Source organism: Parapedobacter sp., from assembly GCF_053550995.1.
On sequence record NZ_JBMQOC010000112.1, the window covers coordinates 1 to 46,326 of the forward strand.

Consider the following 46,326-nt stretch of genomic DNA (forward strand, 5'->3'; position numbering starts at 1 on the left):
CAAATCGTACCAATGGTGGCTCTCTGTAAGGGGCAATACGATGCTCTTGGTATCTCCGGCTTTCAAAGAATGTGTTTGATCAGGCTTTTTATACGCGTTGTCTTTAATATGAACGGTGGACATGGTACTGCCATTGTTCTTCAGCAGAAGTAATATGTTTCCCGTGGGATGGCCGTTGCGGGTGTCATAGTGGAGTTCAACGGCGAGGCTCGGAAAGCGGGGGCCATTGAAATGGCGATGGAACCCGTTGGGACCGTTGACCTTGATATCATAACCTTCTGCGTCGATGTTGAAATCGTCGGTAAGCCGATCGCCGGCAACGACGGCATACGAACGGATCTGGCCACGGTGATAAACGGTGTATGGCACGCCGGCACTTTCTTTCCCGAAGAAAGTGTTTCCAGCCGCGAGGCTCAACGTCAACCCACCTGCATTGGATTTCAAGTCGGCATACGGCTCATAGGGTAATGGCGATGCGGGTTTGATTCCCGGTTCCTGTCGTGGCATATGGGGTAAATTCCAAGGGCGCGTCTTGCCGTTTACCAGCTCATCACTTTCCATGTTTCGGAAACCGTTGGGGGCATCCCGGAATTGTGCCTGATGGATACCCGTCAGATAACTATCCCGCTGGATATACGGTAGGTTGCCGTCGTTGTCCTGCAGCTTGTCGGCGGGCAGGAATGCGGCGGTCAGGTTTCCACATATGGCCCGTCGCCATGCACTGATGTTATCTTCCTTAATGCTGGTATTGAACTTTTGATTGACAAAGGTTTCTAAAAACTGTAGGGTAGAGGTATGGTCGAACACTTGCGAGCATACACGTCCGCCTGTTGTCCAAGGCGAGGCGATGACCAACGGCACGCGGTAACCCAAACCCATGGCCGCACCGCGGGCGTCGTTCTTTTTTTTTCCCTCGGCCAGTTCCTGCTCTAGGGTAGTATATTCGATACGGGGATCGATGCCATCGGAACATTTGCCCGGGTCTTTTTTATATGGGTTTGGGGGTACGAATGGCGGGATGTGGTCAAAGTAACCGTCGTTCTCATCGTAGGTCATGATTAAGATCGTCTTCTTCCACACTTCAGGGTTTTTGGTCAGCGTATCCATGATTTCCGATACATACCACGATCCGTACCAAGGCGAGGTAGGGTGGTCCGAATACCTTTCGGCCGGTACCATCCAAGAAACGGTAGGTAAGGTCCCCGCTGCCACGTCTTTCCGAAATGCATGCAAAATGTCGCCCTTGGGTACCGTAAGCTCCTGTTCTTGTCCTGCCTCATCGGTATATTTCAAGACATCAAGGCTATGGAAATCGGGATCGTCCTGGTTGGTCGTAAAGGCTTTTTGGAAGAGGTTTTTTTCGGTTTCGTCGAGTTTGTCGAAATTTTCCGCTGCCCAGTGTCTTACTTCGCGCTGTGCTTTTGCCAAGGCGTCCGTCTTCTTTTCCAATGCCTTTTGGGCTTTTTGGTGCGCCTCGCTTCCCACTTCAAGCTTGGCGATTTTATCCTGAAGTTCATCGATCTCTGCCGGTAGCTCGTGCAGTTGGTTCCGGTAACCGATGAGATAGCGCGACGTAAACTGCACGTTATACCGTTCGAACCGTTCGAGTGGGTTACAGCCGAAATTGGCTAACCAAGAGCGCTCTTCGCCCACGAAGCCCCCGCCGCAGCTGACGTCGTTCTGGTATATCCGCCAGCTGATGCCTGCCTCTTCTAAGCGCTCGGGGAACGTTTTCCACCGGCCTTGTCCAAGGCCGAGGTCGTTCCGTATCCACCACTTACTGGTAGGGGTCTGTTCTTCCCTTATCGTACCCGTCCAAAAAAAGAAACGATTTGGCCAGGTACTTGTCATACCCGAGCAGAAATTCTGATCACAGACGGTGAATGCGTCGGCAAGCGCATAATTGAAGGGAATATCCTGGCGGTTATAGTACCCCATTGTAAGGGGAATCTTACCCAAATCGCCGCCTCTTCTTTTTGATTCGATCCAATTATCGTGTCCACCATCATTATAGGCATCTACCTGACTGGATCTGGAATGTGGTACTGCACCCATCCATGTGGCTTTCGTTTCCCGCAGATTCAGTCGGAAAGGAGCGTAGGTATGGCCCTTGAGATCGGATTGGAACCAAACGGGGTTGCCGTTCGGCTGGGATATGAAGCGGGGGTCGTTGAATCCGCGAACGCCTTTGAGTGTCCCAAACGCGTGGTCGAACGATCGGTTTTCCTGCATCAGGATGACAATATGTTCTGCATCCAGGAATGTACTCCCCGGTGTTGGCGGTATCGCCAATGCGCGCTGGATGGCTGGCGGAATACCGGTCGCCATACCCGTGGCTCCGGCCAGTAGGGTCAATTTTTTTAAAAAATCTCTTCGGTTTTCCATCGATTCATCTCTTTTTGATTCCTGTAGTCCCTGGATATGGGATCTGCGGCAACAGGGCCGGAGTATTATACGTCCAATAATAGGTACAGGCCAGCGGCAAGCGCTGCCCCCACCAGCGGGCCGATAACGGGCACCCAAGCGTATGACACGTTGAATGCCGCTTTATCTCGTATGGGCAATAAGGCATGCATCATGCGGGGTCCCAGGTCACGCGCCGGATTGATAGCATAACCAGTGGTACCGCCTAACGCCAAGCCGATGACCCACACCACGAAGGCAACCGGAATAGCACCAATGGATCCGAGCCCAATCGGCGTAACCTGGTCGGTATCGCCCAACTGAGCATCCGTGAAGTAGAAAACAGCAAACAGGAGTACGAAGGTACCCACTATTTCGCTGATGAGATTCACGGGTAAATTTCGGATCGCCGGCGCGGTACAAAAAACCGCTTGTTTGGCACCGGCATCGTCCGTCGCTTTGAAATGATCCTGATAGATTAGCCACACCACGAAAGCACCGCCCATGGCACCGATGAATTGAGCCAATACGTACCACAATGCATCGACCGTATCGATGGTTCCCACCATCCACATCGCTAACGTGACGGCTGGATTGAGGTGCCCGCCACTGTAGGGTCCGGCGATGACTACGCCCACAAATACGGCGAGCGCCCATGCGGTGGTAATCACAATCCAGCCACTGTTATTTCCGTTGGTGCCTTTCAATACCACGTTGGCAACCACGCCGCCTCCCAGCAGGATGAGGAAGCCCGTGCCGAGGATTTCTGCAATGAATGGTGTCATATCTTATCTACTTGATTTTATTTAAACGTTTTTGCCGTTTCCACAGCCTTGTGCCAGCTGCGGGTTGCTGATTCGGCATCGTACGAAGAGTCGGCAACGAATGTGCGGTCCACTTGCCACTGGCTTTGGATTTCGTCGGTGCTTTTCCAGAGCCCCACGGCCAGTCCGGCCAAATATGCGGCCCCAATGGCCGTTGTTTCCGTGATCTTTGGGCGCACGACTTTCGCTTTGAGGATGTCTGCCTGGAATTGGAGCAGCAGGTTGTTCGCGGTAGCGCCGCCGTCGACACGCAGCTCCTTGATCTCGGTTTGTGCATCGGCTTCCATCGCCCGGAGGATATCTGCCGTCTGAAAGGCAATGCCTTCCAATGCGGCACGTGCAATATGCGAGGCGTTGCTGCCCCGGGTGAGCCCAACGATGGTCCCCCTTGCGTAGGGATCCCAATGCGGGGCTCCTAAACCGGCAAATGCCGGGACGAGGTAAACGCCGTCGGTGTTTTGTACCTTAGCCGCCAGCTCTTCCACATCAGCCGAATTCCGGATGATACCCAAGCCATCACGGAGCCATTGTACAATGGCTCCGCCGATGAAAATACTGCCCTCAAGCGCATATTGCACCGTGTCTCCAAGCTGCCAAGCGATGGTAGTGACCAGGTTATTTTTCGAAAGCAACGGCTTTTCGCCGATGTTCATCAACATGAAACATCCCGTACCATACGTGTTCTTCACCATGCCGGGCTGGGTGCATAACTGGCCGAAAAGGGCCGCCTGTTGGTCGCCTGCGATACCGGCAATCGGGATGGTTGCCGCTAGGATATTTGCGGCGGTCTCGCCGTAGACTTCCGATGAACTCTTCACTTCAGGCAACAGACTGCGGGGGATTTCAAATAAGTCCAACAGTTCATCGTCCCACGAAAGGGTGTTGATGTTGTAAAGCATGGTGCGTGATGCGTTGGTCACATCGGTGACATGCTTTTCACCGCCGGTTAGGTTCCAGATCAGCCACGAGTCTACCGTTCCGAAAGCCAGTTCACCGTTTTCAGCTTTCTCGCGGGCACCTTCCACCTGGCTTAGCATCCAGTTGATTTTGCTGGCAGAGAAATAGGCGTCGATAAGAAGGCCTGTCTTTTCTCTGATGGTGTCGGCATGGCCCTGTTTCTTTAACGAATCGCAGTAGCTGGCCGTACGCCGTTCTTGCCAAACAATGGCCGGGTGTATCGGTCGACCGGTGGCCCGTTCCCAAATGATGGTTGTTTCCCGTTGGTTGGTGATGCCTATCGCGGCGATGGAGGATGCCTTTAATCCAGCTTTGGCCACGACCTCAGTGGCTACGGAGAGCTGGCTTGACCAGATTTCCTGTGCATCGTGTTCGACCCATCCTGATTGTGGATAATACTGTTTGAATTCCTTTTGGGCCAATGCCGCGATTTTTCCCTCTTGGTCGAAGATGATAGCGCGCGAGCTCGTGGTCCCTTGGTCTAATGCTAAGATATATTGGCTCATAATTTCAATTTACTGATTTCGGATTACCTCACCTTGTCTTGTTTTTCTTGCTTCGCAATAGTATATGCATTTGGATTTACACGGTTCATAAGCACTGCAAGAGCTGCCAAAGCTAAAAAATGTTTGACTCAAAACAAAGTACAGCCGTGCCTGGCGCCATATAACCAAGCCGGGACACTGTCGGCCGATACACCATGCTTATCATTTCAAGACCGTGATGAGGATGTCGTCTAAAAATATGCGGTTTTTATTGGGATCGGCATCACGCAGATCATAATCACCACCCAAAAACCAGACTTGCGTCTCGGCAGTGGCCCCGGTGATGGTGAATGTGCGCGTTGTTTCGGGGGCTAACCAAATCTCGGTACAGTTTGGATCGAGGTCATAATTGGGCCAGTTATCGATAGCAAACGTTTCTGTATTGATCGTGCCGGGGCCAACCAAGCCTACCTTGAGTACGGTACCATCCCTGGTGCCACCGGCGGTTTGGTAAGGAACCGCTTTAAACGATACCTGCAGATTCTGTGTACCCTCCACTGCAGCCAGTTTCGGACTGAGTATATCCGCTCCGTAATTCGTTTTGCCGAGTTTCACAAAACCGTCACGGGCATAGGTAGAGGGAATGTTGTCGGCCGATGGCTTGTGCCAAGACCATCCTTTTTCCATCTCAGTGTCGGTCCATTTATCTATTCGGGTTTCGCCGCTGGTCGTGTAAAAAATGGAACTTCCGTAATTCAACCAGTTGAAATCCTCATAGAGGATGATTTGCATACCTGCCTGGCTGACTTCAAACAAGTCGGGAACCTGCTCGCCATTGAGGTAGAAAATGAGATTTGCTGTACGGGCATTAGGTGTCGCATTTAAATCGACCGTCACGGTTACGCCCTGGTCGAAGCTTCCTGTCATCGGTTCGATGGTTAGCCAGTCCGCATCTTCTGGGATCTCTATTTTCCACTCGCCGGTAGAGCGGACAGTATATCGCCCATACAGGCCCTCTTCGGGCACTTCTAAACGTTCCATCCCGTCGAGATTTAAATAAGGATCGGCGGTTCCGTCTTCTTGTTCACGCGCTGCCTGATCGATCCGCAACACGGTATTCTTTCTACCGCCATCGACCACAAAGGTGAGCACCGATTCCCGAGCTTCCAGCGTTGTGTTCCGGTCGACCGTAACCGTAAATGTTCCGTTGCCGGTTCCTGCCATGGGTTCGATCTTGATCCACGGCTCGTCGCGTAGGGGCTCAACTTCCCATGCCCCGGGAGTCTGTACGGTAAAGGTCTGGGATTCGCCCTGTGCGGAAACGACCATTTCCGTCGGGTTGTCTTTCAGTGAAAACGGGGTGCCACCGCCGTCTTCCTTTTCGCAGGAAGAAAAGAATACTAAGATGCCCAAGCATAACACGTTTAAGGACGTAATCAACACCTTTCCTAGTTTAGTGTAATCAGTTGCTTTCATTGTTGTGATTTTAAGATAATCAGTTTATGGTGTTACCTCATGAGGTACTCCAGTTCTTTAGGGCGGACCATCTGCTCGGTGTATACCCTTCCGAGACCGTCCGTAACGGTAATCTCCAATGTACTGGTGGGCGATGACGCCTGCACCTTGAATAAGTGCGACGATTTCGCCGTTACAAAATCTGCCGTGGGTACCGCATTGGCATCCAACCGTTTTGCAGTATACGATATGATGTGCAGCGGGTCCCGCGCGTGTACCCGCGTAACGGGTAGCTGGTTGCCGTTTTCAGCTACGGTAACGGTCCAATCGGTATCGTAGTTCCATACATTGATCAGCACCTCGTTGCGTTGGTTTTGATCAGCATATTCCACGGCATAGGTATTCCACGATGTACCGGTGTATGCCGGTGCATAGACATCTTTCGTGATGTGGACCTTGTTCAGGTCATAAGCCCTGAATTGATAGTCTTCGTCATATCCGATGCTTTTATACGTCCATTTCAGGTCCCGGTGGTCCGCTTCCCATATTTCATACCCGCCGGGTGTGCCGTCCTTGCAGATGTGGTTGTTGGCCAATTTGCCTGTCCACCACCAAGTGGCACATACCACGCCAATATTATGTTCCAAAAGCGAGGGTGAATAACGGATGTTGTAATTCATGTGGGTGTGCCCGGTAAACACGTGCACCGTATCAAAGGCACTCAACACATCGATCAGTTCCTGCCCATTGGTCAACCGGATCCTTGGGTTTGCCGATTCGCCGCTTTCGATGTTCGGATTTGATGCGAGCTGAATATGCATCGCAACGAAAATCGGCGTACTTTTATCGGTAATCATATCGAGATCCTTGACCAACCAAGCCATCTGTTCGGCAACGATGGTACCATTATAGTTGCGGTTATTGGTGTTCAGGTATTCGATGTTGTCAAGAACCACATAATGTACCTTCCCGATGTTGAATGAATAATAGGTAGGGCCAAGAATGGTGCGGAACCTGTCGGAAGTTTCCCAATCGCCCGTCTTGGCCGGGTTGTTGTCGTGGTTTCCTATCGTATTGAATACCGGCGCATTGATCTTATTCATTTCCTGGAGATAATCGGGCAGGGAATAATTATTCGATTGCCAATAGGTATCCCAGGTCATGTCGCCCAGGGTCAATGCATACACCTTCTTGCCCGCCTGCTCGTAGTGGCTGATGGACTGGTTCACGTCGGCCAGGAATCCCGATTGGAATTGACTGACATCTTGGTTTCTGTTGGCCAGGTGCATGTCGCCCAACACCATGACCACGTGGTGATTGTTGTCGACGGGGGTGAGCTCGAAATCCATGATTTCCACAATCTGTTCGGCCCGGGCCAGCCGATTGAAAAACAGCGGCAGGCGCTCATCGGTTGCGACCTCGTAGTTTGCCGGGATAGACACGAAAACATAGCCGTTCTTCTTTGCCGATGGCAGGTAATAGACTCCCTCGGCATCTGTTTTCGAAACCGCGTAGCCGTCCGAGACCACCACGCCGGCTAAGCCCGCACCGGCGGCGTAGACGGTACCTTTTACCGTCATCCCGGGTTGGTCGGGGATCGTGGCGTTAAAGACAACCTTCAAGTTGGTAGCACCCAAATACAACGACTCCGTACCTCTGGTTACGTAGATTTCGTACCGGACCGAATGGAGCGTGTCGGGCAGTACCACAACGGCGGCATAGTCGGTGACACTAGTGGTTTCCACGGTAACTTTCTCGTGGTTGGTGCCGGCTACCGGCTGAAAGACAATCCTGTCACCCGTGGCGAACCCGACCCCCGCGATGGTAAGCGCCATCCCCTTGGATACGTCCGTCTGGAACGGGAAGGACACATCGGTCACCTTGAAGGTGTCCTCGCTGTCGTCCGGTTCCGGCGTTTCATCGGGTTTGGTCGGCTCGGTTGGCTCCTCCGGTAGGGACGGCTTTTTGCAGCTCCCCAGGTTGAGGGTCAACCCCAGGCCAGTGACAATAGTGCCCTGTATAAAAGCACGCCGGGTAAAATGGTCTTTCTTTTCCATTTATGCTACTTGACCTGCAACTCCACGCGTTCTTTCATCGTCATGGTGACGCCATCTATCGTATATTCGTACGACAATAGAAACACGTTGGTTTCTCTCCCGAAAGCCTCTTCGACCTTAAATATATTCGGATACTTGGGGTCATTGTTTAATTGCACAACCGAGATGTCCTTATATGGCTTGATGGTCACGTTGTTGAATTCGTCTACTTCCAATATAATGGATTTTTTTTCGATTGTTGATACTTTCGACTCGTATAATTCATTGCCGGCGATCATCCGTACACTGTTATGTGTCAATGGAAAAAGCTCTTTATTGGCAGCCACAGGTATGTTGCCGTCTTTGATCCCCGTCATCGTATACATGGAATTGGTGATCTGGGAAGCGTACTCATTTTCGAACGATACCTGATAGAGCACGGTGTTTTTTGTAGGATTAATCTCCACGTCCGCGATATTGGTAGCCTTTAACCCGATAAAATAGGTCGAGTCCGGAGATAGGCCTTCTGGCCGCAGCTTGATCATGGTTCGTCCCGTACGCTCACCAGCTTTGATTACGATCTTGTCGTCAAGAAGCTCGTACTTGTCGGCGGGCACCAGTTTGGCATACAATTCTTCCGCCGCATCAAAATTCGACCAGTTATATTCTTCCAAGGGCGCGGGATCTTCCTCCAAGCCAATCACCAGATCCTTTTCAGGGGCATGGGTACCGCCGACAGAAGCGGCTACATACCCGATGATTTCGTCTCCGGTCAATTGCACGACCTCTCGAAAAACATTGTGATCGTCGCTACTAATTAAGGAGACCTCGTTTTTATACATTTCCTTTTCGAACACTTCATTGTCCTTGCAGGATACGAGCACTGTACTCAGTGCAAGCATTGCTATATAACCTCTTTTCATTTTTTTTCTTTTATCGTTCATTCCTAATTATAGCCCGGATTTTGATCGACCGAAGGCAATCTTCTCAATTCGGCACGCGGTAACGGCACCCAATTGGCTCTTTTATTGACTTCTCTGGTCAGGAACGAGGAGGTGCCCGGAATGACACGCCGGTAATAGGCCTCTTTGGTCGCGCCGTCTGGGTTCATGCCCATGATCGGCTCACGTTCGGTTTCCTCGTAGATGCCCCAACGACGGACATCGTAGAAACGTCTGTTTTCCCACAGAAACTCAATCATGCGTTCCCGTTCGATTTGCTCCTGTAGTTCCGCTTGATTGGCAAGCTGGCTTGCCGATAAGCCGGGCAGTCCAGCGCGATAGCGGACGGCATTGAACGCACCTTTTATCTCATCAATATTGCGGCTCAGGGTATATGATTTGTCACCCAACTGGACGGTGTGGCTGCCGGTCAGGTTGCTGAGTGCCTCGGCATACGACAACAGGATCTCGGCATACCGGATGATGGCGTAAAATTTGGGGAGTTGCCGTGCCCCCGTTCCGTTTTTAGCGTCATAGGGGTGAACCCATTTTTTGATGATGTACCCCGTAATCGGATAGTTGGGAGAGTTCGCGCTAACGCCGCCACGGCCATCCAGATCCTGGAAGTAGTATTTAGCGGTGTGATTATAAAGCGTTGTGGAAGACAATGCCTGCCACACCGCTTCGTTGAATCCGACGGATGCGTAAAAGCGCATCTCCCGGTTGGCATACATCTTATACACACCCGCATTGAGCGGGTATCCCGAGAAGCTCTTCGATTGTTCGGTAAAGAGGTCTTCAAAAGTGCCGCCGGCGGGCAAATCGCTGACTTGCTCGAAATACGTGTCGCCACGGGCTTCTTGTATGGTCCGACCATCATTCATCAGGTAGGCATCGACGACTTTCTGCGTTACACAGAAGCGCCCCCAACCGCCGAGCGTTGGCGGAAGAGCGCCCTGGTTGAGGTCGGTGTTGATATACGGAGCACTTCTCCCCCAAATAATCTCCGGATTGATGGCGGCCACGGATTCACCGGTAAAGATATCCGAATAGGACCTGAAGGCATCAATGCCGGCCGCTCCGTTAGGATAAGTGTTATAAAAATCGGGGTCGGAGGTAATACCGGTTGGCAGCGCAGGTGTTCGATCATCTGCGGGTACCGTATAGAGTTTGTATAATCCCATATCCATTACGCGTTTGGCGGCTGCTGCGGCGACGGCCCACCGTGCTTCGTCATATTCCTGGGAAACATAATGCACTCCGTCGGTCTTCCGTTTCCAATTGCCAAAGTAAGAACGGGCTGCGTCACCACCGTTATACAACGGGCTGGCGTGTATCAGCCGCAAACGGGCAACCAGCGCCAATGCGGCTCCTTTCGTCGGACGTCCAAAGTTCAGAAGCCCCACATCTGTCGGCATCAGTTGGGCAGCTTTTTCCAACTCGCCACAGGTGTAGTCCATCGCTTCGTCGTAGGTAGACCGAGGCCGGTCATAGTATTCCATGGATTCGTTCGTGTTGAGCACTTCATCGCCTAGCAATATTGGAGGACCGTAATCCACCAAAATATTGTAGTAGGCATAGGCCCGTATGAAGCGGGTATACCCTTCGATCCGTTGCCGATCGAGTGTGGTCATATCGAACGGCTGCTCAAGGTTTTCCAAGATCAAATTGCATTTCCGGATGATTTTGTAATACCTATTCCATTGGTTGAGTCCGCCCAATTTATCCGGTGTAATGTTTCCCGTAGCAAAATCCATCCCGTAATAGATATTGGTGGTTCCGGCGCCTGTCAGTCCGTTGAATGCTTCGTCCGTCGCCATGGGCCCGGGCGTATAATTGCTTCGGATGGTTCGAGATTCATCATTGAACATGGCGGCTGCCCCCCACATATAGGCTTCCATATTCCGGGTGTTGCTGAATGCCGAATCGATGTTGAATTCATCATCGAAGTAACTGTCGATATTCAGGTAGTCCTTACAGGAAGTCATCATCGCAACCAGCTGAATGATCAGGGCTGCGCTCGCTATTCTCTTTATGATTATTGACGTTTTCATGTCGTTTATTTATGCCTGTCGCCTAGAAATTGATATATACCTGTGCCGAATACGTGGTCGGTATAGGGTATTTACGACCGTTCCATGCGGCTTGTTCCGGGTCAAAGATTTTCACGTTGTCCCATATATAGAGGTTGTTTCCCACAAACTGGAGATCCATTGAGCTGACACCTACCCGTTGCAGGAAGGCCGGACTGACGCGGTAACTCAATGTGATTTCCTGCAACCGTATGTAGCGTGCGTCGTCTTGCCAAAAAGTCGATAATTGCGTGTTGTTGCTGTTCTCGCCATATTGCAGGCGTGGGAAACGGGCATCCGGGTTTTCTGCCAACGCCGGGTCGATGCCGTTTTCGATGGCATATTCCAAGGGGATCCACCGATTTTCCGGATTGTTTGCCAACGTAATCACGTTACCTGCCGTACCGTTGTAAAAAGGCATATAACCCATCCCGTTAATTTCTGTGACACCCTTATATTCCTTAGGCATTCCTACATAGTAGAAAGGCGTTCTTCCGGTTCCTTTGAACAGCACGCCCAGGGATAGATCTTTATAGCGGAACTCGCCGCCAAAGCCAAACATCAACAAGGGATAATCGCTATGGGTTAAAGGTACTTTGTCTAACGGGTTGATCACGCCGTCGCCATTGACATCCTTGTATTTGATGTCGCCGGGCATGACCGTACCAAAGGTCTGTTTCGGACTATACCTGACATCGTCTTCGTCCTTGAATAGACCCAGGGCCTGATAGCCACGGATGGAACCGTATGGGAAGCCGTTGTATTCCAGGTACGGATATTCCATATAGGCTTGTTCCCAATTTTGCACCACGTTTTTAGAGTAGGTGAAATTACCGCGCACGGTGAAACCGAAGTCTTCATTAACCTGCGTGTTGTAGCTGATGTTTCCATCGGCACCGGTACTTCTCATCCGGCCCACATTGGCGTAGGGATTGGAAATGACCCCTACGTACTCCGGTACCTGCACCCGTTGTTGGAAAATACCGTTGCGCTGATCCCGGAAGAAGTCGATCACGAAATCGATCTTGTCGTTAAACAACCGGCCTTCAATACCGAGGTTGGATTTGATCGCCCTTTCCCAGGCCAGGTTATCCGCACCGATACGGGTTTCGCTGATGGTTTCTATACCATACACTCCCCATACGGTGCCGAAACCTTGATTGGCCTTCGTTAGGTATGGAAAACGGACATCGTTGATGATACGGTCGTTACCCACGGTCCCGTAGGATGCGCGGATCTTGAAATAATTGAGCCAAGGAGCCTTTTCCTGCATAAATTTGTAGCTCGTGGGCACCCAACCCACGGCAACCGATGGAAAAAAGCCGTACTGTCGGCCCGGTTGGAAGTTTTCGGAGCCGGTGTACCCAAAGTTGACATCCAGCAAATAGGTATCCCGGAACCCGTAGGTCAGTCGACTGGATACCCCTTGATAACGTAACGGAATAGCTGTTAAGTTGTTGGTGGCATCTTCGGTTTTTTTGGCATCACTGATGTAGTAATAGATCAATGCCGATGTGCGGTGGTCATCACCGAATTTCTGGTCGTAGTTGATCGTGGACTCTAAATGGAACTTGCGGTATTGCTGCGTTTCTTTACTGTAGTCCGCAGTTCTCTCCTGTACCGTTTCCTGGGTGATGAGCGATCCATCGTAGTCCCGACCCATCGCCTGATAGAGCGCCGGTTGTACCCATCTGCGCTCCTTAAATTCACTATGGATGTCGTAGGCACCCTGCACACGGAACTTGAGCCCCTTTAATATAGCGGAAAGATCTTGGTTCAGCGAGAGGGTCGTTTTGCCTTTGTACCACTGTTCCGAGGCTTTCCCGGTACGGTTAATCAGCACAGAGGGAGATGATAATCCGCCACTTCCCATGGCGGGCAGCATACCGTTGGAATATTGTGTGGGAACGGCTAACGGAGTGAGCGCTGACTGCGCACCCCATATGAAGTCGGTATTGGCCACACCGGGCTGATCCAGTTTGGATAAATATCCATCCGATCCCAGGTATACTTTGGTCGTTGGGGTCAAGTTAATGTCCAAGTTGATCCGGTACGTGTAGGTATCGAAGCCTACATTGGAGCTGTACGGACTGCTTTTGTCTACCTTGTAAGCGGCAGTTTCACTTTTTCCGCCCAAGCTCAGGAAGTAACGGGCTACATCAGACCCCCCACGTCCACTCATATAATAGCTTTGGCGCCAAAAGCTTTTGTTGAGGATTTCGTCCTGCCAGTTCACATCCGGATACATATCCGGATCCAATCCATCTTGGATGATGCCCAGTTCGGTTTCGGTATAAACAGGCGATTCGTTGCGGGCGAAAGCGGCCTCATTGGCCAATAGCGCATAGTCGTAAGCGCGCAGGTATTGTGGCAAGCGATTGAGCCGCGAAAGGGTGGTGTTGGCGCGGGCCGTGATCTGTATGCGGTCCACCGTACCTCTCTTGGTAGTAACCAATACCACGCCGTTGGCACCGCGTACCCCATAAACGGCGGTGGCCGACGCATCCTTCAGTATGGAGAAGCTCTCGACATCCGCCGGGTCTATGGTATTCAGATCACCTTCTAAACCATCGATGAGCACCAGGGCACTGGCATTGGCGCCGAATGTACCGATACCGCGTATCCAGAAGTCAGCGATGTTTTGTCCCGGTTCGCCACTGGCCTGCATCGAGATGACCCCGGCTGCCCGTCCGCCAAGCAGGTTGGTCATGGAAGGAGCCGGACTTTGGAGGTCTTTCACATCAACGGAGGTGATGGCGCCGACCGAGCTGATCTTTCGCTGCGTAGCACCTAGGCCGACCACGACGACTTCGTCCAGGGCCTCACTCTTGCTGGTGAGCGCGATAGACAGATCATTGGTCGATTCGATGGCCACATGCTCGAATGGTTCATAACCGACATACGAAAATACCAGCCGATCGCCATACTCCACGTTTATGCTAAACGCGCCATTGGCATCGGTTGACGTACCGGCGGTGGCCTTGTCTTTTACATAAATAGATACGGCGGATAACGGCTCGCCCGTTTCGTCGACCACCGTACCGGCAACCGTTAACTCCTTTGTTTGCTGTGCAGATGTTGCCGTGAGCCAAAAACACAAGGGTAACAGGCACAAAATATGAATGATTCTCATTGTATTAGACAGCTTTATTATTCAATAACTAATTTGCGGATCCGTGAATTGCCATAATCAGCAATATAGATATCTCCTTGTTCGTTGACTGCAACCCCCCAAGGGTTCCGGAACAGAGACTCTAGCGGACCTCCATCTCTGTAACCCGCGACTCCGGGTTGCCCTGCAACCGTCGTGACGATGCCGTCGGCCGATACCATACGGATACAATGGTTATTATAGTCCGCAACAAACATGTTTCCGTCGTTGTCAAACTTGATGCCTTTTGGGTAGTTAAATACAGCATCTTCGATCGGTCCATCGCGATGACCGCTACCGCCGACGGCATTGACCCGTTTGAAGCCTTCATTGATGTGTTCCGGGCGTAAATCCAGCATCATGAGCCCTTGTTTGAATTCATTCGGACTGGCATTTGAATGGAGGGTCATCCAAAGCTCCCAAGGCTTCTTGGGGTTAATACCCTGCCCATACTGCGATCCATACGGCCATTTTGAATCAGCGGCTTTCGACCCTTCGTGTACGAGGGTCGCTTCATAAGTTTCGGGATTTATCTTGACCACACTGCCATCGCGAGAGCGGGTATAGAGAAACCCATCATAGGGACTGAACGAGATAAAGTTCATATACTGGTCACCATTTGGAATTCCATGTTCAGTCGCGAACGACGCATTGCGCTGGCGGGGGTACCATCCCTCTTTCGGGTCGAAAGAGAAAAACACCTCAACAACCGATTCGTGGGAAACGGTCATCATGCCCGTCTTGCGGTCGACCGTTATGCCGTTGGCATACGGATAGGGGCTGCTCCCAGCCGTATACATGGAAGTCACGAGATTTTCTGCCTCACTGATCCGGCCCACACCATATTTCGAATCACCCGTGCCGTCCCGCCAGGTCATGAACAGGTTACCCTCCGCGTCCACTTCCAGGTACTTTGCACACACATGCGCTTCGTCAAGGGTTCCCGGCACGAATTCCCTGTCGCCAGAACCGGTGACCGTGGTAACCTGCGCTTGAGCAGTGTAAGTGAAGGTCTCCTCATAGGAGGCCGATTTTTCGCCGATAACCACCTTTATTACAGGGTCCTCACCCGGTAGACGCGGCACGATGGCATAAATCCGATTCCCGCTGGAAGAGACCACCGCCGCTTCCTTGTTATTAAAGAAAACCTGGATTTTACTGGCATCGCTTCCAAAGTTCTCGCCATCCAGCAGGATTTTGTCGCGCGCGCCGCCCTCCAGTGGCGAAAAGGACGTTAATGTAATCGGTACGTTCGGGTCGTGTTCCTTACGAATGGCTTCTCCTTCATCTTTACATGCGAAGAAAAGAGTTAAGACGGTTAATATACACGTCAGTAAATAGTAGCGCTTCATTGCATATTCATTTTTTGAAATTTTCAAATGGTTTTCGTTGCCGCAAGTATCGAGTTCTGTTGTTTATTTTTGGTTAACGATAAATCACGATAATGTGAATTCGGTGCAGTTGGTTTCGTTTATCTTCCATAAATACAGGTTTAATTTAAAAAGCAACCTTCTCCTGTCTGTTTAGTTTTTATATTGGTTTTAAATTAGTGTAATCGCAAAGTAACGAAATTAAAATGAGAAGTAAAAGAAATAAATTGAAATATTTTTAAACATTATTCGTTGAAATTAAACTTAATGAAACATAGAAGAACACCTCAGGCGCGAAATCGCGCTGATCCTGACTGAAACATTGCTTAAAAAAGTCTATATAAGCACTTAGATCCCTATTTTGTTGTCTGTTTTTTCATAATTGTTTATTTGGTGTCGTTATCTTTCACTTTTTGATGGGATGGTTTTATGAGGTACATGGCAGCGACATCGTGGTACCGCGCAAGCTGTTCAGCAATCCAATCTTGGCTTTTACCCAATTCGATTGCCATGGTTTCCGCCACCTTTGGGGCCATTTCGATGGATGCTTGCGCATTGAGGAAGAGTATCCTTAACCGTCGGGCTAAAACATCTTCGACCGTGCGCGCCATTTCGTGTCTAGTTGCCCAAACGACCTCTGCGATAATATGTTCGAAGTCGTTATGGAGCTTTTCTTGCCCCTGTTCGATGCTATCCGCCAGTAATTTTATCCGTGGCGCATCGCTACCGTATGCCGCCCAATGGCCAGTGTGCTGTTGCTCGGTATAACCATGTACTCTTGTTGTTTTCGTGCGGCAAGCCACCGATGGAAGCCCGGCGACCTCAAGGGCTTTATTCACCGTTTCTTCAGCCATTTTTCGGTAGGTGGTCCATTTCCCACCGGTAATGGTGATCAATCCGGAAGAGCTTACCATAAGTTTGTGGTCGCGTGATATCTCTTTGGTGGGATCGCGATCGTCTTCGGGTGCGGCCAGTGGGCGGAGTCCGGCAAAAACACTTAAAATATCGTCTTTTTTTGGGGCTTTGGTCAAATATTTTGCCGCAGTGTCTAATATAAAGGCAACTTCTGAGGTTGTGGGCTTGGGTTCAAGCGAGGGATGGTTAACCGGTACGTCTGTCGTTCCGATAAGGAGGTGTCCATGCCACGGTACACCGAAGAGTACGCGTCCGTCGCTGGTCTTGGGGATCATCAATGCTTCATCGCTTCCGAGAAAGGAGTGATCCAGCACAATATGGGTGCCTTGACTTGGTTTAACAATGGGTTTATGGTTGCCGGTGTCCATCATCAGCACATCGTCTACAAATACACCAGTCGCATTAATCACTACTTTTGCACTCAAATCGTACGAGACACCTGTCTCCATATCGGTAAAGCTTACCCCGTTAACTTTCCCTTCATTAGACTTTATTAAGCCGGTAACGCGGCAGTAGTTAATCAGTGCAGCGCCGTGGGTGGTGGCGGTTTGGGCCAAGTTTATCGCTAATCGGGCGTCGTCGAATTGCCCGTCGAAATAACGGACGCCCCCTTTGAGTTTATCTGATTTCAGGTTCGGGAAATGCTGTTGGATTTCGGCTTTCGTTACCGCGGTCGATTTGCCAATGCTACGGCGCCCTGCCAGCCAATCATAGAACTTAAGGCCGACAAGGTATTTGAGCTTGCTGAAGTACGAGTAACAAGGGATGATGAAGGGTTGTGTATGGGTGATGTGCGGTGCATTTGCGAAAGTAATCCCACGTTCCCTTAATGCATCATGCACCAATTTGAAGTCGCCCATGGCCAGGTACCGAACACCGCCATGTACCAACTTGGTGCTGCGGCTGGAGGTGCCTTTTGCAAAATCGTGTTGTTCCAGCAGGGCGACCTTTAAACCCCTCGTGGCCGCATCAACCGCTATTCCTAAGCCGGTCGCCCCGCCGCCAATCACCACGACATCGAATGGCTGGCCGTCGGCCAATTGTTTTAACGATGAAATTCGGTTTAAAAGCTGGAACTGCATAATCGCTGGTTTTCAATACGTAACTAATCGAAAGTTTTTAATACAAGAGCAAAAGTAAATGAAATTTTTCTAATAGCAAAAAATATCCTCTTCATCTTTGCGAAGAAATGATTATGTTCGTGCTTGAAAAAAATAGTAAGCCATATGAATAGCGTAGAACGACACCAAGCCATTCTCGGACAATTGCAAAAAAAAGGAACGGTAAATGTAATGGATCTTTGCAAAGAGCTCGATGTGTCATCCGTTACCATACGTAAGGATCTGAAATTATTGGAAGATCGGCAACTGCTTTTCCGCACACACGGTGGTGCGACCTTGATTAATCCCTATACGGTTGATAAAACCGTTTTCGAAAAAGAACGGATTCAGGCCACGGAAAAAACAGCCATTGCTCGGGAAGCGGCGGCAATGATCACGGATAACGATTCCATTATCATTGCCTCGGGGACTACTGTGCAGGCAATGGCCAGGGAAATAAAACCCATTGGTAATTTAACGGTAGTGACGTCTGCGCTGAACGTATCCGTGCAATTGATTAAGCACCCCAACATCGAGATACTGCAACTCGGGGGCATTCTCCGGAAGAGTTCCACGTCGGTGGCCGGACTTTATGCGGAACAGATCCTTTCGGATTTTTTCTGTAGTAAACTTTTCCTGGGAGTCGACGGGATCGATCTTGAGTTTGGGCTTACAACCACGAATGCACAGGAGGCCCACCTGAACCGCAAAATGATGGAAGTATCACAGAAAGTGATTGTACTTGCCGATTCTACCAAGTTCGGGAAACGTGGCTTCGGACGGATATGTGGCATTGAAGAGGTTGATCGGATCATTACCGATAGCGGTATCCCCCAGCATACCGTGAAGGCGTTGGAACGAGTAGGGGTGAAGGTTACCGTGGTTTAGCATACCATCTACCCACGCGGTAGCGCAAGGTGAACAGTTGTTGGTTGTCTAACGCGCCGGGAGTAAAATGGAAACTCAATGTGAACCGTCCCTCGAGCCCTTTATATTGTAGCGGCTTCCAACCCAAGTCGATCCGATTGTAGCGACTGGCGGTATAGAACCTGTCGCCATATACGATGGGTAGGCTTTCCCCGGCATAGAAGCTATTGGCTACGAAAACCTTTCGGTATTCCGCGTACAGTTCGGCAATGAACCCTTTTGGTATGCGCCAGTCGTAAACACCCCGGAGCCGGTCATAGGCGACCAGTCCCCCGCCACTTACATCTAAGGAATCTAAAAACGATATCGATGAGAGCGCAGCCCCGAATTTAACCATAGCGGCGCCATTGTCGCGAATCGGGTTTCGTTCGGTTTCATGGTCACCTTTACTTCGTGCATTATGCCAGAGGGTGATCTGGTGCGAAAAATACGCGAGGCCCATACGGATGTGGCCTGACATACCCGCTAGAAACTGTTCACGGTCGATTGCTGTTTGCCTGCTGGTCCAGTCGATCCAAAGCTGTTGGTAGGAGTTATTTCGGCTATATCGCCATAGCAGGCCTTCGACATTGGGGCGGTAATAACGTAGCGTATCATTAAGGATAGCCCTGTGGTATCCGGATAGTAGGCCTTCGCGCGGAAACATACCGATGTAGAAGTTGTGCCCCCGTCGTCTATAGTTGTAATAGATGGTTGGTAAGATACGGTCGGTCTTATTTCCCCGGGAACCGAATTCATGCATGTAATTGGCACCTACATGCAGGAAATGGCTGCTGTCTATTGAAAAATAAACTTCCGGTGCTATGCTGACACCAAGTATGGATTGGGAATACCTACCTGAGTGTGCATATTCACGGTTATCGGCAAAGCCGTGGAAGTAAACGTCCCAACCGATATCCTGTGCGCGTGTTACCAGGATAGACAACAACGCGGCGGATAGGAAGAATACACGACGAGCGATAACCATGATCAACTCCGGTGCAGTGAATCTCAGACCTCCAGCAGTAACCGTGCGGGATCTTCTAGCAGCTGTTTTACACGAACCAAAAAGCTTACCGACTCTCGGCCATCGATGATGCGGTGGTCGTAAGACATGGCTATATACATCATTGGACGGATAACCACCTGTCCATTTTCAGCTACCGGACGCTCAATGATATTGTGCATGCCCAGAATCGCCGATTGGGGGGAATTAATGATGGGAGTAGACATCATCGATCCGAATACGCCACCATTTGTAATCGTAAAGGTGCCCCCTGTCATCTCTTCAATGGTCAGTTTATTTTCACGGGCCTTCGTAGCCAGCTCAACGACCCGTTTCTCGATTTCATGGAGCGATAGCGATTCCGCGTTGCGGACGATGGGAACAACAAGGCCCTTTGGTGCAGATACGGCAATGGATATGTCCACAAAATTGCTATATACGATTTCATCGTTCTCGATACGGGCATTTACGGCCGGCCATTCCTTCAATGCAGTGCATACCGCTTTCGTAAAGAAAGACATAAACCCTAACCCCACACCATGTTTCTCCTTGAAGGTCTCCTTATATTTGGCACGGAGGTCCATGATGGGCTTCATGTTCACTTCGTTGAAGGTCGTGAGCATGGCGGTTTCACTCTTCACGGTTACGAGACGTTTGGCTATTGTTTTCCGCAGCGACGACATCTTTTCACGGCGTTCATCGCGTGTGCCGCTAACGCCGGTAGTGACCACGGCCGGCTTCGTTTGTGGCACTGAAGCATTTTCAGCGTCTTCCTTGGTAATTCGCCCATCCTTTCCCGTTCCGTTTACCGATGTGGGGTCGATACCTTTTTCACGGAGGATTTTGGCTGCGGCCGGTGAAGCCGTACCACTGGCATAGGTGGTGGTGCCGCCGATTTCCGGAGCGGGAGCGGCAGGCTGGCCAGTGGCCTGGGGTGTATCCGCAACCTTTTCGGGTTCGGTATCCTTGGTGCCATTGGCGGCTGCAGGCGCCTCACCCGCTTCAATGGTTGCCACTACGGCACCGATTTCGAGTGTGTCACCTTCCCGGGCCACTGTCCTCAAGACCCCCGCTTTTTCGGCGGGTAATTCGAACGTTGCCTTATCCGATTCCAATTCGGCAATGGTCTCATCCATTTCCACATAGTCACCATCTTGCTTAATCCATTGCGATAGAGTGACTTCCGAAATGGATTCACCTACGGTCGGTACTTTTATTTCTAAGCTCATATACGACTGTTTATTTTTCGGTTAATCTGCCTTAGCGGCCGTCTTTACACTTTTTTTCACATTGTCTTTCACTTCTGTGCCCGCCTTATCTTCAAACGAGCGCCCTACTACAGCAAGTTGTTGGGCAATGTGTTGCTTGGCGTATCCCGTAGCCGTACTACTGCTTTCCTTGCGGGATACGACGTCCAGCGTGATGTTCCGGTTCCGGAATTTCCGGCAGATATAGGGCCAAGCCCCCATGTTTTCCGGTTCTTCCTGCACCCATAGGAACTCACCGGCATTTTTGTATTTGTTACGTATGGCGCGGAGTTTATCCATAGGGGTGGGGTATAGCTGTTCCACGCGTACAATGGCCACGTCTTTACGCGTATCTGCCTGTTGTTTCTCCAACAGATCGTAATAGATCTTCCCGGAACAGAAGAGTACACGTTTCACATCGGCCGATTTTACGAAGCTATCGTCAATTACCTCTTGGAACTGCGACTTGCCGACAAAATCACTGATATCGCTGACCACTTTTGGATGGCGGAGCAAACTTTTCGGCGTGAATACGATCAACGGTTTGCGATAGTCGCGCTTGAGCTGACGGCGCAATACGTGGAAAAAGTTCGCCGGTGTGGTGCAATTGACGATCTGCATGTTGTTTTCGGCGCAGAGTTCCAGAAAGCGCTCTATACGGGCAGATGAGTGTTCCGGCCCTTGGCCTTCCAGGCCATGTGGAAGTAGCATGACGAGGCTGTTCGAGCGCCTCCACTTGGTTTCAGCGCTCGAAATATATTGGTCTACGATAATCTGTGCGCCGTTATAGAAATCGCCAAACTGGGCTTCCCAGATGGTTAGCGACTGCGGGTTTGCCAGCGCATATCCGTATTCGAACCCCAATACACCATATTCTGAGAGGTGCGAATTATAGATATTGAAGCGCTCTCCACCCTTGATTTGTTGCAAAGGGATGTATTCTTCTTCCGAGTCTTCCAGGGTAAGCACGGCATGGCGGTGTGAAAATGTCCCCCGTTCTACGTCTTGTCCGCTAACGCGCACTCGTGAACCTTCGTTGAGCAACGTTGCATAGGCCATCAGTTCGCCCATCGCCCAGTCGAACGTTTTGGTTTCGATCATTTTGAGCCGCTCGTCAAAGAGGCGCGAAATCTTTCTGAAGAATTTCTTGTCGGTTGGTAATGTACTGATTTCTTTGGCCAGTGATAAGAATACTTTTTCGGTGACACTGGTTTTGGTGGGCACGAAGATGTCTTCATATCTCGCTTTGCGGAGACCTTTCCATGCTCCGGAGTACATGGGGTTATCATGGGTGAGGTTCTCGTCTTCCTTGGAATCGTCCAATCGCTCTTGGAGCAGTTTGCGGAAGTCCTTTTCCATCTCCTTGGCCAGATTGGCGTCTACGCTCCCTTGCTCCAGTAGCTTCTTATTATAGATTTCGCGTGGATTGGCGTGTTTTTCAATGGCCTTATAAAGTAAGGGCTGTGTGAATTTCGGCTCATCCGCCTCGTTGTGCCCATACCTACGGTAACAAAGCAGATCGATAAAGACATCCGTATGGTATTTCTGGCGGTATTCAACGGCGAGATTGATTGCGTAAACAAGCGCTTCAACGTCGTCGCCATTTACGTGGAACACGGGCGATAACGTCACTTTGGCGATGTCTGTACAATAGGTAGAAGAGCGGCCGTCTTTGAAATTGGTCGTAAAGCCAACCTGGTTGTTTACGACGATGTGGATGGTTCCTCCCGTACGGAAACCTTCCAGTTTCGACATCTGGATGACTTCATATACGATGCCCTGTCCGGCAACGGCTGCATCGCCGTGGATCAGTATCGGTGCGATTTTCGTTGCATCGCCATCGTATTTCATGTCGATTTTGGAGCGCACGAGTCCTTCTACCACTGGATCTACGGTTTCCAGATGCGAGGGGTTGGGGACGAGACTGAGGTGCACCGTAGCGTTGTTGTCAGTGGTGATATCCGTAGAATAACCGAGGTGGTATTTTACGTCGCCACCAAAATCCTGTTCAGCCTCTTCAGAGTAGGTTTTGCCTTCAAATTCCGAAAAAATGCTTTCGTAGGATTTGCCGAGGATGTTGGTCAATACATTGAGCCGTCCTCGGTGGGCCATCCCGATCACAAACTCTTGGATGCCCAAATCGGCACCTTTTTCGATAACCGAGTCAAGTGCCGGGATCAGGCTTTCGGCGCCTTCGAGTGAGAAGCGTTTCTGGCCAAGGAATTTGGTGCCCAAGAAATTCTCGAAAACCACCGCTTCATTGAGCTTCTGAAGGATGCGCTTCTTGCGCTCCAACGGAAAATTAGGGGTGTTGCGTTCCCCTTCCATACGTTCCTGTAACCATTTTATTTTTTCGGGGCTACGGATGTATTTGAATTCTGCGCCGATGGATCGGCAATATGTGTCTTCGATCAACTGCCGGATGTCGCTTAGCTTCGCGGGTCCGAGACCGACTTCCACGCCGGCATTGAACACCGTGTCCATATCGGCGTCACTGAGGCCGAAGGTCTCCAGTTCTTTACCCGGGTAATATTTGCGCCGCTGACGTACCGGGTTGGTCTCGGTAAATAGATGCCCGCGATCCCGGTAGCCATTGATCATATTCAAGACGTTGATTTCCTTAAGTACATGATCGGGCGTGGCAGCACTACCGGTAGCAGCGCCATTTTGCCCGAAATCAAAACCTTCGAAAAATTTTTGCCAGCCAAAATCAATTGAATCGGGGTCCTCCTTATAGGCTTCGTATAACGAGTCGATGTAGGCCGAATCTGCGTTACTTAGGTAAGAAAGCTTGTCCATTTAGTTGTTTATGCAATACTGCGTCAAAGTTATAATTATTAAATCGTTTGCCATAGCAATACGCTACAATTTTGCGTCCAAATTTTAGCGATAGCCTATTTTTGGTGAATTCTTGCGGTTTAGCCAACTACGGCCGATGTCTTGGGATAGAATTGGATACTTAATTTCTTGATATCGGCTGGCTTGTTGTCTTTGACGCTAGTTCCGACACCGGCTGCATGTGCCCAGCTTCCATAGTTGCTGGCTGGCCCGTAATCCAACAGTTTCTCTTCAAACCAAGCTGCCCCCTTAAGCCAGTCGACTTTCAACTGATGAATTAAATAAGTTGCAACGATGACACGCTGGTGATGGTTGATGTGTCCTGTTTCGTTCAATTCCTTCATGCTGCTATCCACAATCGGGTGACCGGTCGTCCCAGTCTTCCATTTTTCGAATAGCTTTTTGTCGTCCGCTAGTGTCTCCGGTGGATTTCCGGTTAAACCACCGGCTTGGAAAAACTGGTTGCCATGCTTTTTGAACATGAAGCGATAGTAGTCGCGCCACAATAGCTTGAGTATGATCTGCTCAACACGTTTTTTGTCGAGCGTGATATTTTCAGCACCCTTGATGGCGTGGTAGAATGTGTTCGGCGATAACGCGCCGATGGCGATGTAGGGTGAGAGATGGGAATATCCCAAGGTACCTTGATTGTTGTGAAGAAAGGTTCCCATATGCTGCAGTGCCACCCGTTCACCTCCGTGGAAATGGAGGTGAACGGCTTCCTCAATAGCGGCATTAGGGAAGCCCAGTTCGGAAAGTTCGGGTAGGTGGCCGGTATCCATTCCTTCGGGGATGTAGATGGCGTCGGGGCGGCCCAACTCCGGACGTATACTGCTTTCTCGCTCGGTTTTTTTACGGAATGTGGCAAATGCATCGGGAATATCCTTGATGGGGAAGGGGAGGTCTTCCTTGTGGTATAAAGTATGGCCGATAAAATGCCGTAGGTTGATTTGCATTTTCCAGAGTGCGGCTTCAACCAGTGCCGATATCTTCGTCTCTTCGTAAGCTACTTCGCGGTGGTGATAAACCTCGTCCACGTCATATTTTTCGGCGATTTGGGGAAGCAGTTTTTCAGGATAACCTTGTGTAATGATCAAATCGCCACCCAACGCTTGGAGATCCTTTTGCAGTGCAGCCACGTTTTCACGGAGGAACGCCGCCCGGAGCACCCCTGTTTTTTGCGTGCCCAACTCCGTCTCGATGAAATACCTGGGATCGAAACAATACACCGGGACAATCGTTTGGCTGCGTTCCACGGCACGGAGCAATATCTCATTATCATGGATACGCAAGTCATTCCTGAACCAAACCAAAATCGTCTTCTTGTCCATACCTAAGTTGAGGGATTAAATGTTGCAAATATAACCTTTTATTATTGACGAAAAGTGGCCTAATGTGCCAGAATGCGAATATTGACAATAAAAACACAAATGCCCATGCTATCCTCCGTTGGCATATTTCATCGATTTGTCTAAGTTTGCAACAAAAAAATAGGTGTGCGTTGGAAACATATTCTGCTTTTGATTGTAATAGGTAGTACGATTAATTTACCAAACCGCCTCTAAGCGTGGTGACATTTGCATATGAACCTGACATGATTGAAATAGTTATTACATACGAGGCAATGATTATTGGCAAGTATCAAAAATTTTAGGGATCAATAAGCGGACGGCCGCTTCGGTTATCTTAATCGTCAAAGGCGCTTTCCCGCCACGGTGGGACAGGTACTGACAACTGAAAGTAGAAAATAGAATACAGATGAAAGTCCAGATTACCGGCCTCAATAATTATTTAGCAAGAAATATCGCGGTATGCTTGTCTGAGGAGGGGCATGAGGTAACCTGTCTGATACGTAATGAGAAGTTTTTCTATAAACACGTACCCGAAAAATTTGGCATAACCATTCTTGAGGGCGACTTATTCAGGGGCGCGCTGCCCACCGGATTTGATCAGGATACCCATGTGGCATTTTATTTTAACCAGTCGCCGGTAAACGAAATCGATATCCGCATGGAAATGGACCTTATCGCTTTGCAACGGTATATACGCGCCCTCAAATTTACCGCTTGCGAGCACCTGGTCTACGTGACCAAGCTGGCCGATGACAACGTGGATACCGTCACCGAATACTTAGGCCGAAGCGGGCTGGAATATACCGTGGTTAGGATAAGTAACATCATCGGGAAGGGTTCTGCATTGATGAATATCTTATCGAGTTTGGCAAAATCAAAACTTGTCGTCCTCCCGAAGGAATTTGCGGTAAGCCGGTGCCAACCCATCCACCTGCTCGACGTCTGCGCATATCTGAACAAGATTATGGGCGATACAAGCACGTATGGTAAAGTATTTGACGTTGGCGGTCCGGAGATAATGACCTATAAGGAGGCATTTGAGCGTTATATGGATATTGCGAAGCTGAAGAAGAAGGTGCTGGCATTGCCGGGTCTGAGCAAACCGGTATCTTTTCTCTTGGGCCGGTATATCTATAAATTCGAGCAGGATGTCGCCGCGGCATTTAACGTTTATATGCGGAAGGACCTGGTAGCGGTGAATAACGGGCTAAATACGCTCTATCCGGCCGTTTCCCTCGCCTCCTATGGCGCCTCCGTAAGTGACGCATTAGCTTAGAGCTACCTAACCAAGTTGAACTATTCCCTCTCTTCCAATATGATATCGCCATCTTCACCCGGCGATCCGGAATATACCAACCCCTGAGACAGGTTGCCCAATGGTCTCCCGGCGGTACCTTGGCCGATTAAGCTATAGATGTTGCGAAGCTCATTTTGCGGGTTTACACGATATCCGCCTGCGCGGGTATCTATGTGTAGGTAATGGGCAGATTTTTTATCATCGGTTTGCGGTAAGACGCCATCGCCGTCGTAGGTGAAGGTGACATCACCACCGTTGCCATTGGGAAAGGTGCGCGAGCCATTGTTGTTGGCGTCTTGGCCACCAGCCAGCACATACAACGTGCCCAGTTTTTCAAACCGCATATCGATCTTAAAATCCGTGCCATTGTTTTTGCCGTCGGTTCCGTAAATATAGCCACGTTTCTCGATGTCGGCATGACGCACATGAAGCTCCACATCCTTTTTGCCGAAAAACACCAATTGGCTTTTGTTTTTCATTACTAAGGTATCGATATAGACCACCAACGACGAGTCCCGGCCCGAAAAGACTTCTTTTTTGTTTCGCTCGATTTCCAGTTTGGGGATGTGGATGGTATGAATATCCTGTGCTAAAGCGGAACCGGCCGCCATCATTGCGATACACGTGATCATTGCTTTCATGGTACGAACCTCCTATTTCTATTTAATCGTCTTGTTTAGACCACGAGGAAGGTTTAAAGTTTAATGCCGTAGTGATTTAATCGGCCATAATCCGTAACTTCGGGGCATCATTATCCGAATCCATGATACGTGTTTTAGTTTGTAGCTTTATGGCGCTCCCTTTTGGGGGGCTTGCCGAAATGCCCCAGGATACCAGCAATTACCTTGAGGAAGTAACCGTAAGCGCCTATTTCGCCGAACAGCCCCTCTTGCGGCTTACCACTTCGGCGGGCGTGATTGGCCAACCGGTATTAGCGAACCAAAGTGGTACGAGTTTGTTGCCGGCCCTCAATACCGTACCGGGGGTACGCATGGAGGAGCGGTCGCCCGGAAGCTATCGGTTATCGCTCCGTGGCAGCCTGTTGCGTTCTCCATTCGGTGTGCGCAACGTTAAAGTATATCTAGATGAAATCCCCCTCACCGATGCGGGCGGCAATACTTATTTCAACCTGTTGGATGCCGGAAGTCTGCGTCGTATTGAAGTACTTAAGGGACCAGATGGTAGTCTTTTCGGGGCCAATTCGGGCGGAGTGGTGCTCCTTAGGCCACACGGTAGCCCATCGCATGCTACTTCCCCTTCAGCATCGCTGCAATTAAGTGGTGGCGCGTACGGCTTATTCCACCAGCAGTTGGGTGTATCGCTGCAGCCCGGGAGTAACTATGGGTTCAGCGTTAACCAGAGCTACCAACGCACTGACGGCTACCGGCAACATTCGGCAATGAACCGGAAGTCGATTCAGACCGTACAGCGGTGGAAGTACCATGCGAATCGCGAGTTGCGGTTGATAGGGCTGTATTCCGATTTATATTACGATACCCCGGGCGGTCTTACGGCTGCCCAGTTTGCCGAAGATCCTCGACGGGCCCGTCCATCTACCGCAACCGCCCCGGGTGCCGCAGACCAGCGGGCAAGCATCCGTAATAGAACGGTAACGGGCGGTTTGGTACATGATGCACAATTAACCCCAAAATTACGACATGTGGCCAGTATTTTCGGTATGCATACGGATTTACGCAATCCGTTTATCACCAATTATGAGTTGCGCGATGAAGGTAATATCGGATTCCGTACCTATATTGATTATACCGATGGAGCGGGCAGTGCGGTATTGTGGCGTATCAACGTAGGGGTGGAAGGGCAGTATGGTCAAAACGATATTGCCAATTATGATAATAATGGCGGTGTCCGCGGAGATAAGCAAGCTATTGATGCGCTGCGTAGCAGCCAACATTTTTATTTTGCACGCGTCCGCGCGGACATCCAGCGGCGACTTATTCTGGAAGCATCGACGAGTCTTAATTATTACGGTTATGCCTTCAAATCCAGCTACCCCAACGCGGACAAGGTGTATACGGAAAACCGGTTCGATGCCGAATGGATGCCGCGGTTGGCGCTGTCGTATCTATTTAACCCTACATTGGCTTGGCGGGCTTCGGTGTCCCGGGGTTATTCTCCGCCAACCATTGCCGAAGTACGGCCATCCGACAAGATCGTCAATACGGCCCTTGCAGCCGAAACGGGGTGGAATTATGAAACGGGTGCCCGGTGGCAAAGTGCCGATCGTCGGTTTTGGGTAGATGGCTCCCTGTTCTATTACCGGATGGCTGACGCGATTATCCGTCAGCTGCGCGATAGCGGTGCCGAGTATTTTGGCAATGCCGGCACCGTTGAGCAGCGTGGTGCGGAGCTTTCCGTGGCGGCATGGGTGGTCGAGCCGCGCCGAACGGGGTGGTTGCAGGGCCTCCAAGTAGGTTCGAACTTGACGCTAAGTAGGTTCCGTTTCGGTGATTATCGGGTAGGAGACGACGATTTCACCGGCAATAAGCTAACTGGTGTGCCCGGAAGTACGGTAGTGAGCGATTTAATGATTCGGCTGCCCTTTGACATCAGTGCCTATCTAATGCATAATTACACCGCTTCCATACCATTGAACGACGCGAACACGGTGTTTGCCGATAAATACCACCTGTTGCAAGCCAAGGTGAGTTGGGAAAATCCACTGGGCAATCGCTTGGTGGTTCGTTTTTTTGTGGGAGCCGATAATCTACTGAACCAACAATACAGCCTCGGCAACGATATCAATGCGTTCGGCGGACGTTTCTTCAATGCGGCCGCGCCCCGGAATTTTTATGGCGGATTGGCAATCCGGTACTAGGTGGTCTTATCGGCCTGCGATCATTCCTGATGTGGAAGTTACTCCGACCATTGCTGGCATCAAAGCTGGGCGGGATGAAGCGCTCGAAAGCGCGGTACGCTTAATCAACGGTCAGTAGGGGTAGGTTTAAGGGTTCAATTCGGCGTAATATCCTTCGATAGCGCTCCCGATCTCATTGACCGTTTCCTGGTCAAGCAGGTTTTCCACTGCGCTCCAGGAATTGTCTCCATTGTTGATCAGGCTGAGCTGTGCGGTACCCAGATCAACATCGAATGTTTCCGTTTCATGGTACACCGCTGCCCAGCACCGCTTACCCGTTACCGGGTCCGTGAACCAAATGCCGAACGGCAGATTTACTTTGTTAGTGGGATTATTCCATGTGCGCTTATCCATACTTAAACAACACATTGGCAACCACATTGTTTATTCAAGAAGGCGGGATGAGTTCAGGCCCCGACTATGTGGACATCCCGTAAATACCCGAACATAAAAAAAGCCCTTTCTTTATGAAAAAAGGGCTTCTGAAAACCGTGACCCCGGACAGGTTCGAACTGTCGACCCACTGATTAAGAGTCAGTTGCTCTACCAGCTGAGCTACGGAGTCTGGTGTTGTTTTCCTTTTGCAAGGGCTGCAAATGTAGGTAATGTCGCTTTTATATGCAAAAAAATAATCACAACTCTTCGGGGTCATATCCACCGAGGCAGTCCATACACGCATTTCCATACCCATTATATTCGTCGTAGGCGGCACCCGGTTTGCCATACAGCGTAATAATGCGGTCTACCCTGATTTTTACCGCGGTATCCAATACGATAAAAAGACCCGCTTTGGCTATTTCTTTCAACTCGATGATGCGACCCGCCGCTTCGCAAACCCCCTCTTCTTTGCAGAAATAAAAAATTTTACCTGTCAAGGCGTTTTCGATTGCTTCTTCGATGACTTCCCGGTATTCCCACGCTACGGGTAGATAAGATGTATCTGCAGGTTCCTTAAGGAGCATTCCAAACTTCTTTTTCTGTTCCATATGCGATTGTTTAAGCGGATATCACTGACGCTTAGCCCGCTGCTTCCGAACAAAGGTACGAAAATACGTTCCAAAGACCGCGCATCTGCGGATTGGCTTTGTTTTTTTATCTTTGCTTGCCACGAGCATACCGCCGTTAGCAATAAAATAGCGTTGAATAGCATGATGTCCATCCAAGAACTTGAAGATTTCTTCCATACGCACCCCGTGCCCGAAGGTACGAAGCTCAATGCCGCAACCGTCCTCGCCGACCCGGATAAATTCCTATCCGTCAATTTTGACGTAATCCGCCAATGGCCCCGCGATCTGAACAAATGTCCAAGCTATTGGCACCTTTGCCAGTTAGCCACCATCATGGCGGGTAACGGAAATTCGGAAGGTATCTAATGAAACCGACGATAAAAAAGGGACTGCTCCTTGTTGTCATCTACCTGGCATTTATAGGCTTGGGATTACCCGATTCGTTACTCGGCCCTGCTTGGCCCACCATGTACATCGACTTGGAAGTACCCATCCATTTTGCAGGCATTATTTCGATGATCGTGGCAGGGGGGACGGTGATCTCCAGTTTGTTTAGTTCGCGATTGATTGTGCGGTTGGGGGTTGCATGGGTGACGACCGGTAGTGTCTTGATGACCGCGCTGGCGTTGGTGGGCTTCGCATTTACACACCATTTCATCTTTCTATGCCTGCTTGCCATTCCGCTTGGTTTAGGGGCCGGTTGTGTCGATGCTGCCCTTAATAACTACGTGGCGCTGCACTACAGAGCGAAGCATATGAACTGGCTACACTGCTTTTGGGGCGTGGGGGCTGCGATTGGTCCGATGGTCATGGCCGGGCAATTGGCACACGGTCGGTCGTGGGCCAGCGGTTATTTTGCCGTAGCTTCAGTACAAGTAGCGTTGGTACTGGTGTTGTTATTATCGATTCCACTTTGGATGAAAAAGTCAGATTCAGCTACGGTGGACCCTGCGGAATCTAAGAAGGGATTCAAATCACTACTGCAGATACCTGGTTTGAAACAAGCATTAGCGGTGTTTTTCTGTTATTGTTCTGTCGAAGCAACCTTCGGTCTATGGGGCGCGAGTTACCTGGTTTTTACGAGGCGTTTGGAGCCTGATGATGCCGCGAAGTTAGTCTCCCTGTATTATGTTGGCATTACCTTGGGGCGGTTTATCTCGGGTTTCGTTACCGAACGGCTCACCAATAAACAAATGGTGTACGCTGGTCAGGGGCTTATCGTTGTCGGTTTGCTTATGTTATGGCTACCATTCGATGCGGCGATCCTGCCGGGGTTCCTGCTGATTGGTGGTGGATGTGCACCGATCTTCCCTAGTTTGCTGCACGAAACACCACGGAATTTTGGAGAGACCAATGCACAAGCCGTGATGGGGATGCAAATGGCCAGTGCGTATGTCGGTATCACGTTTGCCCCGTTATTATTCGGTAAATTGGCGGCAGATATTGATTATTCATGGTTGTTGGGTTTTATAGCCCTTCTGCTTGCCTTACAAATTTTGATGACTTACAGCTTGAACCGGCGGGTGTCCGCGAGAAATGCGGCTGCCAATTGATGGCCGTGGTTAAATGTGGGCAACGGAAGTCGATGGTCCGATTTTTGAACGAATGTGATTTTCTCCCTATCTTAGGCGTTGAGAATAAACGACAATTGAATTTATCAAATTTAAAGTTATGCGGAGTGCTTTGTTAACCCTGGTGTGTTGGCTGATGTTGGTTTGGAGTGCCTTGGCACAGGAACAGGTTGACCGTGCCAAATATGAGCTCATCAGGGAAACCATCAACTTCTTGGCTACGGATAAAGCGGTCTCCCAAGATACGGCGTTCCGGATTTCGTGCGAATCGCTGGATTATGGTTGCTTCGACCAGCAGTTGTCGAGCAATCCGATAGCCGGGATCGAACGCTGGTATAACCGTTGGCGGTCCATGGCGGCAACGGACGGAGCTGGCCTGAAAGTATTACGGGACCGTATTTTTGCTGATATTTTTGAACGTGAGGGCAAAGGCTACCGAAAGCAACTTGCCGGTTACGACGGATATGTAACCCGCACAGCGGACCTTATAGCTCTGCCGGCAGAAAGCACACAGGAACAAACACAACCGGAAGGATACTCAGAAGATACCCTATCGGAACGCGTTCCTGACCATGCTGGTTCACAAGTTGTTTATCCAGAACAACCTATTGATCAGATTGATAAACCCCAAAAAGAAAATACCATGATTGCTTACCTCGCTATCGTTATTGGCCTTATTGCGCTTGCCGTTGCCGCCTTGCCATTTTTCCGGAAGAAGGAACCGGAACAGCCTGCCGATTTTGACGGGCTGGAGGAATTGCACCGCCGCTTGGACGGTATCGCCTTGCGTATGAAGAACCTCGAACAGAAGATTACCGATCCCCAGGCTGCCGAGACGTTAACCCATCTCACCGATATCATGGAATCGGTAGAAAAGCGGGTGGTCGACCTTGAAGGCCGCGTCAGCGAATAGGGCGATCGTCATAAGTAGGTCCGTAGAGGCCCGGCACTTTATTGCCCGTGGCACGCAGGTAAACAATCATTTCTCCGCGATGATGGTATATATGGTTAAACAGGAAGCTGCGGGCAACGACCCCGCGGGGCATCGGGCCAAGGACGGTATGGTCACCCGATTTCATGGTCCATGGTGTCCGTAAGTCTTCATCAGTTATCGAATGCAGTGCCGAGCGTGCCCGCTCCACATTTTTTTCAAAAAAATCAAGTGTTGCGTCGATGTCACTTGGTTTTCCACGTTCGATGCGGTCAGCAGCCAGGTCGTACACGTCTTGTGTAAGCGTGCCCACATACCAATAATAGATGGTGGCAATATGTTGCGCTAGTTCTCCCATGGTCCAAGATATGGTGGCAGGCTTGTAGTCGATATCTTTTGCCGGGATTGCCTGCAATAATTTTCTGGTATTGGCTGCTTCGTATTCGAATTCAGCCATCAGGGATTTCAACATCATAATGGATTGTTTTATGCAAACTTACAAATTGCTTTTTTATTTATACGTGATGGTATACCTGCATGATGTGCAAAAACGTATCTTTGGGAGATGAAACAATCCATCATTCGCTATACGCTGACCGCAGCCTGCCTTTTGGGGTGTGCGGCCCAAAATTTTGCGCAAGAGAAGAAAACCGCGTTCAATCACGTTGCGCTATCCGTTTACGACCTGCAGAAAAGTGCTTCCTTTTACGAGCATGTATTGCAACTCGACACCATTCCGGAACCGTTTAAGATAGGTAAGCATAAATGGTTCGAAATCGGCCCCGGTTTGGCCCTTCACTTGGTCAATGATGCAACGGAAATCATTGAACACCGGAGAAATACGCACGTTTGTTTCAGCGTGGCGTCCATGGACGAGATCGTTGCACGGCTTAATAAATTCGGCGTGGTATATTATAACGTACAACAGGAGGTGGGTAAAGTAGGCACGCGGGTGGACGGTGTAAAGCAACTCTATATCCAAGATCCCGATGGGTATTGGATTGAGATTAACAACGAACGAATGGAGCGGTGAAAATTGCATCTCGTTGCAACTATGCGTAACTTCGCCGGCAAATAACAGCAAACATGCAGCAAAGGCAATGGCGGGGAAGCCCGGAGAAGCGCGAAACGAACCAACAGGTATATGGTATCCGCGCAGTGATGGAAGCAATCGATGGTGGAAAAGAAATCGAATCCCTTTTTATCCAACGCGGTTTATCAGGACCGCTGTTCCTAGAGCTGAAAGAGCTGCTGCGCCGGTATGACATCAGCTATCAAGCGGTACCCGTAGAAAAACTCAACCGGATGACGCGTAAGAACCACCAAGGGGTCATTGCCGTCATCTCACCCATTACTTACCAACGGACCGAAGATGTGGTGCCGGGCCTGTATGAAAGCGGAGAGGTGCCCCTGCTTCTCATCCTCGACGGCATAACGGACGTGCGTAATCTAGGAGCTATCGCACGGACGGCCGAATGTGTGGGGGCGCATGCCCTTATCGTTCCCAAGAAAGGCTCTGCTGAAATCAATCCCGATGCCATTAAAACATCTGCCGGTGCTTTGTTCAAAATCAGCGTTTGCCGCGAAGATAGCTTGTCGCGTACCGTACGATTCCTTCAGGAGTCGGGTATTCAGGTGGTGGCTTGTACCGAAAAGACCGAACAGAGCATTTATGGTCTGGATTATTACGTACCCACCGCATTTATCCTTGGCTCCGAAGAGCGGGGGATTGCCGATGATTTGATCCGGATGTCCGACCAATTGGCTCGGATACCCATGGCGGGCACGATCGCATCCCTTAACGTGTCCGTTTCCGGAGGCGTAGTTCTGTATGAGGCATTGCGGCAGCGCCTGACATCGGGGTAGCGGGGGCTTATGCTTTTTTCCCGGTTTCCTTCACCGATTCCGATGCTTTCTTTCGTTTCTTAGCCGATTGCCTTCTCCGGCCATAGGTGCCGTTCACAATTTTACCGCGCTTGGTTTTCTTATCTCCCTTTCCCATATTGAAATCAGATTAATTGTTAAACTGTCATCAAGTCGGATCCCGATAAATTGAAAAACGAAGATAGCGATTCACGGAGCTAAAACCGAAAAAATTGATGCCGTTTTAATGGATATGATCCTTCATTTGATTTAATTTTTAATTAATGTTTATTGTTTTTCATTTTGTAATCAAGTAGTTATATTCATTATATAATCTATTCATTTATACAAATTGATTTTCGGATTCCCGTTCCAATCACCCAATTATCGCTTACCTTAGCATACGATGGAAAAATTATGTATGGTCGAAGGTGTGCCCATTCGTATCGATATCGAGGAAGGATTGGTGCGAATTACCAATGATCCGTCATTCAGGCGTACGGCACTGGGGCGAGCCGAAACCCCAATGGGAACTTTGTTTGACCGAGTGCAGGTTAACCATCAACAGGTGTTTGGCAGGGAGCTTACCTTAGATAAGGAATCCTTCATCGTAGAGATATGGGGCCATTTATACGTACATCACCTATTGTTGAAATACAAGAGGATACTGAAGGTGGTTTTAGTATTTGGCCTATATGATCGCTTTTTCCGGTCTTGTGAAGTGATCGATTGTGGCGAACGCGACAAGGATCCCAATCGATGGCTCTGGGATATGCTTGTGCCTTTTCGGAAAATACTCGGCCGGCAATTGGCCAAGGTTCGACTATGCCGGTTTACGGAAGGCCAGCCCTGATTCTGCCAGCGCTTTACGTAATTTGGGCAGCGAAGAGGGACCGATACCATGCAACGCCAGTATTTCCTTTTCGCTGTAGCCCGAGAGTTCCTCTGCGGTAGTGACCCCCATATGTGCCAAAGCGCGGCGGGCGGGTGCGCTTAGCGTGGCAAATGGTCCTGTGTTTGGCTTTTTGGATGCCTCGCAGGTTGGGCATACGGGGCAGTCGCTACTTTTGTAGTACCGGTGTCCGTTGGGGCATATTCTCAATGATTTCATTTCGATATCAAGCTACTTCCCGCATATCGACAGCCACTACGCGCGAAATACCCTGCTCAACCATGGTAACGCCGTAAATAATATCGGTGCTGGCGATTGTACGCTTATTATGCGACACGATGATAAACTGCGAGTGGTCTGAAAACTTACGGATGATGTTATTGAACTTATCGATATTGGTGTCATCCAACGGTGCATCCACCTCATCGAAGATACAGAAAGGCGCCGGCTTTAGGAGATATAATGCAAACAAGAGCGCCGTTGACGTAAGTGTCTTCTCGCCACCGGAAAGTTGGTTGATGGACAGTGGCCGTTTTCCTTTCGGCCGTGCCATGATATCGATGTCGGACTCCAAGGGATTCTCCGGGTCGGTTAAGATCAGGTCGCATGTATCTTCCTCGTTGAAGAGGGAGCGGAACACCGTAATGAAATTGTCGCGCACCCGCGTAAATGCGTTCATGAATTTCTCGCGCGCCGTATCATCGATTTCCTGGATGGTGTCCAATAGTGAGTTCTTCGCATCGAGCAGGTCTTGCTTTTCCTTGATGATGAACGTATAACGCTCGTTCATCTCTTGGTAAGCTTCCATCGCCATGGGGTTGATATTGCCGAACTCGTCGAGTTGTCGACGTAGCTTATCGGTCTTTTGGCGGAGCGTATCTTCGTCGTCATGTTGCCCATCTTTGGCATCGCCATTTACCGTGTCGGGTGGGGCAAGGTCATTGATGTCGATGGAAAACTCGACTGAAAGCCGTTCTTTTAAGGCATTGAGATCGAGTTTCAGGTTGGTTTTTTGGTCCCTCAGTTCGTCGAACTGGAAATCTACCTGCTCTTTCTGTCGACGTAATTGCGTGATCTGCTCTTCCGTTTCATTGATTTTTCCCCGCGATGCGTAATAGTCTTCTTCCATTTCCTGCAGCCCTTTCTCATAGGCTTCCTTCTGCATATACATGGCTACGAGGTCGTCGTCGGAATCGTCGACATGTTGTAGCGTGTCTTTGATCGATACCTGTATTTCTTCGTATTCCGTGGCATTTTTGGTAATCCGGCTTTCGTAGGTATCCCGTAGGCTTTCGCGGTATTCGAGGTCTTTCGTAACGCTTGCAACGGCATTTTGCTGTTGATGGAAGCGGATGTTCTCTTGGTTGAACGCCGATGACCTATCCGTGAGCACGTCAGACAACTCCTGGTAAGCGAGCTGCATTTCCTGAAGGGCTGTGCCGCTATCGGCTTTTGCCGCATTCAGCGCAATGAGCCGCGGCTCGGCTGCATGGAGCTCTGTCGCGATACCGGCCATCTTTTGTTCGATATCTTGCTTACGGTCTTGACTGTTCGTAATGAAGGCTTCGTACTGCTCTTGTTTGGTTTTTACCGACACCAATTCACTATTCAACCGATTGAGCTGTCGACCCAACTCTTCTATATCCGCTTTCTTGGAGCTCTCTTTCGATGTCGCCAGCCGTTGGGTGGCATCGTCCAGCATCGCCTGTTGCTTGGTGATGAGCTGGCCCAACGATTTGATGTCCCTGGCTAGGTTTTCCAGGTTCTTTGCTCGACCGATGCGCTTGCCTTCGAACAATCCTACGGAACCTCCCGACAATCCTAACCTGTTTTTGCTGAATTTGCCGCTTTTGTGGAGCACAACCATCGCCCCATCGGGAAGTTCGCCCTCCAACGCTCGCTCATCGTCTGCTACCAGCAAGTAGACATTATGCAATAACGTGCGGCACAGGGGCAGATACCGCTCTTCAACGCTAATGATATCCATTGCGGATATGAGCGAGCCATCCACCGCGGGTGGCACTGGATCGGGAATTTCCGTAATTGCATCCAGTACAAAAAAATGGGCCCGACCCCGCGCGGCATCCGCGAGTAGCCGGACAGCATGCACGGCCTCCGCCTGCTGTTGTACGACGTAATGGTTCATGTAAGGTTCCAGAAAATTCTCGATGGCAATCCGATAGGCTTCCTGGCAGAAAAGAATATCTGAAAATAAGGGGTACTGGTTTTTCCAGCCCGCATTTTTACGTAAGAAACGTATCGACTCCGGGAAGCCCTCCAAGTTATCCACCAGCGATTTCGTGAGGTTGTATTCGTTCTGCTTCGCGTCGAGCTGCCGGTTATTGTGCATCAGCTTCTCTTTGAGCGATTGGATAACCGTATCCGTATCGTTTATCGCTTCTTGGAGGGAAGCTTCTGCTTCCGAAGTGGAGTCATAAGCAAGCTGTACAGCTTCGACCTGGCCTTCCAGGTTAGCTACGAGTACGTTGAACTGGTCGAGCTCGGCGGCTTTCGAGGCTACGTCTGTCACATTGCGCAGGCTTTCCTGTTCAAGTGCATCGTGCTGGATACGTAATACGGCGATGTCCTTTTCCAGTTTGTAAATTTCGTTTTGTTCGTCGTTGTACTGCCGTGTTGCGGCATCCAGCTTTTGCTTGGCGGTTTGCTGCTGTCCACGCAACTCATCCACCTCCGCCCGGTGGCGTCCCAATGTAGCTGTGATGCTATCAAGCTTTTGTTGTGCTTGCCCGTGTTCCTCATTGAGCCGTTTGATATTGTACAGTACATGGTTGAGCTGCTGCCGGTCCTGCGTCAGTTCGCCGCTGATGCGGACCTCTTTATCCTGCAAGTTACGGAGCTGTTCGTTCTTGACCTTCTTATCACTTTCGTAGGCCCTGATTTTAGCCACGTACTCGTTGGTAACACGCTGTTGGGCCGCTAGATTCTTCTCTTTGACAAGGCTATCCTGCTTCAGCTGTTGGGTAAAAGCCTCCCGTTGCGCAATTTCCGTACCGATGCGGAGCTGCTCGGCACGGTGGGCGAGTTCCTGGGCATCGAGTGCAGCCAACGACTCATTGAAATGGCCAATACGATAACTGGCCAATGCCATGCTGAAAGTTTTATATTGTTCCTTGAGACGGTAATACCGTTCGGCCTTCTTGGCTTGGTTCTCTAGCGTCTTCAGGTTCTTTTCAATCTCGAATAGTAAATCGTCCACCCGGGATAAGTCATTCTCGGTATCCCTTAGTTTATTGAGTGTTTGTTTTTTACGGACCTTATATTTAGAGATACCTGAGGCTTCCTCAAAAAGCATCCTGCGCGAGTTTTCTTTGTTGTTGATGATCTCATCGATCATTTTTAGTTCGATGATGGAATAGCTGTCGGCCCCGATTCCCGTATCCAGAAAGAGGTCGGTAATATCCTTTAGTCGGCACTTCACATCGTTAAGGCGGTATTCGCTCTCCCCATTACGGTATAGTTTCCGCGTGACGGTGACCTGGGTGAACTCCGTGGGTAGGATATTCTTCGTGTTATCGAATGAAAGCGATACTTCGGCCAGATTGGCGGCTTTGCGGCTTTTGGTTCCATTGAAAATAATGTTTTCCATCTTTTCGGAGCGCAAAACGCGGGTGCTTTGCTCGCCTAGCACCCAACGGATGGCATCCACCACATTGGACTTTCCACAACCATTGGGCCCCACGATGGCGGTCACACCTTCGTTGAAATGAATGGTAATCTTGTCGCCAAAACTTTTAAAACCCTTTATTTCGAGTTTGGTCAGTTGCATTTATGCCAATGGTTCCTTTCGTTCTTCCTGTTGCGAATTTAAGAAATTGCTTTGATTTTTTTGCTTAACCTTGTTTAACATCCAAAAGTGTATTTAAGGCACCATCCAGAAGGTTTCGCAACGGGGGCAGGAAGGTGCAGGATACTTGCCCAGGTTATTTTTCGTTATTTAGTAAGCGAATGAAACATTTATAAACCAATCGATGATCAAACAGAAATTACCTGTAAAACCACGGTTGTTAACCGGTATCGCGTTGCTGCAGTTGCTTGCATTGGCAGCGTATGCACAGCCCGAGGTGCCTGTGGATGAACCTGCGGCGATATGGTGGGGCTGGGAGTTTATGGGGCGGTTGCATCCCATGCTCGTACACTTTCCGGTATCCCTATTGTTGATTGCCACCCTCATGGAATTGTTGACCTTCCGCCGTTTTCAATCGCAACTGCGCACGGGCATCAACTGGCTTGTTTTCATTGGGAGCTCAAGTGCGGTCGTCGCAGCCCTATGCGGTTGGCTGCTGGCGTGGACCGGTGAATACGGAGGCGATACCTTCTACACGCACCAATGGGCCGGAACAGCCACTGCCGTGCTGGGCGCTGCAGCGGCTTTGTTATTATGGAGCGGCGGCCGCACGGAAAAAGCAGCTTTGCGCAGGGCGTATCAGGTTACGTTGATTCTTTCGTCCGTGGGCGTTTTTCTTGCTGGCCATTATGGCGGGTCGATTACGCATGGCCAGGGCTATCTCCTCGGTGTGACGCCCTGGGCGGCGGAGGACGAATTGTCGGCGGCATTGGGCGGCCCTTCAACCCACGTGGACTGGCAGTCGTTTGCCAAGCTCGATACATTGGATGAGCGACAGGAAGCCGAATTGAACCTGGCGGTGCGGACCGTGTTGGCGCATCGCTGTTTTCAATGCCACAGTAGCGACAAAACAGAAGGGAAATTACGTCTCGACCAGCGGGAGTTCGTCTTTCAGGGGGGTGAATCAGGGCCTATCATCCAGCCCGGGGACGTCGATAACAGTGAACTGGTCCGCCGTATTACGTTGCCCCCAGGCCACAAGGAAGCTATGCCCGGAAAAGGTAAGCCGCTGGACGAAAACGAAGTGAATCTGATCAAACTCTGGGTGGCGAAAGGAGCCCCTTGGCCGGAAAACATCAAAGGTATTTTCCCAATGGCGCCATTGGCCCCGCGGCGGCCGGAACTACCGGCTATCGCGAACGGGTTGACAAACCCGATCGACCGGTTAGTGGACAGCTATTTCGGCGATAACCAACTAACTTGGCCCGAGGTAGTGGGCGATCGGGTGTTCTTGCGCCGTATTTATCTCGACCTGATCGGCATAACGCCCACACCGCAGCAACTGCGCGATTTTGAAGCGGATAGCCGGCCCGATAAGCGGGCACAGGTGGCCGCAGCCTTGCTGGGACGCAACGATGATTACGCGCTGCATTGGACCACCTTTTGGAATGATTTACTGCGCAATGATTACACCGGAACGGGTTATATCACCAACGGACGATTCAATATTTCCGACTGGTTATACCGCTCGCTCGAAGAAAATAAGCCGTACAACCAATTTGTGCAGGAGCTGCTGGACCCCGATGAATCGTCAAAAGGCTTCATCAAAGGTATCGCATGGAGGGGCGTGGTGAACAGCAGCCAAACCACCGCGATGCAGGCTGCCCAGAACGTATCACAGGCCCTGCTGGGTGTGAACCTGAAGTGTGCTTCGTGCCACGACAGTTTCGTGAGCGACTGGAAACTGGACGACGCCTACGCCTTTGCTAACATCTTCTCCGACACAACCCTTGCCATAGCACGCTGTGATATCCCCACCGGAGAGATGGCAGGTACCCGGCTGCTTTGGCCCGAGTTGGGGAGCATCTCCCAAGATGCATCGGCCGAGGTGAAGTCGAAGGAGCTGGCCACCGCACTTACGAAGCCGGAAAATGGGCGGTTATACCGTACATTGGTAAACCGGATCTGGGCGCAGTTGATGGGGCGTGGCATCGTAGCACCCACCGATGAAATGGATAATGAGCCGTGGAGCCGTGATTTGCTCGACTGGCTGGCAGTGAATTTTGTGGATAATGCGTATGACGTGAAGCATTTGCTTTACCTGATCACCACCTCAAAAACCTACCAGCTTCCGTCGATAGCCACGGCCGATCCGGCGACCATCAACCGGGCCGACTTTGTGTTTAAGGGCATGTTAAAACGAAAACTCACCGCGGAGCAATATGCCGATGCGGTCAGTGCTATCGTGCACCCGTTGTATCCCACCACGGCGTTGATGTACAACCCCGAGGGCGATACTGCTTCATTCAACGCGTCGCACCCGTTTGTACGGGCGGCGTTGGTGAAGAACGACCCCTTCTTGACGGCGTTGGGCAGACCGAGCCGCGAGAATATCATCAGTGTCCGTGACGTGCATGGAACGCTTTTGCAGGCCATGGAACTGACCAATGGCTCCTTATTGAATGAAACGCTGATTGCGGGTTCGAGGGATTGGAAAGCGAATTACCAAGATCCGGACGAGCTGATTAAGGCGGTATTTTTACAAAGTTTCGGACGCATGCCGTCGGAGGCCGAACGGGAGATTGCCCGTGAGATCCTGGGCGACAAAATGGACGCGACTCGCGTACAGGACCTGCTATGGTCTGTGGTGTTGTTGCCCGAATTTCAATTTATCGAATAATAAGATAGTTATGAACCGATATTACAACAGGCGCAGTTTTCTGAAAACGGCAACTGCAGGTACCTTGGGGGCATTGGCTGCAGGTGCGCCGCTCGCGGGCTTTTTGAATTCGTGCTCCGGCAAGCAGGCAAGTGCGGATGCAGTTATCCTGCTATGGATGGCGGGTGGGATGGCCCACACGGATACGTTCGACCCGAAGGCGTATACCCCTTATGAGAAAGGTTTGGATTCTAACCGGGTACTGAGCACATTCCCGTCTATTCCTACGTCATTGGATGGTATCCATTTTTCGGAAGGGCTGGAATCAATCGCTTCCGTGATGGATAGGGGTACGCTAATCCGCTCTTATGTGGCGGCCGACTTGGGGCATATCCTGCACTCGCGGCACCAATACCATTGGCATACGTGTTACGAACCGCCCCAAACGGTGGCCGCCCCGCACATTGGAGCTTGGATAGCGCAGGCACTGGGTCCCAAAAACCCGGTCATCCCACCATTCATCGATATTGGCCAACGGATGACAGTGGGGGAGGCCGAAGAGCTCAAGGCTTTCCATACGGCCGGGTTCCTGGGTAGCGAATTCGGCCCCTTCATGATACCTGACCCCTCGTCAGGTCTCGATGCCGTAAAACCGCCCGCGGGGATGTCGTTCGAACGGTTCGAGCGGCGTAACCAGTTTTATACCGAATTGCTCGGCCAGAACCCCATTGGCGACTATGGAAGCGACTATCAAAAAGAATCGTTCAAACGGTCTATGGAACAGGCGTATATGCTGCTCAAATCGCCTGAAGCCAAGGCGTTTGATCTGCGAGAGGAGCCCGAGGAACAATATGCGGTGTACAACACCGGCAAATTCGGGTTGGGTTGTTTGATGGCACGCAGACTTATCGAACAAGGGGCACGGTTCATCAGTGTAACCACCGAATATGAACCCTTTATGGGGTGGGATACCCATGACAATGGCCATGTGCGTGCGGGTGAAATGAAAAAGCTCATCGATGCACCCGTTGCACAACTCATCAAGGACCTGGACCGCAGCGGGCACCTCGATCGCACATTGATTGTGATCGCCAGTGAATTCAGCCGCGACATGGTCATGGAAGGCCGACCGGGCGCAGAAGTAAAACATCAGGTAAATCAACCTGATGTGATTAACGATATCAGGAACTATGGCATGCACCGCCATTTTACCGATGGAAGCTCGATTTTGATGTTCGGTGGGGGGATTAAAAAAGGGAGCGTATTCGGCAAGACAGCCGATGAGCGGCCCTGCAAAACCATCGAAAACCCGATTAGGATTGAGCAGATCCACCAGTCGATATACCATGCATTGGGCATCGATCCGCAAAAACATGAGATGGTGGAAGGAAGGCCGTTCTATACCACTCCCGATGGTGTGCACCTGCCGGAAATGGCCTTATTTGCATGACGTTTAGCCGCATGTTAAAAAAAGGATGGGTGCCACACAATACAATGTCAGGATACGCGTTATAATCTAAAGTAAGGTTGTCTTTTCATAATTTAGGTTTATAATTGGTTAGTTTGAAGGCCCCGTCCGCCCGGATTGGGGTTCTTCTTTTTATGGCGTCCGTTGTCCCCTGTCCACCTTCATCTCAGCCTATTAAACCAGTCGATGTAGGCTTCGACGGCCTGCTGGACGAACGACTGGGTCTCTTCATTTTTGAGGTTTCCACTTTCATCGAAAGCGTTGCCAATAGATGGCAAATAGACCTCGGGTTGTTGCATGGCGGGTACATTGAGGAATACGAGGCACTGCCGGAGGTGGTGATTGGCCCCGAATGCGGAGATGTTACCCGGCGAATTGCCGAATATTGCGGCCGGTTTTCCGTCCCATGTGTTCTTGCCATACGGTCGCGATCCCACATCAAGCGCATTTTTAAGGACGCCTGGTATGGAACGATTATATTCCGGGGTAACGAAAATGATGCCATCGAGTGCTTTGATCGCATTCCTGAATATGCCGTATGATTCAGGCGCCCGGTGTTCATCATCAAAATCCTGGTTATACAGCGGTAGGGTATCAATGGGTATGATCTTGAATTCAAACCCCCGCGGTGCCATGCCAATAATGGCGTGGGCAAGTTTCTTCGAAAACGACGCATTACGTAAACTGCCTACGATAATTCCTATGGTGTTACTCATCAGATTTTTGTTTTTCCTATCCATCACTTATGGTTTCCTGGATAAGAGAACAATCAGTAACTTCGATTGTTTACCCTTGTAAAATCAAAGCTATGAGAGCCATCTGGACGGGTGCTATCGGCTTCGGCCTTGTGAACATACCCATCAAGATATATAGTGCTACACAAGAAAACCGACCCGACTTTGACCTGCTGGAGCGGAAGTCGCTAGACCGCGTGCGGTACAAGCGGGTCAATGAGCGTACGGGAAAGGAGGTCGATTGGGACGATATCGTGAAAGGCCATTACCTGAAAGATCGGTATATTGTGGTGGAGGATGCGGATTTCGAGGATGCGAGCCCCGAAAAGACGAAGACCATCAACTTGCAGTCGTTCGTCGATGAATCGGCTATCGATAGCATTTATTTCGAAATGCCTTATTACTTGAGTCCGCAGAAGGGAGGCGAGAAAGCCTATTCGCTGCTCTACCGGGCATTGGCGAAAACCAAGAAAGCGGCCCTTTCCACCTTTGTCATGCGTAGTGCGGAGAGTTTGGCAGTTATACGGCCCTACGACAACCTGCTGTTGCTCAATCGGCTCCGTTTCCAAGAGGAAATACGTCCGGCGGCGGACGCAGGTATCTCCCTCTCGCCGGTTTCGAAGGCCGAGATGGATATGGCGGTAAAGCTTATCAAGCAACATACCGGCGAATTCAACGTGGAAGGATACCGCGATGAGTACAGCAAGGAACTGATGAAGCTTATCCGGGCCAAGGCCAAGGGAAAGCGGCCTACTGTCCGGAAGCTCAAAACGAAACGCAAAGACTCGACGGACCTGCTTGAACAACTGAAAGCAAGCCTTGCTTAACCATTGATGATATGGCACTAACGGCATACAGGAAGAAGCGCCGGTTGAATGGAACCCCCGAACCGGCGGGAGGGAGGGCGCGTAGTGAGCAACTCCGCTTTGTGGTACAAAAGCATCGTGCTTCCAGGCTGCACTACGATTTCAGGTTGGAACTCCGGGGTGTACTCAAAAGCTGGGCTGTGCCCAAAGGGCCGTCGCTCAACCCCGGCGATAAGCGATTGGCCATGGAGGTTGAGGACCATCCCTATGACTATAAGGATTTCGAAGGCATTATACCGAAAGGCAATTATGGAGCTGGCACGGTAATCGTCTGGGATGAAGGGACGTATGAGCCTATCGGAAATAAGGGTGATAAAAAGGCCATGGAGAAGGAACTGATGAAGCAGTGGCGAGCCGGTTCGCTCAAAGTCGCGCTGAAGGGTAAAAAGCTGAAAGGGGAGTTCGCGTTGGTGCGGATGAAAGGGAAGGAAGAAAATGCATGGTTGCTCATCAAGCATAACGATCGGTACGCTACCGACGCCGATATCACATGGGAAGAAAAATCGGTGGTTTCCAAGTTAACACTCGATCAGGTAGCCGCCGTCGGCGAAACCGAGCGGAAACAGAGACAATCGGTAAAGGGGAGCGCCAAAACGAAACGGGCTGTTAAAGCAACCTTGGAACAGCAGGTAGACCCGGAAGCAAATGCCAATCCGCGCACCGAAATCGACCCGGAAACATGGCTTGAAAGCGCCAGGAAAGCTCCCTTTCCGACTTCTGTATTGCCTATGCTGGCCACGCTCATTGACGGGCCGTTTGACGACCCTGAATGGGAATACGAGGTGAAATGGGATGGCTACCGGGCGCTGGCATTCCGGAACGGGAAGGAGTCCGCCCTGAAATCGCGCAATAACAAATCGTTTGCCGATAAATTCTACCCTGTTTTTGAAGCGATTGCCGCATGGGATATTAACGCCGTCGTGGACGGCGAAATCGTGGCGGTAACCGATGGCGGGATTTCCACCTTCAACAGGTTGCAGAATTGGCGCAGCGAAGCCGACGGCGAACTGCTATATTACGTATTTGATCTGCTTTGGTATGCCGGCAAGAATATGATGCCGTTGCCGCTGGCGCAACGGAAAGCGATATTGCAGCGTCTGGTACCGGCCGGTGGAATCATCCGGAGCGGTTACAGCGTCAAAGCCAACGGCATGGCGTTTTTCGAGGCCGCCGGCAAGCTCGGCCTTGAAGGTATTGTCGCCAAACGCTCTGCCAGCACGTACCATCCCGGCGAACGTACGAGGGACTGGCTGAAGATCAAGCTGCAAAAACGACAGGAAGTGGTCATCGGTGGGTTCAC

35 protein-coding genes and 1 tRNA gene are annotated in these 46,326 nt (G+C 50.4%); 13 read left to right on the forward strand and 23 right to left on the reverse strand.

Translation table 11 applies throughout. From position 1 onward, the window contains the following. The 10 genes from ACO1NT_RS14875 to ACO1NT_RS14920 all read right to left on the reverse strand — a co-directional run. The coding region (locus tag ACO1NT_RS14875) for a phosphocholine-specific phospholipase C (protein WP_449049525.1) at positions 1 to 2,385 on the reverse strand (2,385 nt) is incomplete at its 3' end. 65 nt (positions 2,386 to 2,450) lie between these two features. Then, a complete protein-coding gene (locus ACO1NT_RS14880; protein ID WP_449049526.1) occupies positions 2,451 to 3,188 on the reverse strand; it encodes an MIP/aquaporin family protein in 738 nt (245 codons plus the stop codon). A 17-nt stretch (positions 3,189 to 3,205) separates the two neighbouring features. Further along, complete coding sequence (gene glpK / locus ACO1NT_RS14885; RefSeq protein WP_449049527.1) at positions 3,206 to 4,690, reverse strand: glycerol kinase GlpK; 1,485 nt, start codon at positions 4,688 to 4,690, stop codon at positions 3,206 to 3,208. Between the two features lie 201 nt (positions 4,691 to 4,891). After that, positions 4,892 to 6,145, reverse strand: coding sequence for a BACON domain-containing protein (locus ACO1NT_RS14890; protein ID WP_449049528.1), 1,254 nt, complete (start codon positions 6,143 to 6,145; stop codon positions 4,892 to 4,894). 32 nt (positions 6,146 to 6,177) lie between these two features. Further along, positions 6,178 to 8,181 (reverse strand): calcineurin-like phosphoesterase C-terminal domain-containing protein, encoded by a 2,004-nt coding sequence (locus ACO1NT_RS14895; protein WP_449049530.1) that lies wholly within the window; start codon positions 8,179 to 8,181, stop codon positions 6,178 to 6,180. Between the two features lie 5 nt (positions 8,182 to 8,186). Continuing rightward, entirely contained in the window at positions 8,187 to 9,083 is an 897-nt protein-coding gene (locus ACO1NT_RS14900; protein WP_449049531.1) for a BT_3044 domain-containing protein, read from the reverse strand. A 23-nt stretch (positions 9,084 to 9,106) separates the two neighbouring features. After that, positions 9,107 to 11,155, reverse strand: a complete 2,049-nt coding sequence (locus tag ACO1NT_RS14905) for a RagB/SusD family nutrient uptake outer membrane protein (RefSeq protein ID WP_449049532.1) — start codon at positions 11,153 to 11,155, stop codon at positions 9,107 to 9,109. Between the two features lie 22 nt (positions 11,156 to 11,177). Beyond that, the gene (locus ACO1NT_RS14910; RefSeq protein ID WP_449049534.1) at positions 11,178 to 14,306 is read right to left on the reverse strand and encodes a SusC/RagA family TonB-linked outer membrane protein; all 3,129 of its coding nucleotides are present in this window, start codon (positions 14,304 to 14,306) and stop codon (positions 11,178 to 11,180) included. A gap of 17 nt (positions 14,307 to 14,323) precedes the next feature. Further along, positions 14,324 to 15,676, reverse strand: a complete 1,353-nt coding sequence (locus ACO1NT_RS14915) for an IPT/TIG domain-containing protein (protein ID WP_449049535.1) — start codon at positions 15,674 to 15,676, stop codon at positions 14,324 to 14,326. A gap of 404 nt (positions 15,677 to 16,080) precedes the next feature. Then, positions 16,081 to 17,691, reverse strand: coding sequence for an FAD-dependent oxidoreductase (locus ACO1NT_RS14920; RefSeq protein WP_449049536.1), 1,611 nt, complete (start codon positions 17,689 to 17,691; stop codon positions 16,081 to 16,083). Between the two features lie 144 nt (positions 17,692 to 17,835). Between ACO1NT_RS14920 and ACO1NT_RS14925 the strand changes: the two genes are divergently transcribed. Beyond that, positions 17,836 to 18,597, forward strand: coding sequence for a DeoR/GlpR family DNA-binding transcription regulator (locus ACO1NT_RS14925; protein ID WP_449049538.1), 762 nt, complete (start codon positions 17,836 to 17,838; stop codon positions 18,595 to 18,597). Here the strand turns inward: ACO1NT_RS14925 and ACO1NT_RS14930 are convergent. The 4 genes from ACO1NT_RS14930 to ACO1NT_RS14945 form a co-directional block, all read right to left on the reverse strand. After that, positions 18,584 to 19,603 (reverse strand): hypothetical protein, encoded by a 1,020-nt coding sequence (locus ACO1NT_RS14930; RefSeq protein ID WP_449049539.1) that lies wholly within the window; start codon positions 19,601 to 19,603, stop codon positions 18,584 to 18,586. The two genes, ACO1NT_RS14925 and ACO1NT_RS14930, sit on opposite strands and share 14 nt — an antisense overlap. 23 nt (positions 19,604 to 19,626) lie before the next feature. Beyond that, the gene (odhB, locus tag ACO1NT_RS14935) at positions 19,627 to 20,850 is read right to left on the reverse strand and encodes a 2-oxoglutarate dehydrogenase complex dihydrolipoyllysine-residue succinyltransferase (RefSeq protein ID WP_449049540.1); all 1,224 of its coding nucleotides are present in this window, start codon (positions 20,848 to 20,850) and stop codon (positions 19,627 to 19,629) included. Positions 20,851 to 20,871: 21 nt separating this feature from the next. After that, positions 20,872 to 23,667, reverse strand: a complete 2,796-nt coding sequence (locus tag ACO1NT_RS14940) for a 2-oxoglutarate dehydrogenase E1 component (RefSeq protein WP_449049541.1) — start codon at positions 23,665 to 23,667, stop codon at positions 20,872 to 20,874. Between the two features lie 119 nt (positions 23,668 to 23,786). Further along, the gene (locus tag ACO1NT_RS14945) at positions 23,787 to 25,037 is read right to left on the reverse strand and encodes a DASH family cryptochrome (RefSeq protein WP_449049542.1); all 1,251 of its coding nucleotides are present in this window, start codon (positions 25,035 to 25,037) and stop codon (positions 23,787 to 23,789) included. A gap of 427 nt (positions 25,038 to 25,464) precedes the next feature. On the opposite strand from ACO1NT_RS14945, the gene ACO1NT_RS14950 reads away from it, so the two are divergent. Next, positions 25,465 to 26,334, forward strand: coding sequence for a hypothetical protein (locus tag ACO1NT_RS14950; RefSeq protein ID WP_449049543.1), 870 nt, complete (start codon positions 25,465 to 25,467; stop codon positions 26,332 to 26,334). Between the two features lie 20 nt (positions 26,335 to 26,354). Here ACO1NT_RS14950 and ACO1NT_RS14955 read toward each other — a convergent pair whose 3' ends face one another. Further along, the gene (locus tag ACO1NT_RS14955) at positions 26,355 to 26,996 is read right to left on the reverse strand and encodes a hypothetical protein (RefSeq protein WP_449049544.1); all 642 of its coding nucleotides are present in this window, start codon (positions 26,994 to 26,996) and stop codon (positions 26,355 to 26,357) included. Between the two features lie 149 nt (positions 26,997 to 27,145). Between ACO1NT_RS14955 and ACO1NT_RS14960 the strand changes: the two genes are divergently transcribed. Next, positions 27,146 to 29,191 (forward strand): TonB-dependent receptor, encoded by a 2,046-nt coding sequence (locus ACO1NT_RS14960; RefSeq protein ID WP_449049545.1) that lies wholly within the window; start codon positions 27,146 to 27,148, stop codon positions 29,189 to 29,191. Between the two features lie 126 nt (positions 29,192 to 29,317). Here the strand turns inward: ACO1NT_RS14960 and ACO1NT_RS14965 are convergent, their stop codons facing one another. The 3 genes from ACO1NT_RS14965 to ACO1NT_RS14975 form a co-directional block, all read right to left on the reverse strand. Then, complete coding sequence (locus ACO1NT_RS14965) at positions 29,318 to 29,584, reverse strand: hypothetical protein (protein ID WP_449049546.1); 267 nt, start codon at positions 29,582 to 29,584, stop codon at positions 29,318 to 29,320. A 138-nt stretch (positions 29,585 to 29,722) separates the two neighbouring features. Beyond that, positions 29,723 to 29,795: transfer RNA gene (locus ACO1NT_RS14970), tRNA-Lys, on the reverse strand. 67 nt (positions 29,796 to 29,862) lie between these two features. Continuing rightward, positions 29,863 to 30,216 (reverse strand): hypothetical protein, encoded by a 354-nt coding sequence (locus ACO1NT_RS14975; protein ID WP_449049547.1) that lies wholly within the window; start codon positions 30,214 to 30,216, stop codon positions 29,863 to 29,865. A gap of 162 nt (positions 30,217 to 30,378) precedes the next feature. On the opposite strand from ACO1NT_RS14975, the gene ACO1NT_RS14980 reads away from it, so the two are divergent. From ACO1NT_RS14980 to ACO1NT_RS14990, 3 genes are all read left to right on the forward strand, one after another. Continuing rightward, the gene (locus tag ACO1NT_RS14980) at positions 30,379 to 30,603 is read left to right on the forward strand and encodes a DUF6965 family protein (protein ID WP_449049548.1); all 225 of its coding nucleotides are present in this window, start codon (positions 30,379 to 30,381) and stop codon (positions 30,601 to 30,603) included. Beyond that, positions 30,603 to 31,790, forward strand: coding sequence for an MFS transporter (locus ACO1NT_RS14985; protein WP_449049549.1), 1,188 nt, complete (start codon positions 30,603 to 30,605; stop codon positions 31,788 to 31,790). Before ACO1NT_RS14980 ends, ACO1NT_RS14985 begins: the two co-directional genes overlap by 1 nt. Before the next feature lie 118 nt (positions 31,791 to 31,908). Then, entirely contained in the window at positions 31,909 to 32,721 is an 813-nt protein-coding gene (locus ACO1NT_RS14990) for a hypothetical protein (RefSeq protein ID WP_449049550.1), read from the forward strand. On the opposite strand, the gene ACO1NT_RS14995 is transcribed toward ACO1NT_RS14990, so the two are convergent. After that, the gene (locus tag ACO1NT_RS14995; protein ID WP_449049551.1) at positions 32,711 to 33,214 is read right to left on the reverse strand and encodes a DinB family protein; all 504 of its coding nucleotides are present in this window, start codon (positions 33,212 to 33,214) and stop codon (positions 32,711 to 32,713) included. The genes ACO1NT_RS14990 and ACO1NT_RS14995 overlap by 11 nt on opposite strands. Positions 33,215 to 33,304: 90 nt before the next feature. Between ACO1NT_RS14995 and ACO1NT_RS15000 the strand changes: the two genes are divergently transcribed. Then, entirely contained in the window at positions 33,305 to 33,772 is a 468-nt protein-coding gene (locus ACO1NT_RS15000; protein WP_449049552.1) for a VOC family protein, read from the forward strand. A gap of 53 nt (positions 33,773 to 33,825) precedes the next feature. Then, positions 33,826 to 34,605 carry a 23S rRNA (guanosine(2251)-2'-O)-methyltransferase RlmB gene (rlmB, locus tag ACO1NT_RS15005; protein WP_449049553.1) on the forward strand — a complete coding sequence of 260 codons (780 nt, stop codon included), beginning with the start codon at positions 33,826 to 33,828 and terminating at the stop codon, positions 34,603 to 34,605. Positions 34,606 to 34,612: 7 nt separating this feature from the next. Here rlmB and ACO1NT_RS15010 read toward each other — a convergent pair whose 3' ends face one another. After that, the gene (locus tag ACO1NT_RS15010) at positions 34,613 to 34,741 is read right to left on the reverse strand and encodes a 30S ribosomal protein THX (RefSeq protein ID WP_449049554.1); all 129 of its coding nucleotides are present in this window, start codon (positions 34,739 to 34,741) and stop codon (positions 34,613 to 34,615) included. 267 nt (positions 34,742 to 35,008) lie between these two features. Here ACO1NT_RS15010 and ACO1NT_RS15015 point away from each other — a divergent pair, with 267 nt between their 5' ends. After that, a complete protein-coding gene (locus ACO1NT_RS15015; protein WP_449049555.1) occupies positions 35,009 to 35,455 on the forward strand; it encodes a hypothetical protein in 447 nt (148 codons plus the stop codon). On the opposite strand, the gene ACO1NT_RS15020 is transcribed toward ACO1NT_RS15015, so the two are convergent. Together ACO1NT_RS15020 and smc are read right to left on the reverse strand one after the other, a co-directional pair. After that, positions 35,426 to 35,713: an RNA polymerase alpha subunit C-terminal domain-containing protein gene (locus ACO1NT_RS15020; protein WP_449049556.1), complete on the reverse strand. Its 288-nt coding sequence runs from the start codon at positions 35,711 to 35,713 to the stop codon at positions 35,426 to 35,428. The two genes, ACO1NT_RS15015 and ACO1NT_RS15020, sit on opposite strands and share 30 nt — an antisense overlap. Positions 35,714 to 35,720: 7 nt before the next feature. Continuing rightward, positions 35,721 to 39,281 carry a chromosome segregation protein SMC gene (gene smc / locus ACO1NT_RS15025; RefSeq protein WP_449049557.1) on the reverse strand — a complete coding sequence of 1,187 codons (3,561 nt, stop codon included), beginning with the start codon at positions 39,279 to 39,281 and terminating at the stop codon, positions 35,721 to 35,723. A gap of 202 nt (positions 39,282 to 39,483) precedes the next feature. Between smc and ACO1NT_RS15030 the strand changes: the two genes are divergently transcribed. Beyond that, positions 39,484 to 41,979 (forward strand): DUF1549 domain-containing protein, encoded by a 2,496-nt coding sequence (locus tag ACO1NT_RS15030; RefSeq protein ID WP_449049558.1) that lies wholly within the window; start codon positions 39,484 to 39,486, stop codon positions 41,977 to 41,979. 10 nt (positions 41,980 to 41,989) lie between these two features. Next, positions 41,990 to 43,408, forward strand: a complete 1,419-nt coding sequence (locus ACO1NT_RS15035) for a DUF1501 domain-containing protein (protein ID WP_449049559.1) — start codon at positions 41,990 to 41,992, stop codon at positions 43,406 to 43,408. Between the two features lie 179 nt (positions 43,409 to 43,587). Here the strand turns inward: ACO1NT_RS15035 and ACO1NT_RS15040 are convergent, their stop codons facing one another. Continuing rightward, positions 43,588 to 44,142, reverse strand: coding sequence for an NAD(P)H-dependent oxidoreductase (locus tag ACO1NT_RS15040; RefSeq protein ID WP_449049560.1), 555 nt, complete (start codon positions 44,140 to 44,142; stop codon positions 43,588 to 43,590). Between the two features lie 92 nt (positions 44,143 to 44,234). Between ACO1NT_RS15040 and ku the strand changes: the two genes are divergently transcribed. Both ku and ACO1NT_RS15050 read left to right on the forward strand, forming a co-directional pair. Beyond that, positions 44,235 to 44,987, forward strand: coding sequence for a non-homologous end joining protein Ku (ku, locus tag ACO1NT_RS15045; protein ID WP_449049561.1), 753 nt, complete (start codon positions 44,235 to 44,237; stop codon positions 44,985 to 44,987). Between the two features lie 11 nt (positions 44,988 to 44,998). Next, positions 44,999 to 46,326, forward strand: a 1,328-nt coding sequence (locus ACO1NT_RS15050; RefSeq protein WP_449049562.1) for a DNA polymerase ligase N-terminal domain-containing protein, incomplete at its 3' end; no start/stop codon positions are given.

Coding starts and splice junctions, on each gene's coding strand:
- ACO1NT_RS14880 (WP_449049526.1), bottom strand. CDS start 3,188: ATGACACCATTCATTGCAGAAATCCTCGGCACGGGCTTCCTCATCCTG.
- glpK (WP_449049527.1), bottom strand. CDS start 4,690: ATGAGCCAATATATCTTAGCATTAGACCAAGGGACCACGAGCTCGCGC.
- ACO1NT_RS14890 (WP_449049528.1), bottom strand. CDS start 6,145: ATGAAAGCAACTGATTACACTAAACTAGGAAAGGTGTTGATTACGTCC.
- ACO1NT_RS14895 (WP_449049530.1), bottom strand. CDS start 8,181: ATGGAAAAGAAAGACCATTTTACCCGGCGTGCTTTTATACAGGGCACT.
- ACO1NT_RS14900 (WP_449049531.1), bottom strand. CDS start 9,083: ATGAAAAGAGGTTATATAGCAATGCTTGCACTGAGTACAGTGCTCGTA.
- ACO1NT_RS14905 (WP_449049532.1), bottom strand. CDS start 11,155: ATGAAAACGTCAATAATCATAAAGAGAATAGCGAGCGCAGCCCTGATC.
- ACO1NT_RS14910 (WP_449049534.1), bottom strand. CDS start 14,306: ATGAGAATCATTCATATTTTGTGCCTGTTACCCTTGTGTTTTTGGCTC.
- ACO1NT_RS14915 (WP_449049535.1), bottom strand. CDS start 15,676: ATGAAGCGCTACTATTTACTGACGTGTATATTAACCGTCTTAACTCTT.
- ACO1NT_RS14920 (WP_449049536.1), bottom strand. CDS start 17,691: ATGCAGTTCCAGCTTTTAAACCGAATTTCATCGTTAAAACAATTGGCC.
- ACO1NT_RS14925 (WP_449049538.1), top strand. CDS start 17,836: ATGAATAGCGTAGAACGACACCAAGCCATTCTCGGACAATTGCAAAAA.
- ACO1NT_RS14930 (WP_449049539.1), bottom strand. CDS start 19,603: ATGGTTATCGCTCGTCGTGTATTCTTCCTATCCGCCGCGTTGTTGTCT.
- odhB (WP_449049540.1), bottom strand. CDS start 20,850: ATGAGCTTAGAAATAAAAGTACCGACCGTAGGTGAATCCATTTCGGAA.
- ACO1NT_RS14940 (WP_449049541.1), bottom strand. CDS start 23,667: ATGGACAAGCTTTCTTACCTAAGTAACGCAGATTCGGCCTACATCGAC.
- ACO1NT_RS14945 (WP_449049542.1), bottom strand. CDS start 25,037: ATGGACAAGAAGACGATTTTGGTTTGGTTCAGGAATGACTTGCGTATC.
- ACO1NT_RS14950 (WP_449049543.1), top strand. CDS start 25,465: ATGAAAGTCCAGATTACCGGCCTCAATAATTATTTAGCAAGAAATATC.
- ACO1NT_RS14955 (WP_449049544.1), bottom strand. CDS start 26,996: ATGAAAGCAATGATCACGTGTATCGCAATGATGGCGGCCGGTTCCGCT.
- ACO1NT_RS14960 (WP_449049545.1), top strand. CDS start 27,146: ATGGCGCTCCCTTTTGGGGGGCTTGCCGAAATGCCCCAGGATACCAGC.
- ACO1NT_RS14965 (WP_449049546.1), bottom strand. CDS start 29,584: ATGGATAAGCGCACATGGAATAATCCCACTAACAAAGTAAATCTGCCG.
- ACO1NT_RS14975 (WP_449049547.1), bottom strand. CDS start 30,216: ATGGAACAGAAAAAGAAGTTTGGAATGCTCCTTAAGGAACCTGCAGAT.
- ACO1NT_RS14980 (WP_449049548.1), top strand. CDS start 30,379: ATGATGTCCATCCAAGAACTTGAAGATTTCTTCCATACGCACCCCGTG.
- ACO1NT_RS14985 (WP_449049549.1), top strand. CDS start 30,603: ATGAAACCGACGATAAAAAAGGGACTGCTCCTTGTTGTCATCTACCTG.
- ACO1NT_RS14990 (WP_449049550.1), top strand. CDS start 31,909: ATGCGGAGTGCTTTGTTAACCCTGGTGTGTTGGCTGATGTTGGTTTGG.
- ACO1NT_RS14995 (WP_449049551.1), bottom strand. CDS start 33,214: ATGATGTTGAAATCCCTGATGGCTGAATTCGAATACGAAGCAGCCAAT.
- ACO1NT_RS15000 (WP_449049552.1), top strand. CDS start 33,305: ATGAAACAATCCATCATTCGCTATACGCTGACCGCAGCCTGCCTTTTG.
- rlmB (WP_449049553.1), top strand. CDS start 33,826: ATGCAGCAAAGGCAATGGCGGGGAAGCCCGGAGAAGCGCGAAACGAAC.
- ACO1NT_RS15010 (WP_449049554.1), bottom strand. CDS start 34,741: ATGGGAAAGGGAGATAAGAAAACCAAGCGCGGTAAAATTGTGAACGGC.
- ACO1NT_RS15015 (WP_449049555.1), top strand. CDS start 35,009: ATGGAAAAATTATGTATGGTCGAAGGTGTGCCCATTCGTATCGATATC.
- ACO1NT_RS15020 (WP_449049556.1), bottom strand. CDS start 35,713: ATGAAATCATTGAGAATATGCCCCAACGGACACCGGTACTACAAAAGT.
- smc (WP_449049557.1), bottom strand. CDS start 39,281: ATGCAACTGACCAAACTCGAAATAAAGGGTTTTAAAAGTTTTGGCGAC.
- ACO1NT_RS15030 (WP_449049558.1), top strand. CDS start 39,484: ATGATCAAACAGAAATTACCTGTAAAACCACGGTTGTTAACCGGTATC.
- ACO1NT_RS15035 (WP_449049559.1), top strand. CDS start 41,990: ATGAACCGATATTACAACAGGCGCAGTTTTCTGAAAACGGCAACTGCA.
- ACO1NT_RS15040 (WP_449049560.1), bottom strand. CDS start 44,142: ATGAGTAACACCATAGGAATTATCGTAGGCAGTTTACGTAATGCGTCG.
- ku (WP_449049561.1), top strand. CDS start 44,235: ATGAGAGCCATCTGGACGGGTGCTATCGGCTTCGGCCTTGTGAACATA.